The organism is Pinibacter soli, from assembly GCF_029961145.1.
GTDB classification, from domain to species: domain Bacteria; phylum Bacteroidota; class Bacteroidia; order Chitinophagales; family Chitinophagaceae; genus Pinibacter; species Pinibacter soli.
This window is the reverse complement of record NZ_JASBRG010000004.1, coordinates 57672-115342: the sequence shown is the minus strand read 5'-3', so window position 1 is coordinate 115342 and position 57671 is coordinate 57672. Positions and strand designations below refer to the sequence as shown.

45 protein-coding genes and 2 tRNA genes (2 of these 47 cut by a window edge) are annotated in these 57671 nt (G+C 41.0%); 27 read left to right on the top strand and 20 right to left on the bottom strand.

Annotated features, from left to right (window positions below; translation table 11 throughout):
• Both QJ048_RS07355 and QJ048_RS07350 read right to left on the bottom strand, forming a co-directional pair.
• On the bottom strand, positions 1–1504 hold the 5' portion of the coding sequence (locus QJ048_RS07355) for a sodium:solute symporter family transporter (protein ID WP_282333697.1). Its footprint begins 170 nt before the window's first position; only the first 1504 of its 1674 coding nucleotides appear in the window; its start codon is at positions 1502–1504; the stop codon falls past the left edge of the window.
• Positions 1505–2096: 592 nt separating this feature from the next.
• Positions 2097–2801, bottom strand: coding sequence for an NUDIX hydrolase (locus QJ048_RS07350; RefSeq protein ID WP_282333696.1), 705 nt, complete (start codon positions 2799–2801; stop codon positions 2097–2099).
• 346 nt (positions 2802–3147) lie between these two features.
• On the opposite strand from QJ048_RS07350, the gene QJ048_RS07345 reads away from it, so the two are divergent.
• Entirely contained in the window at positions 3148–3750 is a 603-nt protein-coding gene (locus QJ048_RS07345; protein ID WP_282333695.1) for a nitroreductase family protein, read from the top strand.
• Positions 3751–3897: 147 nt separating this feature from the next.
• Here the strand turns inward: QJ048_RS07345 and QJ048_RS07340 are convergent, their stop codons facing one another.
• A complete protein-coding gene (locus QJ048_RS07340; protein WP_282333694.1) occupies positions 3898–5922 on the bottom strand; it encodes a hypothetical protein in 2025 nt (674 codons plus the stop codon).
• 180 nt (positions 5923–6102) lie between these two features.
• Here QJ048_RS07340 and QJ048_RS07335 point away from each other — a divergent pair, with 180 nt between their 5' ends.
• Both QJ048_RS07335 and aat read left to right on the top strand, forming a co-directional pair.
• Positions 6103–6408: an ATP-dependent Clp protease adaptor ClpS gene (locus QJ048_RS07335; RefSeq protein WP_282333693.1), complete on the top strand. Its 306-nt coding sequence runs from the start codon at positions 6103–6105 to the stop codon at positions 6406–6408.
• A gap of 141 nt (positions 6409–6549) precedes the next feature.
• On the top strand, positions 6550–7194 hold the full coding sequence (aat, locus tag QJ048_RS07330; protein ID WP_282333692.1) for a leucyl/phenylalanyl-tRNA--protein transferase: 645 nt from the start codon (positions 6550–6552) through the stop codon (positions 7192–7194).
• A gap of 747 nt (positions 7195–7941) precedes the next feature.
• On the opposite strand, the gene QJ048_RS07325 is transcribed toward aat, so the two are convergent.
• Both QJ048_RS07325 and QJ048_RS07320 read right to left on the bottom strand, forming a co-directional pair.
• The gene (locus tag QJ048_RS07325) at positions 7942–9276 is read right to left on the bottom strand and encodes an exonuclease domain-containing protein (protein WP_282333708.1); all 1335 of its coding nucleotides are present in this window, start codon (positions 9274–9276) and stop codon (positions 7942–7944) included.
• A gap of 395 nt (positions 9277–9671) precedes the next feature.
• On the bottom strand, positions 9672–12089 hold the full coding sequence (locus QJ048_RS07320) for a mechanosensitive ion channel family protein (RefSeq protein WP_282333691.1): 2418 nt from the start codon (positions 12087–12089) through the stop codon (positions 9672–9674).
• 148 nt (positions 12090–12237) lie between these two features.
• Here QJ048_RS07320 and QJ048_RS07315 point away from each other — a divergent pair, with 148 nt between their 5' ends.
• Entirely contained in the window at positions 12238–13077 is an 840-nt protein-coding gene (locus tag QJ048_RS07315; protein WP_282333690.1) for a metallophosphoesterase, read from the top strand.
• 169 nt (positions 13078–13246) lie between these two features.
• A complete protein-coding gene (locus tag QJ048_RS07310) occupies positions 13247–14212 on the top strand; it encodes a polyprenyl synthetase family protein (RefSeq protein ID WP_282333689.1) in 966 nt (321 codons plus the stop codon).
• A 203-nt stretch (positions 14213–14415) separates the two neighbouring features.
• Here the strand turns inward: QJ048_RS07310 and QJ048_RS07305 are convergent.
• The 8 genes from QJ048_RS07305 to QJ048_RS07270 form a co-directional block, all read right to left on the bottom strand.
• Positions 14416–14490, bottom strand: a tRNA-Val gene (locus QJ048_RS07305).
• 73 nt (positions 14491–14563) lie between these two features.
• A tRNA-Val gene (locus QJ048_RS07300) sits at positions 14564–14638 on the bottom strand.
• A 213-nt stretch (positions 14639–14851) separates the two neighbouring features.
• Positions 14852–16927, bottom strand: coding sequence for a ribonuclease R (rnr, locus tag QJ048_RS07295; protein WP_282333688.1), 2076 nt, complete (start codon positions 16925–16927; stop codon positions 14852–14854).
• Positions 16928–17008: 81 nt separating this feature from the next.
• Entirely contained in the window at positions 17009–18091 is a 1083-nt protein-coding gene (lpxK, locus tag QJ048_RS07290) for a tetraacyldisaccharide 4'-kinase (RefSeq protein WP_282333687.1), read from the bottom strand.
• Positions 18081–18644 (bottom strand): 5-formyltetrahydrofolate cyclo-ligase, encoded by a 564-nt coding sequence (locus tag QJ048_RS07285; RefSeq protein ID WP_282333686.1) that lies wholly within the window; start codon positions 18642–18644, stop codon positions 18081–18083. Before QJ048_RS07285 ends, lpxK begins: the two co-directional genes overlap by 11 nt.
• Positions 18641–19279: a dethiobiotin synthase gene (gene bioD / locus QJ048_RS07280; protein ID WP_282333685.1), complete on the bottom strand. Its 639-nt coding sequence runs from the start codon at positions 19277–19279 to the stop codon at positions 18641–18643. Before bioD ends, QJ048_RS07285 begins: the two co-directional genes overlap by 4 nt.
• A gap of 185 nt (positions 19280–19464) precedes the next feature.
• The gene (locus tag QJ048_RS07275) at positions 19465–20007 is read right to left on the bottom strand and encodes an RsmD family RNA methyltransferase (protein ID WP_282333684.1); all 543 of its coding nucleotides are present in this window, start codon (positions 20005–20007) and stop codon (positions 19465–19467) included.
• The gene (locus QJ048_RS07270) at positions 19995–20843 is read right to left on the bottom strand and encodes a DUF3822 family protein (RefSeq protein ID WP_282333683.1); all 849 of its coding nucleotides are present in this window, start codon (positions 20841–20843) and stop codon (positions 19995–19997) included. Before QJ048_RS07270 ends, QJ048_RS07275 begins: the two co-directional genes overlap by 13 nt.
• 352 nt (positions 20844–21195) lie before the next feature.
• Here QJ048_RS07270 and QJ048_RS07265 point away from each other — a divergent pair, with 352 nt between their 5' ends.
• Complete coding sequence (locus tag QJ048_RS07265) at positions 21196–23787, top strand: family 20 glycosylhydrolase (RefSeq protein WP_282333682.1); 2592 nt, start codon at positions 21196–21198, stop codon at positions 23785–23787.
• A gap of 88 nt (positions 23788–23875) precedes the next feature.
• Here the strand turns inward: QJ048_RS07265 and QJ048_RS07260 are convergent, their stop codons facing one another.
• Entirely contained in the window at positions 23876–25969 is a 2094-nt protein-coding gene (locus tag QJ048_RS07260; protein ID WP_282333681.1) for a M48 family metallopeptidase, read from the bottom strand.
• A gap of 211 nt (positions 25970–26180) precedes the next feature.
• Here QJ048_RS07260 and QJ048_RS07255 point away from each other — a divergent pair, with 211 nt between their 5' ends.
• The gene (locus QJ048_RS07255; RefSeq protein WP_282333680.1) at positions 26181–26741 is read left to right on the top strand and encodes an RNA polymerase sigma factor; all 561 of its coding nucleotides are present in this window, start codon (positions 26181–26183) and stop codon (positions 26739–26741) included.
• On the top strand, positions 26731–28347 hold the full coding sequence (locus tag QJ048_RS07250; protein WP_282333679.1) for a hypothetical protein: 1617 nt from the start codon (positions 26731–26733) through the stop codon (positions 28345–28347). The genes QJ048_RS07255 and QJ048_RS07250 overlap by 11 nt, the downstream gene beginning before the upstream one ends.
• 370 nt (positions 28348–28717) lie before the next feature.
• Here QJ048_RS07250 and QJ048_RS07245 read toward each other — a convergent pair whose 3' ends face one another.
• Both QJ048_RS07245 and queG read right to left on the bottom strand, forming a co-directional pair.
• A complete protein-coding gene (locus QJ048_RS07245) occupies positions 28718–29437 on the bottom strand; it encodes a copper homeostasis protein CutC (RefSeq protein WP_282333678.1) in 720 nt (239 codons plus the stop codon).
• Positions 29438–29525: 88 nt separating this feature from the next.
• The gene (gene queG, locus QJ048_RS07240) at positions 29526–30458 is read right to left on the bottom strand and encodes a tRNA epoxyqueuosine(34) reductase QueG (RefSeq protein WP_282333677.1); all 933 of its coding nucleotides are present in this window, start codon (positions 30456–30458) and stop codon (positions 29526–29528) included.
• A gap of 138 nt (positions 30459–30596) precedes the next feature.
• Between queG and QJ048_RS07235 the strand changes: the two genes are divergently transcribed.
• From QJ048_RS07235 to QJ048_RS07215, 5 genes are all read left to right on the top strand, one after another.
• Entirely contained in the window at positions 30597–32618 is a 2022-nt protein-coding gene (locus QJ048_RS07235) for a DUF3857 domain-containing protein (protein WP_282333676.1), read from the top strand.
• 2 nt (positions 32619–32620) lie between these two features.
• Complete coding sequence (locus QJ048_RS07230) at positions 32621–34522, top strand: DUF3857 domain-containing protein (protein ID WP_282333675.1); 1902 nt, start codon at positions 32621–32623, stop codon at positions 34520–34522.
• 353 nt (positions 34523–34875) lie between these two features.
• Complete coding sequence (locus QJ048_RS07225; RefSeq protein ID WP_282333674.1) at positions 34876–35772, top strand: class I SAM-dependent methyltransferase; 897 nt, start codon at positions 34876–34878, stop codon at positions 35770–35772.
• 34 nt (positions 35773–35806) lie between these two features.
• Positions 35807–36136 carry a tRNA-binding protein gene (locus QJ048_RS07220; protein WP_282333673.1) on the top strand — a complete coding sequence of 110 codons (330 nt, stop codon included), beginning with the start codon at positions 35807–35809 and terminating at the stop codon, positions 36134–36136.
• 170 nt (positions 36137–36306) lie between these two features.
• A complete protein-coding gene (locus QJ048_RS07215; RefSeq protein WP_282333672.1) occupies positions 36307–36813 on the top strand; it encodes a methylated-DNA--[protein]-cysteine S-methyltransferase in 507 nt (168 codons plus the stop codon).
• Between the two features lie 173 nt (positions 36814–36986).
• On the opposite strand, the gene QJ048_RS07210 is transcribed toward QJ048_RS07215, so the two are convergent.
• The 3 genes from QJ048_RS07210 to QJ048_RS07200 all read right to left on the bottom strand — a co-directional run bounded on the left by QJ048_RS07210 (position 36987) and on the right by QJ048_RS07200 (position 39966).
• On the bottom strand, positions 36987–37703 hold the full coding sequence (locus QJ048_RS07210) for a pyridoxine 5'-phosphate synthase (protein ID WP_282333671.1): 717 nt from the start codon (positions 37701–37703) through the stop codon (positions 36987–36989).
• Positions 37704–37894: 191 nt separating this feature from the next.
• Complete coding sequence (locus tag QJ048_RS07205) at positions 37895–38956, bottom strand: SGNH/GDSL hydrolase family protein (protein ID WP_282333670.1); 1062 nt, start codon at positions 38954–38956, stop codon at positions 37895–37897.
• Between the two features lie 125 nt (positions 38957–39081).
• Positions 39082–39966: an AraC family transcriptional regulator gene (locus tag QJ048_RS07200; RefSeq protein WP_282333669.1), complete on the bottom strand. Its 885-nt coding sequence runs from the start codon at positions 39964–39966 to the stop codon at positions 39082–39084.
• A 328-nt stretch (positions 39967–40294) separates the two neighbouring features.
• On the opposite strand from QJ048_RS07200, the gene QJ048_RS07195 reads away from it, so the two are divergent.
• The 8 genes from QJ048_RS07195 (at position 40295) to QJ048_RS07160 (ending at position 51367) form a co-directional block, all read left to right on the top strand.
• Positions 40295–41599 (top strand): glycoside hydrolase 5 family protein, encoded by a 1305-nt coding sequence (locus QJ048_RS07195; protein WP_282333668.1) that lies wholly within the window; start codon positions 40295–40297, stop codon positions 41597–41599.
• Positions 41586–42713: a glycoside hydrolase family 26 protein gene (locus tag QJ048_RS07190; RefSeq protein WP_282333667.1), complete on the top strand. Its 1128-nt coding sequence runs from the start codon at positions 41586–41588 to the stop codon at positions 42711–42713. Before QJ048_RS07195 ends, QJ048_RS07190 begins: the two co-directional genes overlap by 14 nt.
• 106 nt (positions 42714–42819) lie before the next feature.
• Positions 42820–44652 carry a sodium:solute symporter family protein gene (locus tag QJ048_RS07185; protein ID WP_282333666.1) on the top strand — a complete coding sequence of 611 codons (1833 nt, stop codon included), beginning with the start codon at positions 42820–42822 and terminating at the stop codon, positions 44650–44652.
• Between the two features lie 153 nt (positions 44653–44805).
• Positions 44806–45993 carry a glycoside hydrolase family 130 protein gene (locus tag QJ048_RS07180; protein WP_282333665.1) on the top strand — a complete coding sequence of 396 codons (1188 nt, stop codon included), beginning with the start codon at positions 44806–44808 and terminating at the stop codon, positions 45991–45993.
• A 3-nt stretch (positions 45994–45996) separates the two neighbouring features.
• A complete protein-coding gene (locus QJ048_RS07175) occupies positions 45997–47172 on the top strand; it encodes an AGE family epimerase/isomerase (protein ID WP_282333664.1) in 1176 nt (391 codons plus the stop codon).
• A 205-nt stretch (positions 47173–47377) separates the two neighbouring features.
• The gene (locus tag QJ048_RS07170) at positions 47378–48046 is read left to right on the top strand and encodes an SGNH/GDSL hydrolase family protein (protein WP_282333663.1); all 669 of its coding nucleotides are present in this window, start codon (positions 47378–47380) and stop codon (positions 48044–48046) included.
• Between the two features lie 80 nt (positions 48047–48126).
• Positions 48127–50085, top strand: a complete 1959-nt coding sequence (locus tag QJ048_RS07165) for a sialate O-acetylesterase (RefSeq protein WP_282333662.1) — start codon at positions 48127–48129, stop codon at positions 50083–50085.
• A 292-nt stretch (positions 50086–50377) separates the two neighbouring features.
• Positions 50378–51367, top strand: coding sequence for a pyruvate dehydrogenase complex E1 component subunit beta (locus tag QJ048_RS07160; protein WP_282333661.1), 990 nt, complete (start codon positions 50378–50380; stop codon positions 51365–51367).
• Between the two features lie 126 nt (positions 51368–51493).
• Here QJ048_RS07160 and QJ048_RS07155 read toward each other — a convergent pair whose 3' ends face one another.
• A complete protein-coding gene (locus tag QJ048_RS07155; RefSeq protein ID WP_282333660.1) occupies positions 51494–51871 on the bottom strand; it encodes an endonuclease domain-containing protein in 378 nt (125 codons plus the stop codon).
• A 282-nt stretch (positions 51872–52153) separates the two neighbouring features.
• On the opposite strand from QJ048_RS07155, the gene fbp reads away from it, so the two are divergent.
• The 6 genes from fbp to QJ048_RS07125 form a co-directional block, all read left to right on the top strand.
• Positions 52154–53158 carry a class 1 fructose-bisphosphatase gene (gene fbp, locus QJ048_RS07150; RefSeq protein WP_282333659.1) on the top strand — a complete coding sequence of 335 codons (1005 nt, stop codon included), beginning with the start codon at positions 52154–52156 and terminating at the stop codon, positions 53156–53158.
• Positions 53159–53290: 132 nt separating this feature from the next.
• Positions 53291–54052 (top strand): ABC transporter ATP-binding protein, encoded by a 762-nt coding sequence (locus tag QJ048_RS07145; RefSeq protein ID WP_282333658.1) that lies wholly within the window; start codon positions 53291–53293, stop codon positions 54050–54052.
• 241 nt (positions 54053–54293) lie between these two features.
• The gene (locus QJ048_RS07140; RefSeq protein WP_282333657.1) at positions 54294–54815 is read left to right on the top strand and encodes a YfiT family bacillithiol transferase; all 522 of its coding nucleotides are present in this window, start codon (positions 54294–54296) and stop codon (positions 54813–54815) included.
• A 168-nt stretch (positions 54816–54983) separates the two neighbouring features.
• Positions 54984–55544 carry an NUDIX hydrolase gene (locus tag QJ048_RS07135; protein WP_282333656.1) on the top strand — a complete coding sequence of 187 codons (561 nt, stop codon included), beginning with the start codon at positions 54984–54986 and terminating at the stop codon, positions 55542–55544.
• Positions 55545–55727: 183 nt separating this feature from the next.
• On the top strand, positions 55728–56762 hold the full coding sequence (locus QJ048_RS07130; protein ID WP_282333655.1) for a LacI family DNA-binding transcriptional regulator: 1035 nt from the start codon (positions 55728–55730) through the stop codon (positions 56760–56762).
• Between the two features lie 241 nt (positions 56763–57003).
• Positions 57004–57671, top strand: partial view of a SusC/RagA family TonB-linked outer membrane protein gene (locus QJ048_RS07125; RefSeq protein WP_282333654.1) — the 5' portion only. 2326 nt of this gene lie beyond the right edge of the window; only the first 668 of its 2994 coding nucleotides appear in the window; the start codon lies at positions 57004–57006; the stop codon falls past the right edge of the window.

Below are 57671 nucleotides of genomic sequence, written 5' to 3'. Positions count from 1 at the left end.
CGAATACAAGACCCATTCTGTCAAGGAACGGAATTTCGTAAACACCTTTGTCGTTTGCTTTTGCAAAACCAATCGGAGCAAGGAACGAAAGATCCATGATGCCCGGAAGGAATTTGAAGATCAATGACATTACGAAGCCACCAACTGTTGCGAACAATGCCGCATTAGAGGTTGTCTTCTTCCAGAAGAAACCAAGAATGAACATGGCAAAGATACCCGGAGATACGAAGCCGGTATATTCCTGGATATATTGGAAACCTCCTTTTTTATCGATACCCATCATCGGCGCAATGATCAATGCAAGGATCATCGCAACGACAACCGTGATTCTACCAACGACAACCATTTTCTTTTCATCAGCTTCCGGATGAAGTTTCTTTTTGTAGATATCCAGTGTGAAGATAGTTGCAATACTGTTTGCTTTACCTGCAAGAGAAGCTACAACGGCAGCAGCAAGCGCTGCAAATGCCAAACCTTTCAAGCCGGCGGGCAATAAATCTAACAATACAGGGTATGCTCTGTCCGGATTTAATTCTCCGTTTTGCAACATCTCTGTTTGGAAGCCACCTTCTTTGTGCAATATGAACGCTGCTATACCTGGCAACACAACGATGATAGGCATCAACAGTTTCAGGAATGCTGCGAAGAGGATACCACCACGTGCGGTTTTCAGATCAGCACCCAAAGCACGTTGTGTGATGTACTGATTACAACCCCAATAATTCAGGTTCACGATCCACATACCGCCCAACAACACCGTTAAACCCGGAAGATCCATGTAGTTAGGATCGTCACGTTTAATGATCATGTGGAAGTGTTCGTCTGCTTTTTGTGTTAATATTTTAAAACCGTTTACCACACCGCTTGAACCAAAGTGCTCCGCAACAAGACCCAATGCAAGATAAGTTGTTACCAAACCACCCAGGATCAGGAAGAATACCTGTATAACGTCGGTATAACCGATTACCTTCATGCCCCCAAGTGTAATGAATACAGAGAATACCGCCAGTACAAGCATACAAACCGTTAGGTTGATACCGGAGATACTGTTCAGTGCCAGCGCACCAAGGAATAGGATAGATGTAAGGTTTACAAGCACGTACAACAACAACCAGAACACAGCCATGATCATACTTACTGTGCTGTTATACCGCTCGTTCAAAAACTGCGGCATCGTGAAAATTTTGTTCTTCAGATAAACCGGGATAAAGAACACCGCTACGATTACAAGTGTAAGCGCGGCCATCCATTCGTAAGTAGAGATCGCAAGGCCTATTTTAAAGCCCGATCCACTCATACCAATGAATTGTTCAGCGGAAATGTTTGAAGCGATCAGGGAGGCACCAATTGCCCACCAGGTTAAGGAACCTTCTGCAAGGAAGAAGTCCTTTGTGTTCATTGTAGCTTTTTTCTTTCTGCGGTAGATCCAGTATCCGTACGAAGCCACTATTACAAAGTAGATCGCAAATACTGCATAGTCAATTGCGTGGAGGTTGTTCTTCATGAGCGAGTAAACGTTAGTTGTATTAGTTAAAGTAAATGTTTATAGGCTTTTAAAAAATTTAGTGAAAGTAAAATATTTATCGATTGCATTGAATGTGATCAAGGCTTTTTTTTGACAATATTGAACTTTCTTTTATTTCTATTGGTTGTTGTGCAAATATTCGAAAAAAACATTCAATTGAGCAAACGATTACGCAATTTTGCTATTATACCAGGCTTTTGCGGAAAAAGCCTGTCGGAACAAGTGTTTCAAACGTTTTTTCATAACTGTGATTCTTTTAAGGATTTGTGCAACAAGATGCAACATTATGCAACAAAAAACAGCTGTTTCGTTTGATCACCATATATCAAAACAAAACAGCTGCATCTATATGGCACATCGCGACACTAAAATAATGAATTAGTGTTAATGTGACATTTATTTTTGAAAGAAAATGTGCTAATTTGAAAATTTGAGAATTTGAAAATTAGTTAGTGCATCGCTCGTGACAAATTATCGTCAGCCTAAAAAGATCGTGGCGATAAGAAGAAACTATGTTTGACCTAAAGCATTTTCAAATTTTCAAATCCTCAAATTTTCAAATTATTCAGGCTTACTTTAACTTATGCGGATTGGGAATAAAGTTGAGGAAGGCATCGAACTTTGTTTTGTATTTCCTTTTATCCAGTTTAAAATAAAATGCGCCGCGTTTGGAGCTTTCCTTCTCTTTTTCTTTTTGTTTTACAAGTAAACCTGTAGATAATACTTTCCTGCTGAAATTTCTTTTGTCGAACGTAGCATCATAAACACCTTCATACAATACTTGTAATTGTGGCAATGTGAATTTTTCCGGCAGTAGCTCAAACAAGATAGGGTGGAGGGCGGCTTTATAACGAAGCTTTTCCTTGGCCATTTCTACCATTTCAGTATGGTCGAAAATGAGTTTTGGAACCTTATTCAACTGGAACCATTCAGCATGATAATCTTTGCTGATCTGGTGTTTGTATTGATTGATATCGATCAATGCGAAATAGGTGATGGAAGCGGTCCTTTCAATTGGGTCGCGGACTGGGTCACTGAAGGCATAAAGCTGTTCCATGTACACATTTTCCAAACCCGTAAGCTTGTGTAACACACGTCCCGCGGCTATTTCAAAGCTTTCTTCTTTTTCAACGAAACCACCCATGAGGCTCCATTTGCCTTTTTCCGGTTCGAAACCTCTTTGGATTAGCAGTAGTTTCAATTGTTGACCATCGAAGCCGAAAATGATACAGTCTACTGCAACAAGAAATCGTTTTTGGTGTGAATAACCTGTCATAAATGTGTTGTGTTATAAAGGCGTCTTGCTAAACCAATGGAAATGTGAAAGTAACAAAATTTTTTCCTGTGCAAGAAGAAATTTAGTGTACGATTGACGGTTAATCAATCTGAAAATTGAGGATGTGAAAATTTGAAAATGGATGGATGTTGTGGCAATGCTGTTGGGATCGCTCTGCTATGCAACCAGCGAAGAACTTTGTAATCCAGGTAGTTTTAAGTATCCTGTTTTGCAGGGCGACCGGGTTTAATTGGCTCGATGCACCGCTCATTTTCAAATTGTCAAATCTTCAAATTTTCAAATTATTCCTCCGTACCTTGCGCCCCAGTTAAAAATAAACATGAACATGAGCAACGATTTTTCTGTGTTGGAAACGCTGGTAAAGGATAGGAGAACAGTGAAGACACAACAAATGAATGGAAAGAAGATTTCCGACGCCCAAATAGTACAGTTATTGGAATTGGCCGATTGGGCTCCTACACACGCGAACACAGAGCCATGGCGCTTTATCGTATATGGAGGAGATGATGCACAGGCTTTTTGTAAACAACATGCTGAATTGTACAAACAAATAACGCCTGCTGAAAATTATTTGCAGGGTACCTACGATAAGTTTGCAACAATGGGAGATTTCGCTTCCCATATTATAGTGGCGGCGATGAAACGTGCACCTACTGCAAAAATTCCAGTGATGGAAGAAATAGCCGCAACGGCATGTGCCATTCAAAATATTTTACTCGGTGCTGAGGCGCTTGGCATCGCTACCTTCTGGAGCACTGGAGGCATGACGCTGAAAGAACCATTCAAACCTTTTCTGGACCTGAACCCCGAAGATGTGGTAATGGGTATCATTTACCTTGGTTACAGTGACGTTGAGCCTAAAGGCAGAAGGTTGGTTCCATTAGAAGAAAAAATCAGATGGAACGGCGGCCCTTTAAATAAATTTTAATTTCCCTGTAGAGACGCATGAAAATGCATCTCTCTGGCACAAACGCGATGTTTGAACGACAAAGTTTGGACATCGCGTTTTTTTCTAACACTGTGAATGTGTAACAAAGATGCGTTCAACGCGTCTCTACGGGCACCCTGTTATTTTTTACAATTCCTCCAACAACCTTGTCTTCTTTGGCGGCAATAAAAAATCCTTCGGATGTCTGAAAAAGTAGTGCCGCAAAATGCTAAGGAATTCGGGATAATCTTTAAGCTGGATGCCACGTGATCTCACCGCGACAAAAAAAGCAAGAGAAAAGCTCACAAGAAAATTTATAAAACCAATCAGCAACACACCACCCACGACAGTAAGTAGATAAGCCAGCGGAACGTTACGATCAAGGCCGTAATAACCAATGGCTGTATTGCCCGCAGAAATAGTGATGTGCCTTATATCGAACGGAATGCCAAATATCTTTCCTAACGGTGCCGCCCAACCTAAAAGAAATCCTAGTGAAATACTTCCTGCGAGCGTGCCGGAGTTTTTATTTATAAATTTGGCGAGTCTATCGAGTTTTTTTTCCGACATTGTATTCACGAAAATAGGATGGTTTTTAAGTCTTTCTGCAATGTTTCCATACACCACGTGGTTTTCTACATAACCAGCGATAATACCGCTTAAAAACAGAAAGAAGCCTGTAACGCACGCCCACAATATAGACATACTTTGCCACGGATGTTGGTCTGCAAGTAACTTTTGCGCAGCTTCTCCGGATGCAATTTTAAAACCAAATGAAAGGTTGAATAACCACGCCAACAAATAAGTAAAAGGAAATACCACCAGCAAATTTCCTGCAAAGGAAGCGATCTGACTACGCGAAACTTTTGCCACTGTCAAGGCAAGATTTCGAAGATCCGGACGCGACTGGCTTTTTTTTACATCCAGCGAACTGGCAACTGCAGACGCCGTGTAAGCTGGTTGCTTTGTTGCAAGTGTTGCATCTGACTGATCCATCAACACAAAACATGTCGCATAATTCGTTCCGTAGCTCATGCCTTGCCAGAAGTAAGGCAAGTGTATAAGACTGAGCAAATTTTTGATAATGGCGCCAAATGATATAATGAAGCCACCGGCCATTGAACTGTTGAAAAGATATCGAAAGTCGGAAGGGCTGTTCGTAATATATTTTTGCCCCTTCTTTCCTTTATGTTCAGCAATTTGATAAGCCACCAAACCAAGGTTCATTGAAAGGAATTCACGAAGACTGGTCTTCGTATTCTCATTTTTTACAACAGTTTTAAAATATTCAATGAACCCGTCTGCGTGAAAAAGCTCATCCGCATCAAGCACGTCAATGATCACATGCATGCGCTCTATCTGTTGTTGCATGCGCACTGTTACAAATGTCTGCGCAAGACTGGTGCCGTATTCCAACTGTTGTCGCCTTATCCATTGCAAGCTCTGTGTACAGTTGAAAAGATTTTCCTGTATGTTGGCAAACAGTAATTTTTTTTCACGAACGCTTAAATTGTTTTGCTGCACCATGTACTCATTCACCAGTCTGTTTTGTTCGATAAAAGGCTGAATAGCATCTTGTACATTGCTATAGCGACCGGTTATTTCTTTCTCCATTCCCAGCGTGGCAACTTTGTAAGAAAGCATTTGCAGCGATTCTCCCAATTGCCGGATAATGCCCGGATCGGTAATATTTACTTGTATACCGAGTAATTCAAAAAATTGTCGCCAAAGATCCCGGTCAATATTTTGTACCCAGATGTGATCCTTTTTCAAATAAAAAACGCGTTCGATAACGTAGCGAAAATCTTTTGGGTGCGGAAGAGGAGGAAGAATTTTATGCTTCAGTTTGCTGATGAGTTCCTGCACAAATCCACGTGAACTTGTAATACCGCTTTCCGTGATTGTTGGTATCAGATCCGTATTTTGAAACTGCGATAGTAATGTTCTGCGAAGGGCAAATAAGGCAATGCTTTCTTCCCGCAATTTCGCCAGAACCTCCGCAAATTTTCTCTCCGCTTCTTTAGTGTTTTTGTAGTTTTTGGGGCGTATATTTTTTACAAGGTCAACCACATACTGCAGACCGCTTTTTCCCGTGTATAGTGGAAGGACAATTGCTTTATCTTTTTTCTCTGTAGTAATATCCTGCTTTTTATTTTTCTCAAAAACTTTCATAGGCAGATATCAGATTGTTTTGATTTTTGAAAGATATCGATCACAGGCCGCAATGTAAATAATAAGGTGGGTTGCAATATACGCAATATAGGAGATACGCCTCAATGCCATGAAAACTAATCCTTTGTGAAAGTTGTGCAGTGTTGAAAGTAGTTTATAATTTTGGCAAAAATATTCTGTATGAATTTTTACCTTAATGATGACACCAGCACACGTGTAGAGGAAGATCTAGATATACTCACGGCAGTCGATGAGCCATGCCAGCTTATTGTATGGAACGATGAAGTGAACACGTTTGAATGGGTGATTGAAACGCTTGTGGATGTATGCGGACATTCTGTAGAGCAGGCAGAACAATGTGCCATGATCATTCATGTAAAAGGTAAATATGCTGTGAAGAAGGGTGAATATGAAACCTTGAAGCCACTGTGCGACGCGATCACAGATAGAGGTATTGGTGCGACGGTGGAGGAAACGGTACGGTAATTGAAAATTGAAAGTGCGTAGGGCCGAATTGCATTCGCCTTGTTGACAACCAAATAAATCTCACAAGCAACCGAAAACAAAATATCAATCATACCACCATAAAAAATCTCAAATCTCAAATATCCCATCTCAAATTATCCTATGCCAATATTCGCCTTAGATAAACAAATCGTCTTTCCTCCAGTTGAAGAATCTGAGCCGGATGGTTTGCTGGCGATTGGCGGCGATCTGTCTGTAGAGCGATTGCTCACGGCATACAGGCAAGGCATTTTTCCCTGGTACGAAGGTGAATATCCATTGTGGTGGTGCCCAGATCCAAGATTCGTTTTATTTCCCGGTAAACTTAAAATTTCTAAAAGTATGGAAGCGCTTTTTAAAAAAGAGGCTTTCACGTTCACTATCAATAAGGCATTTGACCAGGTGATCCGCCATTGCAAAAGCATTTCCCGCAAGGGCCAAAATGGTACATGGATTACAAACGAGGTTGAACTTGCTTATAATCAGCTACACGAACTCGGGTATGCCCATAGTGCCGAAGTCTGGAGCGATGGCGAACTGGTGGGAGGGTTGTACGGCATACGGATGGGTAAGGTTTTCTTTGGTGAAAGCATGTTCAGTAAAATGAGCAACGCCTCAAAATATGCTTTTATCAGCTATGTGGAAGAATTGAAAAAAGAAGGTGTTCAACTAATCGACTGCCAGGTGCATACATCGCATTTGGAGAGTCTTGGGGCAGAGATGATTCCCCGTAAAAGATTTACACATTTGCTGAAAGAATTGATATAAAACGAGTTGTTTGTTGATAGTGTTTGGTTATTAGATTTTCTTTGAAAATAAAGCCAGGTTCCAGTCAGTCAGGGCTTTGTCTCCAATTTCAACCAATAACCAACAACTACAGATTCTCTTGACAACCGTCAACTGGCAACCCTACCGCAATCATAAAAAAGCAGCATTCCGCTTCGTTACTTTGTCTTGTCTACTAAACGCGTAGAATTACGATATCTTATAAAAAACTTTGTAAAACGTTGAATAATATAGATTGACATTTTGTTGTTTTAAAAACTTTCGTACTTTTATACCGGAATTCTACATCAGATTGTCACTCCCTTTAATTTAACTATACTTCGCATCTTTTATCCCATGGAAGCTACGTTTTAGTCTGTTTTATTTTATTTTCTAAACTTTTAAAAGCTCCCATTATGAAAAGAAATTTCCACATTCATCTTAACGGAATCACTATTGCTTTAATCGTTATTGCTTTGTATGCGTCTCTTACTTTGATCACTTACTTAGCTTGGCGCAGTCAATAGTAGATAGCACTGTTATCTTCATATTTTTACTAGGGTACGCCGGCCGGCAGCAAGCTCCCCGGAGTTCTAAACAAGATTTACATCACCTGTGAGAGTGTAAATTCCAGAATATTATTAAGGATTGTTGCCGGTCATACCCCTTTGTGAATTGAAAATGGAAAGTTGAAAATGAAAGGCATTGCCTTTATGTAATCATTTTCAATTTTCCACTTTCAATTTTCAATTAGAAAAGTATTTTCCTCTCCGGATATTTCTCTGCGTATTGATAAATCAAGCCGCGGATGTAATCGTTGTCGGGGTGAGGGGTCATACGCTCCTTTAGTTGCTCCAGTGTAATGTCTTCACCGAATTCTCCCTTGGGCGCAATGCCGCTGAATTTACCTTTATTCATGAGCAGGATAGAAGAGTGGTTGTAAGTGCCGTCAAATATGGCAAAAGTGGGCAATTGCTCATGCAGTGCAGTGATAGCTTTCAGCACTTTGTCGTTGTGCAATGACGCATCCTCCACGATGTCAGCATAGTCATTTATAACGCCAAAGCACAAACGCTCATTGAGCTCAAATTCTTCTGCCATTTTTCTTAACAGAGTTTGTCCTTCGTGCAATAAATTAAAAGTATACAACGGATTGAGGTGTTGTTTCTTTTTTTCTATTGCAAAACGCACGTAGCCTTTTCGATCTTCATAAGTGTACAAACCGTATGATTGATGAAAACCTTTCTGGCTGCGGTTAAACTCGGGCCATAGTTTTCTTATTTCAATACTTTCAAGAATCAGCGCAACCAGTTCGCTCGAACATTCTTTATGAGTAATGCTGTAAACTTTTCGTAAAAGATCCTGTTTACGTTTACCGCCATCATTGTTAGAAAAATGACTCTTTACACGCTTCTGCAAATTGGTGGCCTTACCCACGTAAATGATCTTTCCTTTTGAATCATGAAAGTAATAGACACCAGGCATCATCGGCAATTGCTCGATGTAATAAGCAGGTAAATGCGTTGGCAAATACTGTTCTTTGTTTTTGCCTTTCAGCATTTTGGCAACGTGCCCTTCAGAGTCGCCAGCAAGAATTTTTTCAAACAGCAAGGCGGTCGCGGCTGCATCTCCATAAGCTCTGTGCCTGCCTTCGATCGAGATGCTTATTGAGCGGCAAAGATTGCCAAGGCTGTAACTTGGCAGCCCCGGCATTACTTTGCGGGCCATGCGGACAGTGCATAGCTTTTTTACGTTAAGTTCATATCCGCAAGCCTGTAATTGATGCTTGATAAAAGAATAATCGAAGTTGACATTGTGAGCAACAAAAATGCGATTGGAGAGTAGATTGAAAACATTTTCGGCAACATCTTCAAAGGTTGGCGCATCGGCTACCATAAAATTATCGATGCCGGTAAGCACGGTGATGAAATGCGGGATCCGTTGGTTGGGATTGATCAGTGTTTGAAACTTTCCTTCCACTTCCATTCCGTTGTGCAGTATAATGGCAATTTCTGTAATGCCATTTCCGTTTGCAAACCCTCCAGTTGTTTCTATATCTACTATCGCATACATGACTGAAAACATTCTCACTTTTAATGATTTTTTCTTGCAAAAAATCATCCACTAATTTAATTTATGGTATCAAAATGATGTAGGCGAAGTTAAAAAATTGTTTTGACTTAAATTTCAAATCCATGGTAACGAATGCGAAGTAGAGGCGTTGAACGCGTCTCCCGTTAATTTCGTACGATTGACAAAAAATGTAGCAACATTCTGATACAAAAAGAGACGCATTCAATGCGTCTCTACCGGGATTCGAAATTATTTGTAACAGCAATCTGACGACAGGTTCTTAGTGAAAGTAAATGTCTTTAGTACCTTAGTGGTAAATAGTTATGAGTTATGGGTTATGAGTTTTGAGTAGGAAGTGGTAAGTTATAAGTTTCGGGTTCTCTTACTCATAACTCACTACTCAAAACTCACAACTTTCCGCCCTCGATTCCTTTGATATAAACGTCCTGTTTCGGATATGGAATCTCGATGCCCGCTTTGGCAAATTGTTCAAAAATTTCAATCATAATATTGCTGCGCAAAGTGCCGGCATCAGAAAGATCGTAGGACCAGAAATTAATCTTAAAATCTACGGAGCTGTTGCCAAAATTATTCAGCAGCACCGATGCTCCGGGCGATTGCATGACCTTGCTGTTGTTTTTCAAAACGTGTTCAATTATTTCTTTTGCTTTACGTACATCAGATTCGTAGGCAATTCCCACAACGATTTCCATGCGTTTGTTCCGGTTGTGAAGCGTCCAATTGATAAGGTGTTTTGAAAGCATGTCACCGTTGGGAACAATAATATCCGCTCCATCGGCGTTGCTGATTTTGCTGGAACGAACACCTATTTCTTTTACCGTTCCTGCACGTCCGTCAATCTCAATATAATCGCCCACCTGGATCGGTCTTTCAAATGCAAGAATAATACCTGATACAAGATTGTTTACAATGTTTTGCAAACCAAAACCTATACCAACGCCCAATGCACCAATCATGATGGAAATTTTATCAAGTGGAATACCTGCGGCAGCGATAGCGATCATGAAGCCAAGCGCCCAAATAGCAAGTCTTACAAGCAGCATTACAGAACCAATGTTGCTTCTTTTGTTGGTGTTATCATTGATCTTACTGCCGAAAAAGAAATTGATGAATTGCGAAATGATAGAAGACATCCAAATAACAAATACAAAAATGGCAATGCTCATAAAACTGAATTGCATATTGCCAATAGATCGTTGTTTATTAAAGAACCAATCAAGAAATTTGAAAACCGAATCATACATAGTGAGGCTTTTCGTGAAAGCAATCAAAAACAAAATCCCAGTGATGATCCAAAGTGCTCTTCTCAATTTAGTTTTTAATTCATCATACACCAGGAACTCCGAAAACCTGCTTTCACGCAATGATTTGGACTGCAGATATACTGCTTCCAAAATAATGGTACTAAATGCTTTTAAAGTAAAGGTGAAAATAAAACTTTGAACAGCAGTGATACCGAATATTTTCGCAAGCGTGACTCGTCCTGTAACATTGAATATTATTGATAGTGCGGCAAACGAAAGCGTAAGAATTGTAATTGATTTTTTTACGGGAGATTCATCCAGTTTTACAAACATGTCTCCTTTGTCACGCAGCATTTTTACGCATGTTAATACAGCTGCAGCACTTCCGATAAGCAGCCAGAAACGCTCTCCAAATGCAGATTCCAAGAAAAGATCATCAAACGCAAAAAGCAACCACAGTGCTGACATGATGATCCAGTTTGTTTTTGCCGAAGGCGTAAAGAATGGCATCAGCAGATAAGTTATCAAAAGCAATCTGATCACTTCATTTACGTGCATGTACACCATTGGAGGATTGGGATACATGAAGGGGCCTACACATAAAAAAGCAGTGAGGCAGGATATGATAACCGAGTGATTCAGGAAATGTAATGGCCCCAGTATTTTATCGGCATCAGCGTATTTTTTTACGCGCCTGTAATTTATCCAGCACCAGCTGAGAAATGCAAACAGTACAAGCAGGTTAATGCTGCGTGTGTCCCAGCTTCCAGCTGTATAAATATTGAAAACACGGATGGATCTTGTAAATGTGCTGGAGATAACATCCCACAGTGATTGTTTGTAATCAGATGGTCTTATGCCATACAACGGTTCTTCTTCCTTTCCCCACATGGCGGTTTTAAATGCTGTTGTGCGGAAATTGAGGTCAGACATCATATCGCTTATCAACAAACTACTGATCGAAACCTTGTTCTTCATCAAGTTGATGCGAGTAATAGCTTGCTGTTGTACTGAGTCAAGACTGCGTGCTTTCCGCAACACATTTTGAACCTGTCTGCTTAGTGAGGTATCCGGGATGTTTAATTTTAAAGTACCATCATTAACGATCTTTTTCACCTCCTGGTTACTTTTAACGATCTGGTCGGAGTAGTCACTCAGGCTTTTTTGCCAGTCTGACAACTGTGAACCTTTTTCCTGCAACATGATTGTAAAAGTGTTGAGATTGCGAAGATTCATCTCCGCGTCGTTTTTATCGAGCCGGTTTTTGAAAAACGTAAGGCTTTTTTCTACAGAAGGGATACCTGCCGCAATTTTTGTGGTATCCATTCTCCGTTTGAAATAGTTGGATGATCTTGATATGGTGAACGTGTATGTTTCAATCTTGCTGGCGATTTTTGAAACAGCCGTATCTGCCTGCTGTTTAAGTGCTATAGAATCGCGAATCTGTGCTTTGCGAATAGAGTCTTCCGGAGAAAGGTTGTGTTGTGCGAAACTCTTTTGCAGAGTAATGCACAATAAAATAAAAATAATAAGCGGTTTATTGTACCTCAGTTTTTTCATGTAGGATTCTTGTTGTGATTGCAAACTTAATTTGAAAATTTGAAAATGGAATGCGGATTTTCATGATTGTCATGATTTTATAAGATGTTTTGATTAACAACATTTAGATATTATTTTGGTTTATCAAATAGAAAAATCATAACAAATCATGAAGATCTTGAAAATCTATGTTCCGCTCGTCATCGCCCTCTCAGCATGTAAAGCCAGGCATTCCGATGATTCATATTTCTTCGTGCAGATGTCAGATCCGCAATTTGGTTTTTATACGGACAATAAATCGTTTGACATAGAGACGGCTCATTTTGAAAAAGCCATTCAAAAAGCCAATCGCCTGCATCCAGCATTTGTAATTGTTACAGGAGACCTGGTACATAAAACATTTGATGCCGCTCAAATTAATGAATACAAAAGAATCGCCGGACAGCTTGATTCCGATATTCCGCTGTACAATGTGCCCGGCAATCACGATGTAGGCAATGAGCCCACTCCGCAAGATGTTGATGCATACAATGCTGCTTTTGGTTCGGACTACTATACATTTCATTGTGGCAATATGTTGGGAATTGTATTGAACTCAAACTTTCTCCACAGTCCCGAAAAGGCAATGGATAAGGCAAAGGCACAGGAAGAGTGGTTGATCAGAACATTGGATTCTGCTTCCAATAATTCATACAAAAACAAAGTTGTGTTCATGCATCACCCGTTATTTATTGAACGGCCGGAAGAGGGCGATGGCTATTTTAATATTCCAACGGTGACAAGAAAAAAATATCTTGATCTTTTCAAAGCACATGGCATCAAATACATTTTTGCAGGACACTTGCACCGCAACTTTTTTGGTCGCAGCGATAGCCTTGAAATGACAACAACAGGTCCTGTTGGAAAGCCGCTGGGTCAGGACTCATCGGGACTGCGCATCGTGCAAGTGAATGGCGGAATAATTACAAGTAAATACTATGTTCTTGATTCCATACCGCAGAAGCCATAATTTGAAAATTTGAAAATGTTTGGCGCTGCATCCAAATTTTAGGTGTTACACCAAACATTTTCACATCAGCATATTCTCAAATTTTCAAATTGGTTCTCCTATTTTCAAATTCCCATATTTTCAAATTCTCAAATTAACCACCTATTTTGCACCACAAACAACCCGGTGCATGCATACATTTGAAACATTGAGTAAGCTTTTTATCAACAGATTTGATACGAAACATTTTACGGGAAAGCCTGTGACATTGTATGAGCCGGCTGATTATTTTTTGTCATTAGGGGGAAAACGCATTCGGCCGGTAATGTGTTTGATGGCGAATGAGCTATTTGATGATATTATAGAAGATACCTGGAATGTGGCGACTGCTATTGAGTTGTTTCACAACTTTACACTTATTCACGACGATATAATGGACAAAGCGCCGCTGCGTCGTGGGCTTACAACGGTTCATATCAAGTACGGCGAACCAACTGCTTTGCTTGCTGGTGATGTGATGCTGGTGACAGCCTATGACTACCTCAACAGAATGAAAAGCGGCCATCTTCAAAAAGTAATACATCTCTTCAATAAAACAGCGAAAGAGGTATGTGAAGGGCAGCAGCTTGACATGGATTTTGAGCAAGACATGCATGTAAAAATGGATGAGTACCTGCACATGATCGAACTCAAAACATCTGTTTTACTTGCCGCAAGTTTGAAGCTGGGCGCCATTCTCGGCGGCGCTGGTGATGGCAACCAGTACCACATGTATGAATTCGGCAGAAACCTTGGCATCAGCTTCCAGATACAGGATGACTACCTGGATGCATTTGGCGATCCTGCAAAAGTGGGCAAGCAGGCTGGGGGAGATATTAAAGTGAATAAGAAAACCTTCTTAATGATCAAAGCGCTGGAAAGCTGTGATAACGGCCAGCTGGAGCAGCTTACAAAACTCATGAAAGAAAATCCTGCCGATAAAGTTGAGAGAGTACTGGAGATTTTCAGAGCCATCGGCGTTGACAAATGGGCGATTTCATTAAAGGAGCAGTACATGCAAAAGGCATTTCAGCACCTTGAAGAAATAGCGGTATTAAACGTCAGGAAGGAACCACTGAGGCAATTGACTTACGCTTTGATGCAGAGGGAGTATTAATTTAGAAGTGAGAGAGAAAACGCCCGCCTGAATGACGAAGTCGGGCAGGCAGATTTTAAGATTGTCATGATTTGTTATGATTTTTTTGAAAAAGACTTTCTCAATCATAATAAATCATGAGGATCATGACAATCTACGTTCCTTCATGTAAGGGAATAAAAAAACGCCAGAACACTTTTTTAGTATTCTGGCGTTTTTGTGGGTGGGAGTTGACGGGCTCGAACCGCCGACCCTCTGCTTGTAAGGCAGATGCTCTGAACCAACTGAGCTAAACTCCCTTCTTGTAAGGCTATGTAGAGAAAATTAGAATAAAAAAACCGAAACTCATAATTAAGAATTTCGGCTTTTTAGTGGGAGTTGACGGGCTCGAACCGCCGACCCTCTGCTTGTAAGGCAGATGCTCTGAACCAACTGAGCTAAACTCCCATTTTTGTATTTGCGTTTGCCGTTTTTCGTTGTTGGGAGTGCAAAGATAAGGGTGAAATTCTTTCTGCAAAATTTTTATCCTGATTTTTTAAAAAGAATTTCACCTTTTTATTTTCTTAATGTGTTGAAGCGAAACTACATACACCTGAAATCTTTCTCCACTAAATAACCCATGCTGCACACAAACAATTTTCACATACTCACATCCTCAAATTATTTCTTCTTCTTCTTTTTGTCTTTGACAGGCGCCGTAGCTTTTGCAGACGGTTTAGAAGTTTTCTTTTTCTCTTTTTTCGGTTTGATTACCTCGCTTTCGCCTTCTTCAGGTTTTGCTCCACTGGTGAGCACCCATTCATAATCAAGCTGACGTTTGGCGAGATTTGCTGAAATAACTTTTATGCGTACTTTATCACCCATGCGGAATGCACGGCCGCTGCGTCTTCCCACGAGCGCATAATCGCCTTCCATGTGGCGGAAATCATCGTAATCGAGCAGGCTGTTGATGCTTACAAGACCTTCGCATTTATGCTCCACAGTTTCCACCCAAAAACCAAAACTTGCTACGCCGCTAATCACGCCGTCAAATTCATCGCCCAGGTAGTTTTGCATGTACTCGACCTGTTTGTATTTATTAGCTGCACGTTCTGCTTCCATGGCTGCACGTTCGCGTTCACTGCAGTGCTTGCATTTTTCTTCCATTTCTTTGTCGGGCTTCACGGCATTGTCAAGCACTTCCTGCAATACACGGTGAACCATCACATCCGGGTAACGGCGGATGGGAGAAGTGAAATGCGCATAATGCGTAAATCCTAAGCCATAGTGACCAATATTATCCGAGGTGTAAACGGCCTTCGCCATCGTACGGATTCCCAGTTGTTCCAGCACGTGTTGCTCAGGTTTACCCTGTACATCTTTAAGCATGGTGTTGAAGGATTCCGCAATGCCCTCCGGCGTTTTAGTATCGAACTTGTGACCAAATTTTTTCGCAAATTCTACAAATGGCAACAGTTTTTCTTCATCCGGAGTGGCGTGTACACGATAGGGGAAAGGAACAGGTTTTTTAGCAACCTTGACTTTCGAAACACTTTCTGCCACCACTTTATTTGCGAGCAACATCAACTCTTCAATCAACTGATGGGCCTCTTTGCTTTCTTTTATTACAATGCCGATTGGCTTGCCTTTGTCATCCAGTTTAAAGCGCACTTCCTGTGAGGAAAAATTGATCGCACCTTTCTTGAAACGCTGTTTACGCAAGCGTTGAGAAATATTGTTTAAAATGAGCACTTCATCTTTATATAATCCATCTCCTTTCTCAATCACTTCCTGCACTTCTTCGTACGTAAAGCGGTGATTGGAGTGGATAACGGTGCGGCCCAGCCAGAAATCCTTCACTTCAGCTTTTGGCGTTATCTCGAACACCGCTGAGAAGGTGAACTTATCTTCTTTCGGACGCAAAGAGCACAACTCATTTGAAATGCGTTCCGGCAACATCGGATTTACTCTATCCGGCAAATACACAGACGTTGCACGCTGATAAGCTTCTTTATCCAAAGCGGTATCTGGCGTTACATAATAACTCACATCTGCAATGTGAACGCCTATTTCATAATGTCCGTTTTTCAAAACACGGAAAGAAATGGCATCATCAAAATCTTTTGCGTCTGCCGGATCTATTGTAATGGTAAATACGTTGCGAAAGTCCTTGCGTTTTTTGATCTCCGCTTTTGGAAGTGCATCGGGAATGCGTGCTGTTTCTTCCTGTATCTCTTCGCTAAAGCCAATGGGGAAGCCATTTTCAAGGATGATCTCGCGCATTGCAAATTCATTCTCGTCGCTGGCATCCATGATCTTGAGCACCTCTCCGGTCGGTTTTTTATTCTTTTCCCAGCCGGTAATGCGAACGGTCACTTTGTCCTCATTCTTCGCGTTGTTCAGTTTATCCAACGGAATGTAAATATCCGGCATTGGTTTTTGCGACTCCGCTATAAAGAAGGCGAAATTTTTGTTCAGATCTATTTTGCCGACAAATTCTGTTTGTTTTCTTTCCACCACTTCGGTAATCACGCCGGTCGCTCTTCCAGTTCTGTGTGGATCGCTGGTAATCTTCACCAGTACCGTGTCGCCGTGCAATGCAGTATTAAAATCGTTCGGCCTAACCAGTATGTCATTGTCAAGTTGCGGTACAATAATAAATCCCACGCCTGACCTTGTAATATCAAGCACACCTTTGTACTGACGGGTATCGGACGAAGGCTTTTTCTTCTTTGTTTTTGAGTTTTTTCTACTCATGTAATGGTTTGTTAAGATGGATGGTGCGGGAATTGTGTACGAAGTACGATGTGCGGTGTACGAATTTCGTTATGGTACATCTTACGCCTCACTCTTATTTCTCATCCCTTTAATAAATGTAATAATTAAATCATTGAAATCATTGCCTTCGTTAAATAGAAATTGCATTTCTATCGGTATAACGTAAAAGGGAAGGCTTTTCAACTGGTCGTCGAACTTGGCGAGGCGAACGGCATCTTTTTCCGTGGTCAGAATAATTTTACGATCGGCATTGAGAGCGGAGAATTTTTTTTGTATCTCCTTCAGGTCGTCAATGGTAAAAATATAGTGATCGTTATAAGCTTGTTCCGTATAGGATCTTGTTTGTTCGGCCAACAGTTTTTTTAATGGTTTTGGGTTGGCGATGCCCGTTACCAACAGCGCTTCTGTTTCTTCGTTTAATTCAAAAGGTGTTTTTTCTGTTATGTGATACAATGAACCGTAGCGTATGGTAGAAAAGAAAATCTTTTGGTCTTTCGAAGGTGCCAGTTCTTTTATGATCTCGTTTTTCTTTTCAACAGAAAGATCAGCGGGGCATTTGGTAACAATAATGACCTCTGCACGTTTCACACTGCTTTTTACATCCCTCAAATCGCCTGAGGGCAAATACCAGTCACGCGTATATAGATTGCTGCAATCTGTCAGCACAATATTAAAACCGGCTTTAACGGCGCGGTGCTGGAAAGCATCATCCAGAATGATCAGGTCTGTCGCCGGTTTGTCGTGCAATAACTGTGGAATAGCAACAATTCTTTCTTCACCCACAGCCACTGCAACATCCGGAAATTTCAAGTGAAACTGCATGGGTTCATCGCCAATATCAAGAGCGGTAGTTGACGCGTTTGCCAATGCATATCCTTTGGTTTTTCTTTTATAACCGCGGCTTAAAGTTGCTACCTGGAAATCATTTCTAAGCAGCTTCGCCAAATATTCCACCATCGGTGATTTGCCCGTTCCTCCCACAGCAATATTACCGACACAGATCAGTGGAAGGTTAAACGATGCAGATTTCAGAATGCCTTTATCATAAAGCTTATTGCGCAGCCAAACAACGAGAACATAAACCAATGAAACGGGAAACAATAAAATTCGTATGGTCTTTAAAAGAGGGATGTTAAAATTCATACGTTTGGTTCGGTGTGATACATATGTTTAAAGGTACATCAAATTCATCAACATCGGCAATGCTTTCGATCGGGTCGAAATAGGAGATGCCAATTTTCAATACATCGGGACGGCACATGGCGAGAAACTTGTCGTAGTAACCCTTGCCGTAACCCACTCTGTAGCCGTTAGAGTCAAATGCAAGTAAAGGTGTAAGCACCATATCGATAGCCTCGGGTACAATGATCGTACCATCAACAGGCTCCGCAATATTGTATTTGTTGAGTTGATAATTGGTGTCATCATCCACAACCACTGCTTCCATGTTGCCCTGCTTAATAACGGGGTAGGCTAGTTGCATGCCCGGCATACGGAAAGCCATGAAATCGGTGAAAATATGTGTATTCAGCTCTGCCATTGTTTGCAGCGGCCAGTAACTCATCACCACATGTACATTGTCAAACCACAGTTGTTGAAAATTGATAAGGAGCAGGTCGTCAAGTTTCAACCTGTCGCGCTCTGGAAGTTCGAGCCGTTTTTGTTTGTATATGGTTCTTATTTCTTTTTTAGTCATAAAGCATTTTGTAGCGCTGAGCGCAAAATTACAGCTTGCTGCTGAACAAAAGCTTTATCCGGATTTTCTGTAAACGGAACGCTGCCCAGCGATGGATAACCGCTCCACCTCGCAATTTCATTTTCGTAGTGCATGTATTGGTCGTTAAAAATCCAACCTGCAACATCCAGATTTCTTGCCTTGCAAGCTTCAGCCGTCAAAATAGAATGGTTGATACTTCCAAGATAGTTGCGGCTCACCAAAACGACTTTGGCTCTCAGCTTTGCGATCAGATCGATTACAAACTCATCTTCATTCAGCGGAACGAAAATGCCGCCGGCGCCTTCTATCACCACATACTCATTTGTTGCAGGGAGAGCCTTATATGCCTCTGCAATAACATCCAGGCTTATGCGCACATTTTCCTCCTTCGCGGCAATATGCGGTGAAGCTGGCAATGCAAGTTTGTATTCTTCTTTGTGAAATATCGTTTTGCTATTGGAAATTCTTTCCTGTATCCAGCCTGTATCTGTACCATCATCAAATCCCGCCTGCACAGGCTTCCAGTAATCCGCCTGCAGCGCTTCTGTAACAATCGCTGATACAAGTGTTTTGCCAATGCCGGTGCCGATGCCGCTGATGAATACAGGGTGCATTATGGTCGAATATTAGTGAGTAATAGTTGAGAACGTAAGGGACGGAATTAATAATTAATAATTAAGAATTAATACGGGGTTAGCCTGAAGACAGCGTTCATTCATTAATAGACGAACATTTTTGAAGATACATTCTTAAATGCGTCTTGCCCTATTAATTATTCTTTATTAATTATTAATTACCCCTATCTATTTATAAAAAACGAAAACAACGTCGTTCCATAGCTTCTTTCTGAAACGAAAAGATCGAAGCCTTTTTCGTAGTTGTTCCGGGGCGTATGTTCAAGAACGAACCAGCCGTTTTCTTTCAGTAATTTCCTGGAAGCGATTATACGCGGAAGGTCATCGATTGTTTCAAGCGCATAGGGCGGGCCCGCGAAAATGAAATCGAATTGATCGTTGCACTGTTCGAGGAACTTGAAGACATCCATTTTCACTACTTTGAAATTCTTTATTTCAAGCGATTCGCTGTTCTTTTTGATAAACTCGTACATCGCTGGATCTTTTTCTACAATTGTAAGATCTGTCGCGCCACGCGATGCCAGCTCATAGCTGATGCTTCCCGTTCCCCCGAAAATGTCAAGCGTTTTAAAGCCTTCGAGTTCGAGGTTATTCTGGATAATATTGAACAGGCCTTCCTTCGCGATATCCGTAGTGGGCCTTGTGTGCGGCATTTTTGCGGGTGGATTTACGCGCCTGCCACCCAGGCTTCCTCCTATGATACGCATGTGGCCAGTTTGAGAATGGGTGAAAAAAAGTGCTTTGGATAGCCCTGCAACAGAACGCCTTCTTTAATATAGTCCGGATGACTTTCGAAGTCAATTCTCGAAAAATATTTCAGCAGCTCCGTATACATCGCCGAGTCTTCGTCAATCATTCCTGATATTTCGAGCGGAGTTGATAATTGCTCAAGATTGAACTGATTGTAAATGTTCAGCAGCCAATAGGCAACATCTTCTGATGTCTGATAGCCAAATTGCTGCATTAATTGCAATTTGTTGTTTTTAACAACAATTGCGAGGATATTTTTTCTGTAAAATGAAACCACCACTTTATCACTTTCAACGCCGGCATTTTTATACAAATGATCCAGCAGAAGCGTGTAGTAATGGTGCTGTGTATTTGTTGGAAATTTTTTCGACAATGCCTGGTGAATGTCTTTCGGTATGCGATAAATGTTGTGCGCATGCAAATCATTCACTCTTTCATTAAGTACAACACCTTTTACAAGATCGCCATGGATAACTTCCAGCAATTGCTTGTTTATTTGCTCGTGAAAATATTTTTCAGGAACCAGTTGGTTGGACGAAAAATTATAGATGATATGGCAGTTGGAAAAATTTTTGCCCAGCAAATCATCGCTTGCAAGAATTTCTTCCAGTGTTTCGGAAAGGTCGGCCGGATTGTTGTTGTCAATCTGGTAATACCTTAGTTTCTGTAACGATCTGTCGGACTGCATGATCATGTAATTAAGCGCAGTTGCGCCCACTTCGAGTACAAGCAATGGCCGGGAACCAATATTAATTTCCGAATAACCTCCTATGTCCAGCGTGATTTTATACATAAAATAGAACTGTTTGCAATAATACTATATTTCGGGGAAACAAGACATGGCAAACACATCTAAATACATTTCACGCAAAGGCGCAAAGATGCAAAGAAACAAAGGTTCTAAGATATAAGTATTGTGTGGTACAAACTTCGTCATTCTGGCAACATTTATAATCTTGCACATGGATTGAAAGCTGAATAACTTTTGACGAAAGATCTGTCAAACAACAACAAATGCCTTTGCTCCTTGGCTCCTTTGCAGCTTTGCGTGAAATATTTCATATCTCATACTCTGTACTCCGTACATTGTCACTATCTTTCATTACAATAAAGCCATTCACGACACTATCCTTCAAACGCCGCATATGCCTACAAAAGCCCGGAATAAAAAGCTACTCTTGAAAACATTGCTTATACTTTGCCTCACAATGTTGACATTGTTTCAACTGAACGCTCAAAAAAAGAAAGTGGAAAATGCACAGAATAATATTGATGTAACCTGGCAAATTGAGGAAAATGGTCACGGTGGAAAATTCCAGTCATTGACCTCGCTTGAATTTACCAACAAAAACAAGGCCGCCTTGCCTGCAACGGGCTGGACGATCTATTTCAATTTTGCAAGAATGATCGTGCCTGGTTCTGCTACAGGCGCCGATGTGCAGGTAGAGCATGTAAATGGCGATCTGTTTAAGGTAACGCCTTCGGCAAATTTTCAGCCACTGGCTCCTGGAAAATCTTTCAAAGTGTCACTTGTTTCGAGTGATTGGGTCGTGAATTTTACAGACGCACCAAACGGCTTTTACATAGTGTGGGAAGGCGCGGAAAAAGGATATTCATTAAATAATGTGAAAGCTATTCCATCAACAGAACCTAAACAATATTTGCGTTTCGCAGGAGATAAAATAGGATTGATTGCGCCGCAGGACATCTACCAAAAAAATGCCTCGATTAAAAATATTGAAGAGGCTCAATTGCCCAAGATATTTCCAACACCGCTGAATTATAAAGAAACCGGCAGCGTTTTTAATTTATCAACGGCCACAAAAATAATTGCACCGGATGATTTTACACCGGAGTTAAATTATCTCGTAAAACAAACGTCTAAGCTTGTTGGATCGCCTACTCAAAAGCTTGCAGAAATAACGAACAGCATTGAACTTAAGCAAAGTAATTTGCCGGAAGGCGCCTATGCATTGCATGTTAAGGACAACTCAATTGTGATAGAAGCTTCAACCGGTGAAGGTATTTTTTACGGCATTCAATCGCTGCTTTCTTTAATTTCTCCCACTGCTTTTGCAAAAACACAAAAAGTAATTGCGGTGCCGACTGTAGAAGTTGAAGATGCGCCGAGATTCGGTTACCGAGCGTTCTTCCTTGATGTTGCGAGAAATTTTCAAACCAAACAAGAACTGCTTAGAGTACTTGATCTGCTTGCCTTGTACAAACTGAATGTTTTGCATTTGCACTTCAGTGATGATGAAGCATGGCGCGTTGAAATCCCTTCTCTGCCTGAACTTACGCAAGTTGGATCTGTTCGTGGGTTCACAACCGATAATAAAAAGTTTCTTCAGTCGACATTGGGTTCCGGTCCTGATACGAATACGATTGCAAGCGGCCATTATTCGAGAAAAGATTTTATTGAAATACTGCGATATGCTACAGAACGTCACATTCAGGTGATTCCTGAAATAGAAAGTCCGGGACATGCAAGAGCAGCGATAAAAGCAATGGATGCACGCTATGAAAAATATATGAAACTCGGCGACTCTGTGAAAGCAAAACAATTTTTGTTGTATGATCTGCAGGACACTTCAAAATATATGTCTGTACAATATTACAAGGACAACGTTATGAATGTTGCGCTTCCTTCTGTTTACAATTTTGTGGAAACTGTAGTAAATGATCTTGCAGCAATGTACAAAGAAGGCAATGCTCCTTTGAAAACCGTTCACATGGGCGGAGACGAAGTGCCGTCGGGCGTTTGGGAGAAATCGACTGCTTACTTATCGTTGAAAGAAAAAGAAAAAGGCATTCAAAGCACCGATGATCTTTGGTATTATTATTTCGGCAAAGTGAATAAAGTATTACAAGCAAAAGGGCTGTTCCTCTCGGGCTGGGAAGAGGCGGCGCTTCGCAAAACAATGCAGGATGGCGGTAAAAAAATGATACCGAATCCAGATTTTGTAAACGAGCATTTTCAAGTCGATGTGTGGAACAATGTATTAGGCTGGGGTGCGGAAGATCTCGCGTATCAACTAGCGAATAGCGGTTACAAAGTAGTGCTGTCCTGCGTAAGCAATCAATATTTCGACATGGCTTATTATAAAGATTTTGAAGAGCCGGGTTATTATTGGGGCGGCTATGTCGACATTGACAAACCATTTTATTTTATGCCGTTTGACTATTTTAAAAACAGCAGCGAAGACAAATTTGGCAACCCGCTCGATAAATCAATATTCATAGGCAAACAACGCCTTACAGATTATGGTAAGTCAAACATCGTTGGCATAAAAGGCCTGCTGTGGGCAGAAACGCTCAGAAGCAGCGACAGAATGGAATACATGCTTTTGCCAAAACTACTCGGCCTCGCAGAAAGAGCATGGAGCAAAGATCCAGAATGGGCGATAGAAAAAGACAGTGCTAAATCTGCGGCTTTGTATGCAGATGCATGGAGTACATTTGTGAATGTAGTGGGCAAGAGGGAGCTGCCCAGGCTGAACTATTATGCAGGCGGCTTTAATTACAGAATTCCATTACCCGGAGCGAAAGTTGAAAACGGAAAAGTGTACGCCAATATTCAAATGCCTGGCTTTACCATACGCTACACTGTTGACGGCAAAGAACCAACCGCCACCAGCAACATTTACAAAGAACCAATTTCCGCACAAGGCACCATTAAGTTAAGAGCCTTTGATGAAAGAGGACGAGGAGGAAGGAGTGCAGAGGTGCGGAACTAATGACTGAGTAACTGAATAACTGAATAACTGAGTTTGATTGTGCATTGTTCACGCAACTTCTCAGTTATTCAGTTACTCGGTTATTCAATTATTCAATTATTTGCATCTCCAACAACGCCTTATAACTTTCAAACCGCCTGTCCGAAAGCATTTCCGATGGTTTCGTAAGCATTTTATAAAGAACTTCGAACTCTTCATTGATAATTCCTTTCTCAAATAAGTATTGATACTGTGCGTTTACAAATTTATCAATATCCTCTTCTAATGCGGGTGCAGAAGTAAAATAGCCCTGGGCTTTCAGTTTTCTTAATTGATCCTTGAAGCTGGTTTCAAATCCGTTAAAATATTGATCCCTGGCTTCTCTCAGCATATCCATTGTACTGGACTCTCCGCGGTACACGCATTGGAAGAGCTCAAATATTTTTGAGCAATTATTGTAAAATTCCTCATCGCTTTTTAAACTGACAAAGAAGCTTACATAATCCGTTTTGATTTTATCAGCAAGCGCTGCGTCTTTGGCCAACGCTTTGTGATAGCAATATGCAAACGCATTTTCGTCGGCTTCTTTCAGTTGTGCCGTAGCGGTTTCCAGTTCGCCTTCCAATTGTTTTAAAATTTCCGGTGCATCTTTTGTCTTGTATTTGTTGCCATCGAAATCAAAAGTATTGATGTCTATTTGCTTTTCGATGATTGCCTTTAGAACTTCAATATCCGTTTTAAGTGATTTTATTTTTTTAGGAAGCGCAAGAATTTCCGTTGAAAAATAATCCGCTGAAATGTCTGCAGGCGCTGGATTTGTCGCTAATTTTTCAACATTCATTTCAGCAATATACCTGTTGTCATAATATCCTTTATAAAAAACTGGAAGCGATCTTGAGGAGACTTCTTTATTAAATCGTTCTTCGAATTTTTCGTGATCATATTTCTCCTGGATGTCGGCCAGTTGTGATGTTTCGTAAAGTTTGCTGGTCAGCGTTTGCTGCAACTCTTCTTTGTTTCTAAACAACAGCCACGCAGAGTTTGTATTTGCTTCGGTGTGAATATTTATTGATCTCAAATGGTTTGCCCTGTCTTCGTTTGAAGGGTGGGATGCCCATTGGTTTTTATAGTTGATGCGAGATGTGTTACTTAATTCAACAAACTCATTTGTGATAACGGGTAAATTGTTTTCCAACGATAAATTGTATTCGCCCGCAAAGAAATGCATGACGGTTTGTTGGTTCGGATAGAAGTTTGCGCTGGCCACTTTTTCACCGTACCAATCAGAATATTTATTGATCATTGTGTTATATGAAAGATCTGCAAGCTCAAGGCGTCTTAATGCTGTGATCAAATGCTCACTGCCGGTAACGCTTGCTGCTACTGCATCTGCGTGAAACTCCATCTGACGCGAAAGGCTCATATAACTTTTGTTTACAACAGCATATACTTTGTGTAGTATCCATTGAATGCAGGTTACTATTTTAATCGTGATCATTGTAAAAAAATACAACACGGCATGTCCGCTTGCCCAACTTCCAAGGAGAGATGAGTATTTGTTGTTCTCATAAAGCATGTTGTAAATAATGCGGTTTACATTGTATACAAAGCTTCCCAGCTTCATACTTTTTTGTGAGAAGTGCCCAAATTCATGCGCCAGCACTGCTTTGAATTCACTCACATTTAGCGAGTTTACAAGACCAAGGCCGATCTGCAGATTTTTTCTTACAGGTAAAAACATACTCCAGAAACTTGAGTTGTAAAAAACGCAGGCATTTACATCCGAAGAAATAAAAATTTTCCTCGGAAACTTTGTTTGTGTGTCTTCCGTGAGTTTTCTGATGAAGGCAAATAACTCTGGCTGATCTTTTTCAAAGATTTCAACGCTTCCTGAGTTGTCGAATTTTGTTACCGCAAAAATGAATTTGACAAGGAAAAACAGCACTCCGATCCCGATCCCTGCAATACCCAACCCGGCGATAATAGTAATGAATTTTGGCAAAGTAATAATAAGCAGGAAGCCGAAACGGACGCAATAAATCGACAGAATAACGGCCGCAATAATCAGCAACACATAAACGACCATGAAAAAGATGATCGAGGAAATTACCTTGCCAATTTCTTTTTTAAAGGCAGGCGAGGGTTTTGTAACATCCTCCGGAACGCTTGCCGGAGTAATAGGATACAGCTGTTCGAAATTCATACGGTTTGGTGGTTAATGGCTAAAAAAAGGAAATTATTAAAAATTGAACTGAACAAAGAATGGATTTGCGTAGAAATTTATTCTTATTGTATATATTATTGATAATCAAAAGTTAAAGTTGCTAAATGATCAGCGGTGCGACATTTTTTAAATAAAATCCTTCTTTTGTGCAACGAACGCAAAGCGTTTGTTGTCAACATACTTAACCAGAATGACCGATCACAGACAACTCATAAAGGATTGCCTGAAAGGAAATGCAGTTGCTCAAAAGCAATTGTATTCGCTTTTTGCTGAGCCTATGTTGGGGATTTGCTACCGGTACACAAAGTCGATTACAGATGCGGAAGACGTTATGCAGGAAGGCTTTATCAAAGTATTTCTTCACTTGCACCAGTATAAAAGCGAAGGAGAACTTGGCGGATGGATCAGAAGGATCATGGTTACCACAGCCATAAATTATCTAAAAAAGAATAGTCAATACAAATACGACCTGGTTTTTGAAAACAGCAACATTCATCTTGTAACGGACGATGATCCGGAAATGCAGATGAGCACAAAGGAACTTGCTGAACTGATACGACAACTCCCAACAGGTTATCAAACAATATTCAACTTACATGCTGTGGAAGGATATAGCCATGTGGAAATAGGCAAGATGCTGGGCATCAATGAAGGCACATCCAGGTCGCAGTATGCAAGAGCAAGAGGTTTGCTGATCAGTTGGATCAACAGAAACAAAGAAGACGTAAAAAAACAGCTATATGCACAATAACGAATTTGAACGAAAGGTGCAGCAGCAAATGGAGGAGTTCAGGCTCTCGCCATCTGATGCTGTATGGCTGAATGTGCAGGACGGTATAAGGAAAGAAAAACGCAGAAGGTTGTGGAAATATGTTCCCACCGCTGCGGCCTTGCTTTTGCTTGTTCCGGGCTATTTACTTTTTGTTCATCATCCTGATCCGGCTTTGAAAACTGACACTGCGAAAACAACTTCAACTGTAAACAGTGAGAAGAACTCGCAAGCAGCGGTAAATCCGTCAACGACAACCAAAAATCATTTGAATGATTCAACTCTTTACAAGCAACCTGGTGCTGAATCTGTAAGTCAAAATGCAAATAATAAAGAGGCTTTAGTGAAGAGCGGGGCGAACAGTGAGCCGGGCACAAATAACGGCGCATCAGGCATTGCTGCTACAGATGCTACGGGTGTTGCAAAAACAAGTGTATCAACCAAGAGAAATACAAACGTGCCTGTTGCTAAAAAAGAAAAAGACAATAAGGCGACACGTAGTAGCCGGGTTGCTACAACCGGCGTTTTATTAGCTGGTAGCAGTCACTATAAAAGCACTACCGGTAAAGCTGCATTTACCAATGACGGCGCTGATGTTTCTTCTTCAAATAATCTGGCAAATAATAACAAGAAAAATCAAAACAAAACAAAGCACGACAATCAAAATAATAACACTCCCAACGCAACTAACAGTGTTGATCATGTAGATGATGTTGTTTTGGCTGTGCCTTTAAATGATAATACAGCAATCGATGAAGACCTTCGCCACGCCTTGGTTTCGGCTGTTGCCGCTAATGCGTTGCCAAAGGTGACTGCACCTGATATAACTATGCCGCAGACTAAACCAATCCAGGTGGTACGTCCGAGCTCGTGGTCATGGGGCATACAGGTTACTCCGGGCGCATCCAACATTTCAAGAACGTATGCTAATGCTGATAAAAGTATGAACACTGCCCAGATGAGTTTTGCGGCGGGCCCATACCAAAGAGGTAATTCTTATGTAATTCCTTATTCTCAGCCGGATAATGGCGTTGCATTCTCCATAGGGATGTTTATGAAAAAAGCATTCAGAAAGGCATCTGTAGAATTTGGATTGAATTACAGCTATTATTCAGCATCTATGAAAGTAGGGGCGAAGACCGACAGTACAGCGGTTGTAAGATTGCAGAACATGACTTTGCTTTCTGCCAATACTTTCTACCAGGCAGGCAAAGAATATACTTATCACAACAAATATCATTTCATAGAAATTCCGGTTACAGTAGGCTTTCCTATGTTCCATTTATGGGGTGCCAATGTGATTGGAACTGTTGGCGGCACACTTGCTTACATGGTTGATGGGAAAATGCTTTTCCGCAATAGTTATGGAACGCATTTTGAAAACACAAGTCTGCTAAACCGCACGCAGATATTCGTAAATGCAGGTATTGGCGTTGAGTTTAATGAACATGGAAAACTGCCAGTAACAATAGGACCGGTTGTTTCTTATGGTGTAACTCGTTTGGCAGAGCCGGCAACCTCTACGGGTCAGCACCTGATTTCCCTTGGAATAAAAACTTCGTTTCAGTTGCAAAAAATATTTAAGTAGATCGTCCCCTTGTAACACACACGCACGAGCGGAGCCGGAAGGCTTCGCTTTTTTTATTTGAAAATGGAACGCAGATTGTTATGATTTTTATGATTGGTCAAGAATATTGATTTGAGATTTGAGATTGAATGTCGCATCAGATTTTAAATCATAATAAATCATGAAGATCATGATAATCTGTGTTCCTTGTCTCTCCCAATACCACACACAAGTAGAGCGATTATGCAAGTTGTACAAAATCGTTTGCGGCACCCTGCATTTTCAATTATTTCTATTACCACTAAGGCACTTAGAATACACTAAGTTTCACTAAGAGTCCCCGAATATTAAAACAACCCTTAGTGAGGCTTCGTACCCTTAGTGGTAAATCTTAGGCTAACATCTTCTTCATCTTCGCAATTTCTTCCACATCAACCCCAGTATTAAAAAGCTCTTCCTGCATAGAAGCATTCACATGTGCCATAGTAGAAGGAAAAACTTTTCTCGCAGAAGAATGAGCTTCTTTCGCACCTGTGTATTCCAGTAACTCCTTCACATTATTGCTTCTCACGCCACTGCCGGGAAGAATGATAATCCGGTCGTCTGCTTTTACAACCAGTTCGCGGATCAATTCTTTTCCGTCCACCACGTTCGGATATTGCCCACTCGTAAGTATGCGATGGCAACCACATTCAATAATCGTTTCCAACGCAGTAAACGGATCTTTGCATCTGTCAAATGCGCGATGAAATGTAACCTGCATTGGATATGCAAGTGCAACAAGAGCGGCTGTGCGTTTCTCGTCAATACTGCCATCATTGTTCAAAAGGCCGATAACAACGCCTTCAAAGCCCAGTGATTTGGACAACAATATTTCTTCAATCATTACTTCAAATTCATCCAGCGTGTATTGGAAATCGCCGCCATGTGGTCGTATGATGGGAAACACCGGAATTTTTACTTTTTCTCTTACCTTTTTCAAAAAACCAAAGGATGGCGTAGTACCGCCATCAAAAGGATTTTCGCAAAGCTCCAACCTGTCTGCGCCAGCGTTGGCAGCTGCAATGGCCGATTGAATATTAAAGACTGCTATTTCCAGAATGGGTTTCATAAAGTTGTTTGTTGTTAGTTATTAGAAACGTTTGCTAGTAGTGAGTTGTTAGCAGTGACTGCAACACGGAAAGTCCAACAACTATCAACTAATAACTATCCTTAATAAAATCAAGATTGCGTTGAATACCTTTGAACTTCGTTCGTTTAAGTGGTGAATGTTTAAATATCTTTTTAAAACCTTCTTCGGTCATGTGTTCCCAATCCTGCGTTGAAAGATTCAGTATCTCGGGAATGGGCGTAAATGCTGCTTCATTGTTGGGTTTTGAAAAACGGTTCCATGGACAAACATCCTGGCAGGTGTCGCAGCCAAACATCCAATCATCGAATTTTCCTTTCATCTCCTGCGGAATTAAAAGGTCTTTCAATTCAATGGTAAAATAGGAAATGCATTTACTGCCGTCTATTATTTTATTGGGCAAGATAGCATCGGTAGGGCAGGAGTCGATGCATTTTGTGCAACTGCCGCAAAAATCTTTCACCAGTGGATCGTCATAGTCCAAATCAAGATCGGTGATCAAAGTGGCGATGAAGTAAAAAGAGCCACTGCCTTTGTTGATCAGATTACCATTTTTCCCAATCCACCCCAAACCACTTTTTTGCGCCCACGCACGCTCCAAAACAGGCGCCGAATCTACAAACCCACGCCCCTGAATTTCGCCAACATTTTCACGAATGTTCTGTAGGAAAAATCTCAGTTGTTCCCTTATCACCTCGTGATAGTCATTTCCGTAGGCATACTTGGCGATCCTCGGTGTTTCGCCGGATTGCTCAACAGAAGGATAATAATTTTTTAGTAAGGTGATAACGGATTTCGCACCGGGCACAAGCTTCGTGGGATCAACACGCATATCGAAATAGTTTTCCATGTATTGCATTGATCCGTGAAAGCCTTTTTGCAGCCAGCGCTCCAGTCTTCTGGCATCCTCATCCAGCGGTTTTGCCATTGCGATGCCGCAATAGTCGAACCCCAGCTTCTTTGCCTCTGATTTAATAAACCGCGTTGTATTTTCTCTATTCATTTTTGCCAAAGCAAAGGTAACTGTAGAAATTGGAAAAGTTTGGGTAATACCCTAAACAGGGTAAATGAAACCACTTAGTTGTAAGACGGGTAAAAAATGCTATTTTCACCGCGATTTAACCCCGCAAAATAAGCTAAAATGAAAGCTGCTACCCTTATCATCGCAGGCTTTTTGACCTGCCTGACCCTATGTTCTTTAGCACAGGAAAAACTACCAATTAAATTCGGACGAGTAAACCCCTCAGACTTTGATCTCTCTCAACAGAAAATCGACACCGGCGTAAATGCAGTGGTGATTGCCGATGTTGGTAGTTCGTGGTTCGAGGGAAATATAAAAGGCTCTTTTTCACTTATATTCAAAAGACAAACCCGCATCAAAATCCTTAATAAGAATGGGATGGACGCGGCTAATTTTTCAATTCCACTATTCTCAAATGTAAACACTAGCCAGGGCGAGGAAAAGCTTGATAATTTGAAAGCCTATACTTATAACCTTGAAGGCGGCAAAGTGGTGGAAACCAAACTTGAAACCAACCAGGTATTCAAAGAAAAGGCCTCTAAGAATTGGGTGGTAAAAAAGTTTACAATGCCCGCTGTAAAAGAGGGTTCCATCATCGAAGTGAGCTATACAGTTAATTCCGACTTTCTTACAAACCTGCAACCGTGGGAGTTTCAGGGGAAATATCCTGTTTTATGGAGCGAGTATGAAACAAGCATTCCGGAGTTTTTTAAGTACGTTTTTCTTAGCCAGGGCTATAAAAACTATGATATCAAAAAGAATGATCAAACACAAAACACATTCAATATTACTTTTCAAAATGGAGCGTCTGCGAGTGAGAGAATCTCAATTCCAGGGCAGGTGTTTTCCAATCGCTGGGTAATGAAAAATGTGCAGCCATTAAAGAAGGAGCCTTATACTTCCACATTGAAAAACCATATTCAAAAAATAGAGTTTCAATTGTCTGAAATAAGATACCCAAATCAACCCACACAGCCGATAATGGCGTCATGGGCCAAGGTGCGTGAAGATATGATGAAGGATGAGGATTTTGGTTTTCAGTTATATAAAAACAATAACTGGCTCGACGACGATATGAAAATCATTGTGGCGGGAGCAAAAGATCAGGTGGAAAAAATGCGCAGGATTTACGCATATGTAAGAGACAATTTTACATGTACGCAACACGTCGGCAGATATCTTTCGGGATCATCTTTGAAAGCAGTAATGAAGGCCAAGAGCGGCAACGTTGTGGATCTGAACCTGTTGTTGATCGCAATGCTTAGTCATGAGGGTATTCAGGCATATCCGGTTTTGTTAAGTACAAGATCACATGGTTATACACATGAATTATATCCTCTGATGGATCGCTTTAACTATGTGGTTGCTTGTGCGATGGTTGGCGAAGAGAAAGTATTTCTTGATGCAACCGAACCTTTGTTAGGTTTCGGCAGATTGGAAGAAGAATGTTATAACGGACACGCACGTATACTTACTGAAACACCCGAGGCTGTATATTTAGAGCCCGATTCCATCAAAGACAGAAAGTTGACAACTGTGTTCTTAACTAGCACAGATAAAGGTAAAATACAGGGAAGTTATAGCAGCCAGCTTGGCTATTTTGAATCTCTCGGTGTTCGTGAGCGCATTAAGGAAAAAGGAAAAGAAGAGTTTGCCAAAAAACTAAAAACGGCTTACGGATCTGATTGGAAAGTTGATTCTGTTGATATTGATTCATTGAAGGCGTTAGACGAGCCTGTTACCATTCACTACGATCTTGCATTGGACAACCAGGAAGACATTATGTACATCAATCCAATGCTGACAGAGGCCTACAAAGAAAATCCGTTTACAGCGGCCGAAAGAAACTATCCGGTAGAAATGCCTTACTCGTTTGACGAGACATATGTGCTCAATATTGAAGTGCCGCAGAACTACGTGATAGACGAAATTCCAAAGCCGGCTAAGGTGGCATTTAATGATAGCGAGGGTTATTTTGAATACCTTATTTCCAAGTCGGAAAATCTTATTCAAATGAGAACACGGGTTTATTTTAATAAGACAAATTTTCAACCTGAAGAATATCAAAACCTGCGCGAATTCTTTTCTTGCATAGTGAAAAAAGAGTCTGAACAAATCGTATTGAAAAAGAAAAAATCTTAGTGGTGAAAAAAGTATTTCAACTATTACTATGCCTTTGTGTTGGCGCTGTTTGTAAAGCGGGAAACGTTGATTATGCTGTCGCCAAAATTTCTCCGGCCTTGATGAAAGATGCAAATGTTATTAAGCGCCTGGAAGAAATAAAATTTGAAGTGGTTAACGTTAACAAGGCACACATTTACAAGAAGGTCGCATTTACCGTATTAAACGAGAACGGAAACGAATGGGCAACCATAGCAGAGTCTTATGATCAGCTTAGCAGTCAGCCCGGCATCAGTGCTACTTTATATGACGCAATGGGTGTGAAAATAAAAAGCCTGAAGAGGTCCGATATTTCGGACGTGAGTACTACAGACGGCTTTAGTTTGATGCAGGATATGCGTTTGAAAAGGTACGATTTTTACTGCAGAACATATCCATATACAGTAGAGTATGAGGTAGAACAGGATTTCTATTATACGATGGGTTTTCCGGACTGGATCCCCGTCGAAAAAGAAATGATGTCTGTCCAAAGCAGTAGTTTTTCAGTGGTGCTTCCGGCTGATCTGCATTTCAGATACAAGGCGTTTAATTACCCTTTCGAGCCTGTTAAAAGCAATGTTAACAACAAGCAGGTTTTTTCCTGGAAACTGCAGGACTTTATCGCCATTAAAGAGGAATCGTATGCGCCCTCATGGGCAGAGGTGGTTCCGTCAGTGTACACAGCGCCATCAGAGTTTGCAGTACAGGGATACCAGGGCAACATGAGTAACTGGCAGGATTATGGTAAGTTTGTGTACGCTTTGAAAAAAGATCGCGACGCGTTGCCGGTGGATATCAAAGCCAGGGTTCATGAGTTGGTCGACGGTATTGCAGATCCCCGTAAGAAAGTAGCTGCGTTATATGAGTTCATGCAGCAAAACACACGGTATGTAAGTGTTCAGCTGGGAATTGGTGGCTGGCAACCTTTTGACGCAACTTATGTTGCCACAAAGCGCTACGGTGATTGTAAGGCCTTGAGCAACTATATGTTTTCTTTGCTGAAAGAAGCGGGCATTCCGTCATGCTATGCGTTGGTGAAGGCGGGTGATTCTTTTTTCATGCCTGATTTTCCTTCTCATCAGTCCAATCACGTTATTCTTTGTGTTCCAATGGCCAAAGACACGATGTGGCTGGAATGTACAGATCAAACAATTGCCCCCGGCTACATGGGAAGTTTTACCGGAGGACATTACTCTTTATTGATTAATGAAAACGGCGGAACGCTTGTAAATGTTACCAATTATAAACTAAATGACAACCTGCAGGTAAGAAAAACGGTTGCGACTGTAGATGCAAGCGGCAATACCACTATTCACGAAAGCGGACTGTATAAAGCAGAGCAACAGGAAGACCTGCACAACCTGATCAATCACTATGCGAAGGACAAACAACTTGAAAAAATGAAGACACGGTTTGATTTGCCTCAGTATGATGTGGTGTCCTTTAATTGGAAAGAGGATAAAAGTCCTCTTCCTGTGATCAATGAAGAAGTGGAATTGTCGGCCACGGGCTATGCATCCGTTACCGGAAAACGTTTATTCGTGATGCCAAATATTCTGTCCAAATCCCGGAGCAGACCAGCAATCGACGATACCAGAAAGTTTGATATTGTACAGGAAACTGAATACAGAGATGTCGATACGGTTGAAATTAAAATTCCTGAAGGCTATACACCGGAAGCGATGCCTCAGCCTCAGCAGATCAGGACCAAGTTTGGAAAATACACAAGTTCAATAAAAATAGATGGCAACACAATCCGCTACTATCGCACAATGGAACACTTCAGCGGTCGATTTCCTGCAAGCGCTTATAACGAATTTGTTCAGTTCTATGAGCAAATTTATAAGGCGGATAGGAGTAAGGTGGTGATGGTGAAAGCCAATTAAAAATTGGAAATTAGGAATTCAATGTCGTGTAGTTAAGCAACTTTTCAATTACTTGGTTGCTATGCCCAGGAAAGAAAGACTGCTTGTCATCCCGACGAAGGAGGGATCTGCGTGATTGTTTACGCATATTGTTCGCCAGTGTTAGGCCCAGATCCCTCGTTCCTCGGGATGACAAGCGAGATGCTTTTGATTTTTCAAACACCTTAACTAAACGACATTGAATTAGGAATTAGGAATTAGTCACCACAACTAAAGTAATAACCACAAATCTTTTAAAATCAAAAGAGGCGATCATCCAAAAAAAAGTCACCCTTCTAATTCCTAATTCCTAATTCCTAATTACATTTGCCTCTATGGCATTGATCACCTACACCACCTGCCCATGCTGTGGTTCGTCGAAAATAAATGAAGTTTTAAAGGCTGAAGATTTTACCGTTTCACACGAAAAATTTTCGATTTTGGAATGTGCGGATTGCACACTGCGATTTACGCAGGATATTCCGGATGCTGCGTCTGTAGGATCATATTACAAATCCGACAACTACATTTCACATTCAGATACAAAAGAAGGACTGGTTAATAGCCTTTACCATAAAGTGCGCCAGCGTACTTTAAAAGGCAAGCATGCATTGGTGCAAAAAGTTACCGGCATGAAAACAGGTAAGTTGCTTGATCTTGGCGCAGGAACAGGAGCGTTTTTAAATTTCATGCACAGCAATCAATGGGACGTGATGGGGCTTGAGCCGGATGATGTTGCCAGAGCAAAAGCCAAAGAATTATATAACCTGGACCTTAGAAGCGCTGACCAGCTGTTTCAATTGCCATCGGGTAGTTTTGATGCCATCACCATGTGGCACGTGCTTGAGCATGTGCATGAATTGCATCCCTACATAGAGCAATTGCACAAACTTTTAAAAAAGAATGGCAAGCTCATCATTGCTGTACCTAATTATACTTCTTATGATGCTTCGGTGTACAAAGAATATTGGGCCGCATATGATGTGCCAAGACATTTGTATCACTTCTCTCCGGCCTCCATTAAAAAGCTTGTTTCCATGCACGGCATGAAAGTAGAAAGCGAGCATGCAATGTGGTTCGATAGTTTCTATATCAGCATGCTGAGCGAACAATATAAAAATGGCAAAGGCAATCTGCCTATGGCTTTCATTAACGGTTTGTTGTCAAACACTAAAACATCGATGAACAAAGAGAAATGCAGTTCTTTGGTGTATGTGATTTCGGGAAACTGAAAATTGAAAATTGAAAATTGAAAGTTGAAAATGTATGATCACATGGGATGATTTTGAAAAGATTGACATGCGCATTGGCACGATCATAGAAGCGGAAGTTTTTCCTAAAGCCAAGCGTCCTGCATATAAACTGAAAGTAGATTTCGGTGAACTAGGCATCAAAAAATCCTCTGCCCAGATAACTGCGCATTACCAACCTGAAGAATTGATCGGGAAACAAGTAATGGCGGTCGTTAATTTTCCCCCCAGGCAAATAGCCAACTTCATCAGCGAATGCTTAGTAATGGGTGTGTATGACAGCAACGGCGACGTTGTTTTATTGCATCCCGGGAAGGAAGTGGGGAATGGGAGCAAAGTCGGGTAATTTGAAAATTTGAAAATTTGGAAATTCTTTCTGTGTGGCTTCCCTGCTTTTAACTCACTTTCGGAGTAGTTGAGAGGTAATGAATAAAGAGAAAGATGCATTCACAGCATTTTCAAATCTTCAAATCTTCAAATTTTCAAATTGCTTCTCAAATTGTCTTAAATTGCTATATGCAACAGCATTACCACACCTTTTACTCATCACCTTTGGGTATATTGAAAATTTGCGCGACTGATACTTATATATCCGAAGTAACATTTTTAGAAGAAGGACAACCATATCCCGAAATGGGCGATAGTAAAGAAATGCTGAACAACGTACTGCAGCAATGCGTAGAGCAATTCATCGAATATTTTCAGGGCTTTCGCAGGCAATTTGAAATTCCTGTTGCCCAAAACGGCACAGAATTTCAGCAGCGTGTGTGGAGCGAATTAATAGGTATTCCATTCGGTAAAACCATCAGCTATAAAGACCTCTCAAAACGTCTCGGCGATCCTAAAGCGATTCGCGCCGCGGCTTCTACCAACGGCAAAAATAAAATAGCCATCATCGTTCCCTGTCATCGTGTAATAGGCGCCAACAGCGACCTCGTCGGATACGCCGGCGGCCTGTGGAGGAAGAAGTGGCTTTTGGCGCACGAGAACAAGGTGGCACATGGGGTGCTCACGTTGTTCTAATGTGAAAATGTGGAAATGTGAAAATTTGAAAATTAGAAAATTTGAAAATTCTTTAGGTGCGTCTTTCCGAATTGATCATTAGCTTTTAAATGTTTCGAGAGTTAATTTAAAAAAGAAAAATCGCACAGAAAGAATTTTCACATTCTCAAATTCCCACATTTTCACATTAAGCGTCAGCCTAGCTGACGCTTATACATCTGCACCGTATTCTCATACCCGAGATAAATTGCATCGCAAACAAGTGCGTGACCTATGGATACTTCTAAAAGGCCCGGAGTGTGTTGCGCGAAATATTTTAGATTGTGCAGATCAAGATCATGCCCGGCATTGATACCTAAGCCAAGGTCGTTTGCTCTTTTTGCAGCGGCAGCATATGGAGCGATGGCTGCTTCCTTGTTTAAAAGAAATGCAGTTGCATAACCCTCCGTGTACAGTTCAATTCTGTCAGTACCTGTTTCTGCTGCGCCTTCCACCATTTCAATGATCGGATCTACAAATATAGAAGTGCGGATACCTGCTTTTTTAAATACCCCGATAATTTCCACCAGGTACTCTCTATGTGCAATAGTATCCCAGCCATGGTTAGAAGTAATTTGTCCCAAAGCATCCGGTACAAGTGTTACCTGGTCAGGTTTTACCTCCAGTACAAGGTCGACAAACTTCTGTTCCTGGGAGTTGCCCTCAATATTGAATTCCGTAGTAACGATTTTTTTTATCTCACGCACATCGCTGTAGCGGATGTGGCGCTCATCAGGACGAGGATGCACCGTTACACCATCGGCGCCAAATAACTGGGCATCAATAGCCGCTTTAAGAACGTCTGGATTATTTCCACCACGACTATTGCGCAGCGTAGCAAATTTGTTGATGTTTACTGAAAGCTTAGTCATGCCACGAAGATACAATTTGAATAATTTGAATAATTTGAAAATATGGAAATATGGAAATTTGAAAATGCTGTAGGTGTAACATTCACGGTGTATTCTTAACTCTCAATGGTTCGAATGGGTTAATAAAAAAGAGGAAGCTGCACAGAAAGCATTTTCAAATTCTCATATTTTCAAATCTTCAAATTGATGCGCTACCAGTGCATCAAGCTCTTCACATACTCCGTTAGCTCTGTGGCTATCTGTTCGTGCTCTTTTAAATCCGGATGACCGCCACAACCGTTGTGGAATTGTTTGGAGAAAAAGAATACCTGCACTTTTTTGTCACCTTTTTTTTGAATGAAGCTGGCTATAAAATTTATGTAGCTTTTTAATGCTTTGTCAAGGTTGGCATCTGCCATAGGACTATTGAGGCAGACAAATTCAGCATTGGGATAGTAGTTTCTCAACTGGCGCAGAAAAGTAATGTATGCTGTGCAGAACGCAAGCGAATCCTGTATTCCATCGTTTTGTCCAAGCGATACCGTCACCACATCTGGTTGATAGTTTGCAAAGTTCCATGTCAAAGCATCATCACGCATGTTCACTTTATTGTAAACCTGCGGCATAGTTATTTTCATGTTGCAGCAACTATTCATCAGGCCGATTCCGGAAACAGAGCTTAAGTGAAATTGCGCATTCAACTTTCGAGCGGTCACAGAACCATAGCTTAAGTAAGCATTGTTTTGATCATACCATGCACCCTGGCCGCATGGAGCAGTTGATAAGTCAATGCCTGCGCCACAAGTAATGGAATTTCCAATAAACTCCATTTTGCGTGTTGGTACTTTGTTAAGCGGCAAAAGAGAAGTGCATTGCACGCCACAAAAATCAAGATAACCAATTCCCGCTTCAGTGTCCTTGTACACCGTAACAGAATGTTCTTTTGCTTTAGGTAACGTAAATGTGAGCGTGTCAATTTCTGTCTTTAACCGGATTCTTTTTGCCGGTTGATTATCCAATACAACTTCCACGAAATTGTGATTCTGTCCATATTGCACCTGGTCCGTGATCAACAATTTGATTGTATTTCCGGTAAAACGAATTTGCATATATGCGCCGGCGGCCCAGCATCGCACATCTCTTTTTTCTGAAAGAACCGTCCTTCCGACATACTGAATATTGCTATCCAATGCAGGAAAGTAATTTAGCTTCTGCTGCGCCATGAGCGGACAAGAGAGAGATAGGGTAAACAGAATTGCAAGGAGATATTTCATTAATTGAAAATTGAAAGTTGAAAATTGAGAATGTTGGGTGCGGGATATATAAAAATAGTTTTTTAGTTTGGTTAATGGTAGAGGGTGGATGCAACCATTTTCAATTTTCAACTTTCAATTTTCAATTAAATAAAAGTTCTTACCCCCGTACTCGTATACGCATCTCTAAACTCTTTCGGAGTGCAGTCTTTTTTCTTTTTGAAGATGCGATTGAAGTTGGACATATTGTTGAAGCCACATTTATAGGCGATTTCAGTAACACTTTGTGTTGTATCGATCAGCATTCGTGATGCGTGACCCAGTCTGATTTCATTTAACGTATCGATAAATGTTTTGCCAGTGCGGAGTTTGAAAAAACGGCTGAACGCGACTTCCGTCATGGCGGCCATCTTTGCGGCTTCAATAAGTGAAATGTTTTTATCAAAATTCTTGTTCAGGTAAGCCATTGTTTTTTCAATGCGTCGGCTATTATAGGAAAGCGTTTCTGTTGTGTTGAAAGAAGCGTCGGAAAGCAGACGCATGTTACGTGAAATGGAAAGGTCGTGCAGAATGGACATGAGCTCAAGCACAGAATCAAAGCTTTGTTTTTGTGGTAGTGCCACAATGCGAGGCATAATGGCCTGTATGGTTTCTTTTGAAAACTGAATGCCACGAAGTGAGCGCTCAAACATGTTGCGGATGAAAGCCATCTGGTTACGATGTAAAAACTTTTCATCAAACAGATCGCGGTGAAATTGAATGGTGACTTCTTTAATTTCCGGATATGTGCATTTGTGTGTAAACCAGCCGTGCTGAAGGTTGGGGCCAACAAGAACCAATTCCAGGTCATTAATTTCTTCGATGTGGTCACCAATTACTCTTTTCGCTCCCTTCGCATTTTGTATAAAGTTGAGTTCAAATTCTTCGTGGTTGTGAAGTGGAAAATCAAACTTTGATTTTACCCTTGAAAAAATGGTGAAGCAGTCGCTTTGAGTAAGAGGGGTGATCTCTCTAAGTATCTTGGTTTGCATGGCAATCGTTTCTTAAACAGCATGAAAGTACAATAATTGATTAATAAAGTATCAGGTTTCAAATATTTTTTAAACTAACGGGTAGATGAGGGCTTCTTTTACATGTAGCTACATAAATAGTCGTGAACTAGCCTGTTGTGTTGATTCCTGTTGGTTTTTATGCGCTTTCTTTTTACGTTTTTTCGTTCAAAGTGCTGTTTTTCTTCTTTTATCCGTTTAAATTAGTATTTCTATTGGATAAAAAAGTATGTATAAGATAATGCAAATCGAAATAGATTTGTGTTGTCTTATAACCGAAACGATTGTACGTAAACGCCAAAACACAGACATGCATAAACGCTTAGCCCTTTTAATAACCGCTTTATCACTGGCTGCCAATTTTGTTTTTGCACAAACCAACTCCTTCGTCAGAGCCAAAGACGGAAGTTTTTCCGTAAATAACCAACCCTATTATTTTGTAGGCACGAACTACTGGTATGGGAGCCTGTTGGCAAATGATAAAAAAGGTAAGGAAAGGGTGATCAGGGAACTTGATTTTCTTGTAAAAAATGGTGTTACCAACTTACGGTTGCTCGCAGGCGTGGAAGGTGAAGGTTTTGTAAATGGTGTAAACCGCGTAGCTCCGGCATTACAGAAGCCACAGGGTGTTTTTAATAAGGATATATTGAAAGGATTGGATTTCCTGTTGACTGAAATGGGAAAACGAAACATGAAAGCCGTCATCTTTCTTAGTAACAATTGGGAATGGAGCGGCGGCTTTCTTCAATATCTTAACTGGAACGGGCAAATTCCCGACAGTATTTTTCATCGCAAACTCAACTGGGAAGAGCTTCGTGACAACATTGGCAAATTTTACACTTGCGATGCCTGCATGAATGCGTACAAAAAGCAAGTTGAATTTATAGTAAACAGAACCAATACTGTTACAAAGAGAAAGTATAAGGACGACGCTGCGATCATGGCATGGGAGCTTGCTAACGAACCAAGGCCGATGCGTGAAAGTGCGATCCCCTCTTATGAAAAATGGGTAAGCAATGCTGCAGCGCATATTAAGTCATTGGATAAAAATCATCTTGTAACAACTGGTGCCGAAGGTTATATGGGAACTGAGAATGTGGATGTTTTCAAGGCTATTCACTCCGATAAAAATATTGATTACGCAACCATTCATATCTGGCCAAAGAATTGGGGCTGGTTCAAAGACACGTCCATCGCCGCGTCTATAGATAATGTAGTGAAGCAAACACAAACATACATAGACGTGCATGCGCAAGCAGCAAAGGAAGTCAATAAGGCGCTTGTAATAGAAGAATTTGGCCTGCCGCGTGATCATCATTCTTACTCGCTTTCAGCGTCCACGACCATGCGGGATGAATATTATAGTGTTGTACTAAAAGCATTATGGAGCAGTGAGCAAAACAAAGGCATTATTGCCGGTTGCAACTTCTGGGCATTTGGCGGCGCTGGCAGACCTTCAGGAAAAGATATATTTTGGCATAAAGGAGATGATGTGCTCGGTGATCCGCCGATGGAAGAACAAGGCTTAAATTCGGTGTTCGATGCTGATGCCACAACATGGCAGCTGATAAATTCATTCACGCAAAAAATCAACGGACTGAATGCTAAAAACTAACGCTATAATTCTATTGCTGCTAAGTCTTGCGGGCCATGTGTTTGCGCAGGATTTGCCTTGCGATAAAGATGCTACAAAAGAAACCGTAAACCTTTATAAAAACCTGAAGAGATCCGCGCAGAAGGGATATCTCTTTGGTCACCAGGATGACCTTGCATATGGTGTTGGCTGGAAATATGAAAAGGGCAGAAGCGATGTGAAAGATGTAGTCAACGACTATCCGGGTATATATGGTTGGGAACTTGGCGGTATTGAGTATGACAAGCCTGTTGATCTTGACAGTGTCCCGTTTGATAAAATGAAAGGCTTTATCGAAGATGCTTATAATCGCGGCGGAGTAATCACCATAAGCTGGCATCTGCATAATCCTTTCAATGGAAAAACGGCCTGGAGCACCGATCAGGGAAGCGTTGCATCGATATTGCCGGGTGCTGAAAAAAATGAATTATTCAAAACCTGGCTCGACAAAGTGGCTGCATTTTTGCTTAGCTTAAAAGGAAAGAATGGCGAAGCTGTTCCGGTATTGTTCCGTCCTTATCATGAGTTAACGGGCAATTGGTTCTGGTGGGGGAGAACAGCCTGCACACCCTATGAATTCAAGCAACTCTGGCGATTTACCATCAACTATCTGCAAAAAGAAAAAGGGGTTCACAACCTTTTGTATGTCTATAACACAGGTGGGGATTTTACAACAGCAAACGAATTTTTGGAAAGATATCCCGGCGATGATGTCGCAGATGTTTTAAGCATGGATGCTTATCAAACAGGAGACCCTTCAAAAGATGACAGTTTTGTAAAACATGCAAATAGTAACCTGCAAATTCTTGGAACACTTGCAAAGGAAAAGAACAAAATTTTCGCCTTCGCAGAAACCGGTTATGAAGCCATACCTTATGCGCAATGGTGGACAAATACACTTGCAAAAGCAATTGGCGACAACAAAATAGCGTATGTACTTGTGTGGCGCAATCATGGCCTCATGAAGGAAAACGGCCGCATGCATTATTACGCACCGTATAAAGGACAAGTATCTGCAGACGATTTCATGAACTTTTATAAGATGAAAAATACGTTGTTTGAAAAAGATGCGAAAAAAGAAAAACTATACAATTAATAATTAATAATTAAGAATTAATATGCGGAGTCTACAAGAGTGAGACCGACTTTAATTCACGCAGCAATTGATATTAATTATTCATTATTAATTATTAATTAAAAACATGCATTTACAAACGATTGACGTTGCCATTGTTATTGCGTACCTCATAACGATGGTAGTTATTGGGTGGGTGTTACGAAAAAAAGCAAGGCAGAATAAAGAAAGCTATTTACTTGGCGGAAAATCGCTTCCGTGGTATATGTTGGGTTTGAGTGACGCCAGCGATATGTTCGACATCAGCGGTACCATGTGGATGGTTGCTCTTTGCTTTATCTACGGCATGAAAAGCATCTGGATCCCCTGGCTGTGGCCGGTTTTCAACCAGGTGTTTATGATGATGTTCTTGAGTAAATGGCTGCGACGTTCAAACGCAGATACAGGCGCAGCATGGTTGAAAACACGTTTCGGTTCCGTTGGTAGCGGCATTCGTGGTTCGCATAATGTAGTCGTGACTTTTGCACTGTTGAGTTGTTTCGGTTTCCTTGCTTATGGTTTTATAGGATTAGGAAAGTTCATTGAAATATTTGTTCCCTGGCAGTATGTGAAAGCATACGTTCCGTTTGATGTGGCGCCACAATACGTGCCGCATTTTTATGGAATTGTGTTCACACTCTTTGCAATGTTCTACTCCATTCTTGGCGGTATGCACAGCATTGTATTGGGAGATGTGATCAAGTATATGATCATGACTGTCGCTTGTTTATCGATCGGTGTAATAGCAATGATCCATTTGCATAAAAATGGTACACAGCTGAGCATTCCACATGGATGGACAAGTCCGTTCTTTGGCTGGAACCTCGATCTGAAATGGGATAACATCGTGCCTGCAGCAAGTAAGAAAATAGCAGATGACAAGTTTGGTCTGTTTGGAATTTTCTTTATGATGATGTTGTTCAAAGGGGCATTTGCAAGTCTTGCGGGGCCGGCGCCAAACTATGATATGCAGAAAGTGTTGTCCACACGATCACCAAAAGAAGCCAGTAAGATGACAGGTTTTGTATCTATCATTTTATTGCCAATCAGGTACTCGATGATCATTGGTTTAACTGTACTGGCATTGTTGTATTACAATCAACTTGATCTTGCAGGTGCCGAGGGGACTGACTTTGAAAGAATACTGCCTGCAACCATTAATACATTTTTGCCTGTGGGTATAAAGGGTTTGGTGTTGACAGGATTGCTCGGTGCTTTTATGGGAACATTTTCAGGAACCTTGAATGCAGCTCAGGCTTACATCGTAAACGACATTTACATTAAGTACATCGATCCGCATGCGAAAACAAAAAAGATCATAACGGTTAACTATATCGTGGGCATTGTGGTGGTAACGATTGGTGTGGTGCTTGGTTTCTTTGCGAAAGATGTCAATAGCGTGTTGCAATGGATCGTTGGCGCACTCTATGGTGGCTACATTGCAGCAAACGTTTTTAAATGGTACTGGTGGCGATTCAATGCAAGTGGTTTCTTCTGGGGAATGATAAGTGGTATCGCCGCAGCATTGATATTTCCCCGCTTGTTTCCCGATACGCTGCCGCTGTACTACTGGCCTTTGTTGTTCCTGATATCCATCATCGGAAGCATTGCAGGAACATATGCTGCGCCGCCAACTGATGAAGTTGTTTTGAAAAGTTTTTATAAAACAGTAAGACCATGGGGCTTCTGGAAACCCATTCACGACAAGGTTGTAGCGGAAGATCCAACCTTTGAGCCAAACAAAAGATTCAAGCCGGACATGTTCAATGTTGTATTGGGAATCATTGCCCAGTGTTGCTTAACGATATTGCCAATGTACGTTGTGTTATGGTTGAAACTACCATTGATCATAACAGTGGTGGTGTTAGGAATTATAGTATTGATTTTGAAAAGAACTTGGTGGGATAGGCTGGAAAATTAATAATTAATAATTAAAAATTAATAGAGTGCGAGCGTGAGTTTTTACTTGCATACTCTTTTATACAAAAGCGAATGACCTCCTATTAATTGTTAATTATTAATTATTAATTCCTCCCGCATTTCCACCTAAAACAAAACAGAAAAAGTGAAGTATATGGAATTCGAAAAAAGGCTGGAAATGCTGCAAACAGCATACGACAGATTGATTCACAGAAGTAATGAAATCGTGGAAGAAAGCAATGGTGTATATCATCGCTACAGGTACCCGATATTAACGGCGGCACATACGCCGGTATTCTGGCGCTATGATTTGAATGAGCAAAGCAATCCTTATTTGATGGAGCGTTTTGGTATCAACGCAGTTTTGAATGCCGGTGCAGTCAAGCTTGATGACAAATATTACATCGTTGCGAGAGTAGAAGGGCTGGATCGCAAATCGTTTTTTGCTGTGGCAGAAAGCGACAATGGTATTGACAATTTTGTGTTTTGGGATTATCCGGTAGTGATACCGGAAACCGAAAATCCAGATACCAATATTTATGATATAAGGTTGATTCAACATGAAGATGGGTGGATCTATGGCTTGTTTTGCACAGAGCGCCGTGACCCTGCAGCAAAGCCCGGCGATCAGTCTGCCGCAATAGCACAGTGCGGTATCGTACGCACAAAGGATTTGAAGAAATGGGAAAGGTTGGCTGATTTAAAAACACGGTCTCCGCAACAACGAAACGTTGTGCTGCATCCTGAATTTGTGAATGGAAAATATGCTTTCTATACTCGCCCGCAAGATAGTTTTATCGAAGCTGGAAACGGCGGTGGCATTGGTTTTGGTTTAAGCGATAGCATTGAATATGCAGAAGTGAAGGAAGAGATTGTGATCGACAAGAAAGTGTATCATACCGTGTATGAAGCGAAAAATGGCCTTGGGCCCGCGCCGATTAAAACGAAATATGGTTGGTTGCATCTCGCACATGGCGTTCGCCATACTGCAGCAGGACTGCGCTACGTGCTGTATGTGTTCATGACAGATTTAAACGACATTACAAAAGTTTCACACAAACCGTCAGGATATTTCATTGCACCAGATGGTGAAGAAAGAGTAGGAGATGTGTCGAATGTAGTCTTTAGCAATGGTTGGATATTGGATGAGGATGGCCGTGTGTTGATTTACTATGCGTCTTCAGATACACGCATGCATGTGGCAGAATCATCGCTTGGTCAACTGCTCGATTATGTGATGAACACAGCACCGGATGGTCTGCGTTCTGCAACTTCTGTGAATACATTGATCGGTATTATTGAAAAAAACAAGGCTTTGGTAAAACGATTCGCCACTACGTAAACAATGAATCTTACGCAATACAAAAACGAGCTTGCCGTAGAGTTAAGTAACATTCTTCAATATTGGATCGATTATACAATAGATGAAGAGTATGGCGGTTTTTATGGAAAGATTGACAATGAAAATAACATTGACAATAAAGCACCGAAGGGTTCTGTGTTAAATGCCCGCATTCTATGGACATTCGCTGCTGCCTTTAATTTTACAAAAGAAAAAAAATACCTTGAAGTAGCAACGAGAGCGTTTGATTACATCACAAAATATTTTATAGACAAGGAGAATGGTGGTGTCTACTGGACGGTAGATTATTCAGGGCAACCGCTTGATACAAAAAAGCAGATCTATGCGTTGTCATTTGCGTTATATGCTGCAAGTGAATACTATCGTGCGTCTCATTTGCCGGAGGCGAAACAAATAGCAAATGACTTATACAACGCCATTGAAAAATACAGTTACGATCCTGGAAAAGGCGGCTATTTTGAAGCATTTACCCAAGACTGGAAACCCATTGTTGATCTGCGTTTGAGTGAGAAGGATGCAAATGAGAAGAAAACGATGAACACACATTTGCATGTGTTGGAAGCTTATACGAATTTGTATCAGATTGAACAGACGCCTGCTGTTAAACAGAGTATTCAGAACCTGTTAGCCGCTTTTGACAGGCACATTATTAATCAACAAACACATCACCTCGAACTATTTTTTGACGAAGACTGGAACTCAAAAAAACAAATCGTTTCATTCGGCCATGACATAGAAGCGGCCTGGTTGTTATTGGAGGCTGCAGAAGCGATTTATGATGAAGATTGGATCGGTAAAATGAAAACAAACGCCATCAAAATGGCCGATGCTGCTGCCGAAGGTTTAGATAAAGATGGTGGCTTGTGGTATGAAGTAGAGAACAATCATCTCATAAAAGAAAAACATTGGTGGCCGCAAGCGGAAGCCATGGTGGGATTTTTCAATGCAGCACAAGTAAGCGGCAATGAAAAATATTTGCAGCGTTCAATCGACAGCTGGCAGTTTACAAAGCAGTATATTTTGGACGCAAAAAATGGCGAATGGTTCTGGGGCGTAAAAGAAGATTACAGCATAATGCCAAATGAAGACAAGGCCGGTTTATGGAAATGCCCGTATCACAATGGCAGGGCTTGTATTGAACTGCTGAAACGTTTATGAAGGGTAAAATTTGCAGAATTAATAATTAATAATTAAGAAGGGTTACATTATTTATTGGATGTGGCCCTACTAATTTTTGAACTGGTCTATGACATTGCTTTTTTCAAGTATGTTATCTTTTAATTGTTCATTATTAATTATTAATTTCTTTTTTTCCTACTTTCTGTTAATTTTAAAAATCCTTAACAGGCCAACTAACATACGTATGAAAAAACTACTTGCCATTGCTGCATTGTTCATTCTTTGCGCATCTATGTCTGTAATACAAAAGAAAAAGAAAGTTATCTTCTTTGGAGACTCCATCACTCAACAAGGCGCGAAGAAGGGCGGCTATATCGATCTCATTCAAAATACGATCAACCAAAACAATCTGCAGGATCAATATGAATTGATCGGTGCGGGTGTTAGTGGTAATAAGGTTTACGATCTTTACCTGCGTTTGGATGATGATGTACTTGCGAAAAAGCCTGACGTTGTTTTCATCTATATTGGTGTGAATGATGTTTGGCACAAAGCCAGCTACGGCACCGGAACAGACCAGGACAAGTTCGAAAAATTTTATCAGGCACTCATCAGGAAAATTCAAGCCATAGGTGCAAGGGTAATCGTTTGTACCCCGGCGGTGATAGGCGAAAAGAAAAACGGAGAAAACAACCAGGACAGTGACCTTGATAAGTACAGTGCAAGCATTCGCAAAGTTGCCAACGAATTTAAAGTACCGGTTATTGACCTTCGCAGAGAATTTACTCAATTCGATAAAGACAATAATCCGCAAGACACTTCTAAAGGCATTTTAACAGTAGATGGCGTGCATTTGAATGACAAAGGGAATGCATTAGTGGCGGAAAAAATGTGGGAGGAGCTGAGTAAGTAATGAGTTTTGAGTTCTTAACTCCCAATTCCCCACTCTCCACTAACTCTCAATTTTCAACTTTCAATTCTTAGAACAACTATATGAAAAAATTGTCGCTCTCCGCGCTGGCGCTATTCACTGCAATTGCGGGCTTTTCAAATGTAACGTTACCGAAAGTATTTGGCAATCAAATGGTGCTCCAACGAAATCAGGCGATTCCTGTTTGGGGGTGGGCAGATAAGAATGAAAAAATCACCATTCAGTTCAACAAGCAGACAAAAACCGTTAAAGCCGGTAAAGACGGCAAATGGAAAATTGCTTTGGATGCTGAAGCGGCCGGTGGGCCTTACACGCTTGTAGTAAAAGGAAAGAACACCGTGACTTTTACGGATGTACTTGTGGGTGAGGTTTGGGTTTGTTCAGGTCAGTCGAACATGGAGTTTCATGTAAGTGGCACTAAGAATGCAGTAACGGAAATTTCATCGGCAAACTATCCACAGATCCGCCAGATAGAAGTAGTGAAAGATTTGTCTGGCGTGCCTTTGGAGGATATTAAACATCCGGCAGACTGGAGAACCGCAACATCGGACAATGTTAAAGACTTTACCGCGGTTGGATATTTTTTCGCAAGAGATCTTTACAATAAACTTCATGTACCAATCGGTTTGATCCACACTTCATGGGGAGGAACAGAAGTTGAAACCTGGACAAGTCGTGAAGCGTTTCAAAGTAGTGATGAGTTTAAAAGCATGATCGCAAACTATCCGCATATCAACACAGATTCAATCGGCCAATTGAGGAAAGTGCAATTGCAAAATAAAATTCAGGCATTGCAAGGTGCCATGCCGGATGCAACCACCGTTGCTGCATGGAAGACTGCTGATTACAACGATACCAAATGGCCGGCGATGAAAATTCCGGCTTTATGGGAAACACAACAATTGCCAGACTTTGACGGTATTGTTTGGTTCCGTAAAACAATTGACATTGCTGCTGAGGATGCAGGCAAACCGGGAGAGCTTGAACTTGGTATGATTGACGATGCAGACGCAACATATATAAACGGTACTGCAGTAGGGGGATTGAATGGTTATAATGTAAAACGTGTGTACAATATTCCTGCAGGTGTTTTGAAAGCGGGTAAAAATGTAATCGCTGTAAGAGTGCAGGACACCGGCGGCGGCGGCGGAATTTATGGTGACGCAGAGTTTGTAAAATTAACCGTTGGAAGTAAAGTGCTTTCTCTTGCCGGCGCATGGAAGTTCCAGATTGAAGGTTTGATCAACGGAAACCCAACAGCCGGGCCGAATGATTATCCAACATTGCTGTACAATGCAATGATAAATCCGATCATTCCATATGGCATCAAAGGCGCCATCTGGTACCAGGGAGAAAGTAACGCTGGCCGCGCATACCAATACAGAAAAGCGTTTCCTTTGATGATCAGCGACTGGAGACAGCGATGGAACGAAGGCAATTTCCCTTTCTACTTTGTGCAACTTGCAACTTTCAATTCTGCTAATGGCACCAGCAAAAACGGAAGCACCTGGGCAGAATTGCGTGAGGCGCAGGCAATGACGCTTGCTTTGCCTAACACCGGAATGTCCATCACAACTGATATTGGCGAGCCCGGAGATATTCATCCGAAAAATAAACAGGATGTAGGTAAACGTCTTGCTTCGATCGCTTTACATGATACCTACGGCATTGAAGGCGAATATGAAGGCCCGGTTTTTCAATCCGTTAAAATAGAGAATGGAAAAGCTGTGGTATCGTACGCACATATAGGCAGCGGTCTCTATGTAAAAGATAAATACGGCTATATAAAAGGCTTTGAAATTGCTGGCGCCGATCAGCAGTTCCACTATGCAAAAGCCATTGTACAGGGAGATAAAGTGATCGTTTGGCAGGATGGCCTCGACAATCCCGTGGCCGTTCGTTACAACTGGGCAGACGATGCGAGCGACGGAAATCTCTTCAATAAAGAAGGATTTCCTGCAGCGCCTTTCCGCACAGACGATTGGAAGGCAGTTACAGCCGGAGTGAAGTACAAGGAGTAACAATTAAGAGTTAGAAATTAAGAGTTAGAAATTAAGAATTAAGAGTTAAGAATGGGAGACGCTGTGATGGCGTCTCTTTTTCATTTTCGCCCAATGGTCAGCGTTTATAATGTTATAAACTGCCAATTCTTTAAATCATCTAATCCAAATTCTTAAAATATATTAAAAAATAATATTAAATGATTGACATTCAGACTCCTAATTCTTAATTCCTAATTCTTAATTCTTAATTGCTTTTGTTTATCTGCCGCACTTCCAATATTTTTGCCCGTCTTTTTAAATAAAATAAACAATGGCAAGAACAATTGCATATCGTGAAGCCCTTAGGGAAGCAATGAGCGAGGAGATGAGGAGAGATGAGCGTGTATATTTAATGGGAGAAGAAGTAGCTGAATACAATGGCGCATACAAAGTGAGCCAGGGTATGTTGGCTGAATTCGGTGCTAAAAGAGTAATCGATACACCTATTTCAGAATTGGGTTTTGCGGCGATCAGCGTAGGTTCTGCGCAAAACGGTTTGCGCCCGATCGTTGAGTTCATGACATGGAACTTTGGGGTTCTTGCATTGGATCAGATTTTAAATACAGCATCCAAAATGCTGGCGATGAGTGGTGGTCAAATCTCTTGTCCAATCGTTTTCCGCGGACCAAACGGTTCTGCCGGTCAGTTAGGTGCACAACACTCTACAGCTTTTGAAAGCTATTACGCAAATATTCCTGGTTTGAAAGTGGTTTCACCAAGCAATGGTTATGATGCCAAAGGTTTGTTGAAACAAGCCATCCGTTACGAAGAAGATCCGATCATGTTCATGGAAGCCGAAGTAATGTATGGTGATAAAAGTGAAGTTCCTGAAGAAGAATATTACATTCCATTGGGTAAAGCCGATGTGAAAAAACAAGGGCGCGATGTAACGATCGTTTCCTGGAGCAAAATGATGAAAATCGCTATGGGCGCGGCTGCTGAACTTGAAAAAGAAGGCATCAGTGCAGAAGTGATCGATTTGCGCACCATCCGTCCGCTTGACTGGATGACCGTTCTGGAAAGCGTTAAGAAAACAAACCGCCTTGTAATTGTAGAAGAACAATGGCCTATGTGCGGTGTTTCTTCTGAATTGGCTTACCGCATACAAAAAGAAGGTTTTGACTACCTTGATGCACCTGTTCGCCGTATCACTTGTGCAGATGCTCCTTTGCACTATGCGCCAAACCTTATTGACCTAGCATTACCAAGTGTACCACGTACTATTCAGCTTGTGAAAGACGTGATGTACATGAAAAAATAAGTTTGTTTTATACATGAGAGAGGCAAAAGCTCTGGGTAACACCAGGGCTTTGTTGCTTGTGGGGCGAGAACAATTTGAAAATTGAAAGTTGAAAGTTGAAAATTGAAAATTGAAAATGATCGTCCCTTACTGGCAAGTTGTTTCAAAAGCTTCAATGCAGGATTCAATTGCTTTAATAACTGTACTCATATCTTTTCTAACCTCCTCGTCGCGAAAGCGCAGGAAATGCAGGCCCATTGATTCTAAAATTTGTTGTCTGTGTTGGTCCATCACCCTTTGTTCTGGTGTAAAATGATAACCTCCGTCCACTTCAATAACCAGCTTCAGAGGCTTCCAGTAAAAGTCAACAATATAATTGCTCAAAGGCTTTTGCCTGTTGAACGTATAGCCTCTCACGCCTCCTGCCCGCAATTGCATCCAAAGAAGAACTTCACCGTATGTAGAATGATTGCGTAATTTTCTTGAAAATGCTTTGAGATTTATGTTATACGGTATGTAGAACATGATGCATCAATGATAAAGTCATAGTTGCGTCTTGTTACAAATTGGTTGCAGCGTGCGGGTGCGGTGAATCCCCCTTGTAAGATTTACTTATGCGGATTGATCGAGTTGCTCTTTGAAAAAGGGGGATGCCAGTCTCGCCGATTTTTAGAAATCTTGTAAGGGGGATTCACGCCTTTGCAAACGAATTCTTTGTCTTCGTACAATTAATTATTAACTTTTCGCTTTCCATTTTCAACTCCCTTACATTTGTTGAAACCTAAATTAAACAACGAATTGCTTTCTATGAGTACCATTAACAGGCAGGTTCTGACGCTGGATGAATTCACCATTCAGCAGTTACGCATGTTTCCTAAGGCTACGGGTGAGCTCAGTATGCTTTTGCGCGACATTGGTCGTGCCGCAAAAAGAATCAATGTAGAAGTAAACAAAGCAGGACTTGTAGACATTCTCGGTGAAGCCGGAAACACGAATGTGCAGGGCGAAAACGTAAAAAAACTAGATGTTTTTTCCAACAACCAAATGGTTGGCGTGTTACGTCACGGAATCAGTTGCGCGGGTATTGGTAGTGAAGAAATGGACGACGTTGTCGTGTTTGATGATCCGGTGAGCAACGACAGCAAATATGTTGTATTGTTTGACCCTTTGGATGGTAGTAGCAACATCGATGTAAATGTTTCTATCGGAACCATTTTTGGTGTTTACAGACGTGTTTCTCCTGTTGGACGACCTTGCACAAAAGAGGATTTTTTACAACCAGGTGTCAAGCAGGTGGCTGCAGGTTATATTATCTACGGATCGTCCACGATGCTTGTATATGCAACACGCAGAGGAGTAAACGGCTTTACCCTTGATCCGTCTATCGGCGAATTTTGCCTGAGTCATCCCAATATAAAAACGCCTGAGTTAGGAAAAATATATTCTGTCAATCACGGGAATTTTTTTGAATACGACGAGCGCATTCAAAACTATATTACCAATTGCCAGAAGAAAGACAAAACGAATGGCGGCCCTTATACACAACGCTACATTGGAAGTATGGTGAGCGATATGCATCGCAACCTTATTCTCGGCGGAATATTCATGTATCCATCTACAAAGTCTATGGCCACAGGCAAGCTAAGGCTGCAATATGAATGCAATCCGTTTGCGTTTATCATAGAAATGGCGGGAGGAAAAGCTACCGATGGTGTTAACAGAATTCTCGACATTCAACCCGAATTTTTGCACCAGCGTTCTCCATTCTTTGCAGGAAGCAAGGGGATGATGGAAGAGCTGGAGCAATACTAATACAGAACGTGTATTTTCAAGATTTTAAATTTGAGATTTGATATTTTAGGGTTTCGCTAGGTCTCAAATCTTAAATTTCAAATCTCAAATCTCAAATCTTGCGTAACTTGTGGTCTCAAAAGGCTGCACACAATGAAAACCATTATTTCGGTAAAGAATCTGCAAAAGAAGTACGGTGATTTTACAGCAGTAAAGGACATTAGTTTCGATGTGCATGAAGGTGAGATATTTGGTTTGCTCGGACCAAACGGCGCCGGAAAATCAACTACGCTTGAAATCATAGAAACCTTGCGTGACAAGACTTCCGGAGAAGTGATCGTAGATGGGTTCAATCTTGATCAGTCTCCCGATGCTATCAAAAAAATTATAGGCGTTCAGCTACAATCTTCAGGATATTATCCCGGTTTAAATCTTACCGAGCTTCTTCACTTGTTTGGCGGTTTGTATAACCGAACGGTAAATCCGCATGAACTATTGAAGCTGGTAAATCTTACTGACAAAGCGAAAGCGAAATACAAAGAACTGAGTGGCGGGCAAAAGCAACGTTTCTCCATCGCCACAACACTTATCAACCAACCACGAATTATTTTCCTCGACGAGCCAACAACAGGCCTGGATCCACAAGCAAGACGCAACTTGTGGGATCTGATCAGCGACATACGATCAAAAGGAACCACGGTGATCATTACAACACACTACATGGATGAAGCAGAATATTTGTGCGACAGAGTTGCCATTGTAGATGCGGGAAGAATTGTTGCAATTAACTCACCGCATCAATTGATCGATAACCTTGTTGCATCTGGCTTTGAACGAACAACCGAAGTGAAGAAAGCAAACCTTGAAGATGTGTTTATCAATCTTACGGGCAAAGAATGGAGGAAAGAGGAATGAAAATTGAAAGTTGAAAATTGAAAATGATGAGCTTTTCTTATAGAAAGACATTCATTCATTTTAACAGGAAATAAAATTTCAACTTTAAATTTTCAATGACGAAGAAAGAGATAAAAGCAGATGTAGGTTGTTTGTTAAAGAAAAGTGTTTGATGAACAACTATTTGGACATTTCTGTTCTAATTATAAGAGCATCATTGTAAACAACATTTTCAACTTTCAACTTTCAATTTTCAACTACCATGGATCTTCGTTACCCAATCGGCAAATTTGAGCCGCAACCATTTTCACAGGAGCAATTAAGGAAATGGGCAGATGAAATCAAGTATCTACCTGATCTTTTAGAGAACGCCATTCTTAATTTGGATGAGCCGCAATTGCAAACCCCGTATCGTGAAGGTGGTTGGACAATTCAACAGGTGGTGCATCACGTGCCGGACAGTCACATGAATGCATACATCCGTTTTAAACTAGCACTTACGGAAAATAATCCTACGATAAAACCTTACGATGAAGCAGCGTGGGCATTGCTGCCAGATGTTGAAAACATTCCAATCAACATTTCTATTACGCTGCTGCACGCTTTGCATAGTCGTTGGCACAACCTGATCATAAACATTAAAGATGAAGACTGGAACAGAACAGTTTTTCATCCCGAACATAACAAAGAAATTTCTCTCTGGAACCTTCTCGGCATGTACGCGTGGCACGGCAAACACCATGTAATGCATGTGGTAAGGTTGAGAGAGAGAATGAATTGGTAGGGAGATAATTAATAATTAAGAATTAATAAGCGATTATGACGATAGTGTCAGAGTCGTTAGTCTTGAAGGCATTTCTTAGTCACCCGATTATTTTATTTCCCACACAAAAAGATATAAATAGTAAACAATAGTTGAAGTCGAAGAATTATTAATTATTAATTACATCCCATGCATTGGAAAACATTATCATCGCAATACCTAAGTAAACATCATTACTTCACAGCGCGGAAAGACAGGTGCCAGCGCGAAGACGGAGTAATTGTTGATCCATACTTCGTAGTAGAGATGCCGCCATCTGCAACAGCGCTTGCGATTACAGAAGATGGCCATGCTGTGTTGGTGAAGCAATATCGTCATCCGATTGGCGAAGTGGTAATAGAAACGCCGGGCGGCTTCATTGATGAGGATGAAGACTTTGAGCAGGGTATGAGACGTGAGCTTCTCGAAGAAACGGGCTATGAATTTTCGCACATCGAACATCTTAGTAAAACAGCGGCCAATCCCGGTGTACTAAACAATTTCACACATTTGTTCCTCGCAACCGGAGGCAGAAAAGTGGGAGAGCAGCAACTCGATCACAATGAAGAGATTGATATCATGCTGGTAACGATCGACGAAGTAATAGATCTGTTAATGCGTGGACAGTTCAAACAATCCATGCACAGCAACTGCGTGTTTTATGCCTTATTGAAGATAGGAAAATTGACTTTTACGGACGGGGAAGAATAATGAATCATAGTGCGAATAGCATTCTGTCTGCATTGTTCAGCGTTCGCAAAGCTCAGTTCAATATTTGCCCTAACAGTGCGCATTCATCCGAAACCCTTTCTCCTAAAGGGTTTCATGGTTCAGTTTTGAGTGCCATTTGCGATTCGTCCAACAAATTAAAAAAATAGTGTTAGTTTTACTTTAATGGGTAATATTAACATAATTAAGCTGGCGGAAGAATTGAACTTATCCAAATCCACAGTTTCGAGAGCATTCAGAGGAGGAAGTGATATAAATCCGCAAACCCGCGAGAAAATTCTTGCGAGAGCGAAAGAGCTTAATTTTCTACCCAACCACCACGCCAGTAATCTCCGCAATCAAAAGAGCAAAACCATAGCTGTTATTGTTCCGGAGATAGCCAACAACTTCTTTTCAAAAGCAATTAACGGTATAGAAAAAATTGCCAAAGACAAGAGCTATCACGTTTTGATCTATCTCACGGATGATGATTTTCAAAAAGAAGTTTCCTTTGTTACCAGCCTTAGCAATGGGAGGGTAGACGGCATTATTATGTCGGTATCTGGTGAGGACCAGGATCACAGCTATTTGCAGGTTTTAAAACGAAAAAAGATACCGCTTGTTTTCTTTGACAGAACATACGAAGACATTGAAACAGCAAGAGTCACTACAAATGATTACCAAAGCAGCTTCGAAGCAACGGAACATCTCGTAAAGAGCGGATGTAAAAAGGTCGCTTATCTTGTTGTGAACAAAAATCTTTCTATCGGTAAAACACGCATGCAAGGATACATCGATGCGCTGAAAAAGAATAACATTCCTTTTGATGATCATCTCATCATCGACTGTAGCAATGAACTGGATAAAAACAAGATCATTCTTCGCAACGTATTTGAAACACTGAAACCGGATGGTGTATTTGCATCTGTTGAGCGTTTGGCCATCGCATCTTACTACGTTTGTCACGAAATGAATATTTCCATTCCGGATGAAGTAAAAGTAATTGGCTTTTCAAGTCTTGAAATATCTCCGCTGCTCAATCCTTCACTGTCTACAATCACGCAACCTGCGTATAAAATGGGAGAGCGGGCCGCTGAACTTTTGTTTGAAATTTTAGAAAAACACGAAGAAGAAAAAGAATTCATCACGAGGAACATTGTACTGGATTCTGAACTCATCCAGCGTCAATCTTCGTCACTCGAGCCGGTAGCAATCAGCTAATTTTTTTTAAGTCAATAACTTATGCGAACAGCAATATTGTTGATTCGCATTAACGATTGTTTGTTTGACTTTCGGGAACATTCCCGAAAAAGTGTGTTTGCAACAATTTGTAAATCATTTTATTATTAGTTATAAATAAAAATATACATATAAAATTTTCAAAAAATTTGTTTTTGGGAACGTTCCCGATTATTTTTGGCGAAGCTTTCACAATTGATTGCGACACCAAAAAATTGGGCCAATGAAAAGTTTACACATGGGGAGACTACTGCTTCTCTCGCTCTTCACTTTAATCTATTCAGCTATTTATGCACAAGACGGAAGCATTTCAGGACAGGTGCTTGATGAAACAAACCAGCCTGTTGCTTTTGCTTCTGTAACCATTAAAGGCGGCACAAGAGGTGCATCTGCCGATGAAAATGGTAAGTTCAAAATTCTCGTTCCCAATGGTACTTACACAGTTGTTGTAAATGCTGTTGGCTTTTTACAAAACACACAAAATGTAACTGTGAAAGGCAATGATGCGGCAGTTCATTTTGCTCTTAAACGCGCTACAACTGATCTTACCGAAGCAGTTGTAATTGGTTATGGTACTGCAAAGAAGAAAGATCTTACAGGATCTGTAACTGCCATAAGTTCGAAAGATTTTCAAAAAGGCGCCATTTCTACTCCTGACCAATTAATCTCAGGTAGAGTAGCCGGCGTGCAAATCAGTCCCGATGGTGGTGCGCCAGGTGGTGCAAGTACTATCCGCATTCGCGGCGGTTCTTCTTTGAATGCAAGTAATGACCCTCTATTCGTGATTGATGGCGTTCCGGTTGATAACCCGAAAAAGAGCGATGGAACATCATCTATCTCCGGCTCACCAAATCCTCTAAGTCTTATTAACCCTAACGATATTGAATCCAT

Excerpts from the sequence above, each read along its gene's own strand:
- QJ048_RS07350 (WP_282333696.1), bottom strand. The coding sequence starts at position 2,801 with ATGACAGGTTATTCACACCAAAAACGATTTCTTGTTGCAGTAGACTGT.
- QJ048_RS07345 (WP_282333695.1), top strand. The coding sequence starts at position 3,148 with ATGAGCAACGATTTTTCTGTGTTGGAAACGCTGGTAAAGGATAGGAGA.
- QJ048_RS07340 (WP_282333694.1), bottom strand. The coding sequence starts at position 5,922 with ATGAAAGTTTTTGAGAAAAATAAAAAGCAGGATATTACTACAGAGAAA.
- QJ048_RS07335 (WP_282333693.1), top strand. The coding sequence starts at position 6,103 with ATGAATTTTTACCTTAATGATGACACCAGCACACGTGTAGAGGAAGAT.
- aat (WP_282333692.1), top strand. The coding sequence starts at position 6,550 with ATGCCAATATTCGCCTTAGATAAACAAATCGTCTTTCCTCCAGTTGAA.
- QJ048_RS07325 (WP_282333708.1), bottom strand. The coding sequence starts at position 9,276 with ATGTTTTCAGTCATGTATGCGATAGTAGATATAGAAACAACTGGAGGG.
- QJ048_RS07320 (WP_282333691.1), bottom strand. The coding sequence starts at position 12,089 with ATGAAAAAACTGAGGTACAATAAACCGCTTATTATTTTTATTTTATTG.
- QJ048_RS07315 (WP_282333690.1), top strand. The coding sequence starts at position 12,238 with ATGAAGATCTTGAAAATCTATGTTCCGCTCGTCATCGCCCTCTCAGCA.
- QJ048_RS07310 (WP_282333689.1), top strand. The coding sequence starts at position 13,247 with ATGCATACATTTGAAACATTGAGTAAGCTTTTTATCAACAGATTTGAT.
- rnr (WP_282333688.1), bottom strand. The coding sequence starts at position 16,927 with ATGAGTAGAAAAAACTCAAAAACAAAGAAGAAAAAGCCTTCGTCCGAT.
- lpxK (WP_282333687.1), bottom strand. The coding sequence starts at position 18,091 with ATGAATTTTAACATCCCTCTTTTAAAGACCATACGAATTTTATTGTTT.
- QJ048_RS07285 (WP_282333686.1), bottom strand. The coding sequence starts at position 18,644 with ATGACTAAAAAAGAAATAAGAACCATATACAAACAAAAACGGCTCGAA.
- bioD (WP_282333685.1), bottom strand. The coding sequence starts at position 19,279 with ATGCACCCTGTATTCATCAGCGGCATCGGCACCGGCATTGGCAAAACA.
- QJ048_RS07275 (WP_282333684.1), bottom strand. The coding sequence starts at position 20,007 with ATGCGTATCATAGGAGGAAGCCTGGGTGGCAGGCGCGTAAATCCACCC.
- QJ048_RS07270 (WP_282333683.1), bottom strand. The coding sequence starts at position 20,843 with ATGTATAAAATCACGCTGGACATAGGAGGTTATTCGGAAATTAATATT.
- QJ048_RS07265 (WP_282333682.1), top strand. The coding sequence starts at position 21,196 with ATGCCTACAAAAGCCCGGAATAAAAAGCTACTCTTGAAAACATTGCTT.
- QJ048_RS07260 (WP_282333681.1), bottom strand. The coding sequence starts at position 25,969 with ATGAATTTCGAACAGCTGTATCCTATTACTCCGGCAAGCGTTCCGGAG.
- QJ048_RS07255 (WP_282333680.1), top strand. The coding sequence starts at position 26,181 with ATGACCGATCACAGACAACTCATAAAGGATTGCCTGAAAGGAAATGCA.
- QJ048_RS07250 (WP_282333679.1), top strand. The coding sequence starts at position 26,731 with ATGCACAATAACGAATTTGAACGAAAGGTGCAGCAGCAAATGGAGGAG.
- QJ048_RS07245 (WP_282333678.1), bottom strand. The coding sequence starts at position 29,437 with ATGAAACCCATTCTGGAAATAGCAGTCTTTAATATTCAATCGGCCATT.
- queG (WP_282333677.1), bottom strand. The coding sequence starts at position 30,458 with ATGAATAGAGAAAATACAACGCGGTTTATTAAATCAGAGGCAAAGAAG.
- QJ048_RS07235 (WP_282333676.1), top strand. The coding sequence starts at position 30,597 with ATGAAAGCTGCTACCCTTATCATCGCAGGCTTTTTGACCTGCCTGACC.
- QJ048_RS07225 (WP_282333674.1), top strand. The coding sequence starts at position 34,876 with ATGGCATTGATCACCTACACCACCTGCCCATGCTGTGGTTCGTCGAAA.
- QJ048_RS07220 (WP_282333673.1), top strand. The coding sequence starts at position 35,807 with ATGATCACATGGGATGATTTTGAAAAGATTGACATGCGCATTGGCACG.
- QJ048_RS07215 (WP_282333672.1), top strand. The coding sequence starts at position 36,307 with ATGCAACAGCATTACCACACCTTTTACTCATCACCTTTGGGTATATTG.
- QJ048_RS07210 (WP_282333671.1), bottom strand. The coding sequence starts at position 37,703 with ATGACTAAGCTTTCAGTAAACATCAACAAATTTGCTACGCTGCGCAAT.
- QJ048_RS07205 (WP_282333670.1), bottom strand. The coding sequence starts at position 38,956 with ATGAAATATCTCCTTGCAATTCTGTTTACCCTATCTCTCTCTTGTCCG.
- QJ048_RS07200 (WP_282333669.1), bottom strand. The coding sequence starts at position 39,966 with ATGCAAACCAAGATACTTAGAGAGATCACCCCTCTTACTCAAAGCGAC.
- QJ048_RS07195 (WP_282333668.1), top strand. The coding sequence starts at position 40,295 with ATGCATAAACGCTTAGCCCTTTTAATAACCGCTTTATCACTGGCTGCC.
- QJ048_RS07190 (WP_282333667.1), top strand. The coding sequence starts at position 41,586 with ATGCTAAAAACTAACGCTATAATTCTATTGCTGCTAAGTCTTGCGGGC.
- QJ048_RS07185 (WP_282333666.1), top strand. The coding sequence starts at position 42,820 with ATGCATTTACAAACGATTGACGTTGCCATTGTTATTGCGTACCTCATA.
- QJ048_RS07180 (WP_282333665.1), top strand. The coding sequence starts at position 44,806 with ATGGAATTCGAAAAAAGGCTGGAAATGCTGCAAACAGCATACGACAGA.
- QJ048_RS07175 (WP_282333664.1), top strand. The coding sequence starts at position 45,997 with ATGAATCTTACGCAATACAAAAACGAGCTTGCCGTAGAGTTAAGTAAC.
- QJ048_RS07170 (WP_282333663.1), top strand. The coding sequence starts at position 47,378 with ATGAAAAAACTACTTGCCATTGCTGCATTGTTCATTCTTTGCGCATCT.
- QJ048_RS07165 (WP_282333662.1), top strand. The coding sequence starts at position 48,127 with ATGAAAAAATTGTCGCTCTCCGCGCTGGCGCTATTCACTGCAATTGCG.
- QJ048_RS07160 (WP_282333661.1), top strand. The coding sequence starts at position 50,378 with ATGGCAAGAACAATTGCATATCGTGAAGCCCTTAGGGAAGCAATGAGC.
- QJ048_RS07155 (WP_282333660.1), bottom strand. The coding sequence starts at position 51,871 with ATGTTCTACATACCGTATAACATAAATCTCAAAGCATTTTCAAGAAAA.
- fbp (WP_282333659.1), top strand. The coding sequence starts at position 52,154 with ATGAGTACCATTAACAGGCAGGTTCTGACGCTGGATGAATTCACCATT.
- QJ048_RS07145 (WP_282333658.1), top strand. The coding sequence starts at position 53,291 with ATGAAAACCATTATTTCGGTAAAGAATCTGCAAAAGAAGTACGGTGAT.
- QJ048_RS07140 (WP_282333657.1), top strand. The coding sequence starts at position 54,294 with ATGGATCTTCGTTACCCAATCGGCAAATTTGAGCCGCAACCATTTTCA.
- QJ048_RS07135 (WP_282333656.1), top strand. The coding sequence starts at position 54,984 with ATGCATTGGAAAACATTATCATCGCAATACCTAAGTAAACATCATTAC.
- QJ048_RS07130 (WP_282333655.1), top strand. The coding sequence starts at position 55,728 with ATGGGTAATATTAACATAATTAAGCTGGCGGAAGAATTGAACTTATCC.